The sequence below is a fragment of the Streptomyces sp. NPDC091412 genome (assembly GCF_044756885.1).
Lineage (GTDB): Bacteria > Actinomycetota > Actinomycetes > Streptomycetales > Streptomycetaceae > Streptomyces.
Genome location: NZ_JBIVTV010000033.1, coordinates 1 through 52,177, shown reverse-complemented (window position 1 = coordinate 52,177; position 52,177 = coordinate 1). Strand labels below are relative to the sequence as shown.

Here is a 52,177-nt window from a genome sequence, read left to right as displayed (position 1 = left end):
GTTCTTCTCCTTGGCAGCCGCCTCCAGCGGGTTGGCGGCGGCCTTGTCGTGGAGCTCCTCGAACTCGGGGTGACGGAACTCCGCGTTGTCGTCCAACGACACCTTCCCGTCGAGGGCTACGATCTCGCCCTCGACGGACCTGACCAGCGGATTGACCTCGATCAGCAGCGCGTCGGAGGCGACGAAGGCCTGCCACAGCAGCCGCAGGACCTCGGCCACCCGGCCGGCGACGTCGGCCGGGAAGGCGGCCTTCTCGACGATCTCGCGGGCCTTCTTCTCCGTCACGCCCTCGTTCGCGTCCACCGGGACCTTCGCCAGGGCCTCGGGCTTGGTCGCAGCGACCTCCTCGATGTCCATGCCGCCCTCGACGGAGGCCATGGCCAGGAAGGTGCGGTGGGTGCGGTCGAGGAGGAAGGAGACGTAGTACTCCTCCCGGATGTCGGCCACGGGGGCCAGCATCACCTTCTGGACCGTGTGGCCCTTGATGTCCATGCCGAGGATGTCCGCCGCGCGGGCGACGGCCTCGTCCGGGGTGGCGGCCGGCTTGACACCACCGGCCTTGCCGCGGCCACCGACCTTCACCTGAGCCTTGACGACCGACTTGCCGCCCAGCCGCTCGGCCGCGGCGCGTGCGGCCTCGGGCGTGTCGACGACCTCGCCGGCCGGTACCGGTACACCGTGCTCGGCGAAGAGATCTCGTGCTTGGTACTCGAACAGGTCCATTGAAGTGGCCTCCCAAAGCCGCTCACGGAAGCGTCGGCGGCACAGCGAGCATAAAGTCAACTGAATACTGTATGCAATAGCTGTACGTGAGACTTCCCGCCCTGCGCGCCCACCCCCCTCGGACTATGGACACCGCCCAGCGATATTGCATACAGTATCCAGCTCCACTGAGAGGAGTCCATCGTGAAGATCGCAGTCCTCGGAGCCGGTGCGATCGGCGCGTACGTCGGGGCGGCTCTGCACCGGGGCGGCGCCGAGGTGCATCTGATCGCCCGCGGTGATCATCTGCGGGCCATGCGGGCCGACGGGGTACGGGTGCTGAGCGCCCGCGGTGACTTCGTCGCCCGGCCGCACGCCACGGACGACCCGGCCGAGATCGGTCCGGTCGACTACGTCTTCCTCGGGCTGAAGGCCCACTCCTACCCGTCGTGCGGGCCGCTCATCAAGCCGCTGCTCGCCGACCACACGGCCGTCGTGGCCGGTCAGAACGGCATTCCGTGGTGGTACTTCCACCAGCTCGCCGGGCCCTACGAGGGCCGGCGGGTGGAGGCGGTCGACCCGGACGGCGCCACCAGTGCCGTCCTGCCGCCGGAGAGGGCCATCGGCTGCGTCGTCTATCCGGCGACCGTCGTCGAATCCCCCGGAGTGATCCGGCATCTGGAGGGCACCCGGTTCTCTCTCGGCGAGCCCGGGGGCCAGGTCTCCGAGCGTTGCACGGCGTTGAGCCAGGCCCTGATCGCCGGCGGGCTGAAGGCCCCGGTCGAGCCGAGCCTGCGCGACGACATCTGGATCAAGCTGATGGGCAACGTCGTGTTCAACCCGCTCAGCGCGCTCACCAGGGCGACGATGGCCGAGATCTGCCGGCACACCCAAACCCGGCGCCTGGTCGTCCAGTTGATGGAGGAGACCCTCGACATCGCGGCACGGGTGGGCAGTACACCGGACATATCGATCGAGAAGCGGCTGCGCGGCGCCGAGGGGGTCGGACACCACAAGACCTCGATGCTCCAGGACCTGGAGGCCGGCAAGCCACTCGAACTCGACGCCATCGTGACGGCGGTGGTGGAACTCGCCGACATCACCGGCGCGGAGGCGCCCACGCTGCGCGCCGTCCACGCGGCCACCGACCTGCTGGCCCAGTGCAGTACGCAGGGAGGCACCGCACGAAACAGCGCCACTCCGGGAGCCTTACCCGTCTGAGCCGGGCCGCCGCCACCGGCTCCGTCCCACGGCGCCGCGCACGGACCACCGCCTCATCTCCCCGTCGCCACGAGGGGAGATGAGGCGGTGGTGCGGGGAACGGACCGGTCAGTCGCCGGCGGTCCCGTCCGTCCGTCCGGCCGGCCTCAGCGCGGCGACGATCACGGGGGACAGTCCCTCCGCTCCCCCGTCGACGAACTCGGCCAGCCTCGCGCGCATCCTCGGGTCCCAGAACCGCTGGATGTGTCCCGCGACCGCCTCGGCGGCCTGCTCGTCCGGCAGGTGCCCGAAGGCCGCGGCGATGTCGTTCGCCATCCGCTGTTCCGGTGGCACGGCGCCCGCCATCTCAGTCCACCACCGCGTGCCGGTCGTCCTGGACCCGATCGGCGGCGCGCCCGGCGAGCGGGTGGGCGAGCCCGACCTGCACGGCGGTCACCTTGTACTCCGGGCAGTTGGTCGCCCAGTCCGAGTTCTCCGTGGTCACCACGTTGGCGCCGGTCACCGGATGGTGGAAGGTCGTGTAGACGACCCCCGGCGGCATCCGGTCGGACACCCGGGCCCGCAGGGTCGTCTCTCCGACGCGGCTGGTCAGCGTCACCATGTCGCCGTCGCCGATGCCGCGCACCTCGGCGTCGTGCGGGTGCAGTTCCAGCAGGTCCTCGGGGTGCCAGGCCACGTTGCCGGTACGGCGGGTCTGCGCCCCGACGTTGTACTGGCTCAGGATGCGCCCCGTGGTCAGGACGAGCGGGAAGCGGGAGGTGGTCCGTTCGTTGGTCGGCAGATAGGTGGTGACCACGAACCTCCCCTTGCCGCGGACGAATTCGTCCACGTGCATGGTCGGCGTGCCCTCCGGCGCCTCCTCGTTGCACGGCCACTGGATGCTGCCGAGCTTGTCCAGGGAGGCGTAGGAGATACCGCGGAAGGTCGGGGTGACCTGGGCGATCTCGTCCATGATCCGGCCCGGGTGCTCGTACTCCATGGGGTAGCCCATGGCGGCCGCGATCTCGCAGACGATCTGCCACTCGTGCTTGCCGGTCTTCGGCTTCATCACCGCGCGCACCCGGTTGACCCGGCGTTCGGCGTTGGTGAACGTGCCGTCCTTCTCCAGGAAGGAGGCGCCCGGCAGGAAGACATGGGCGAACTTGGCCGTCTCGTTGAGGAAGAGGTCCTGCACCACGACCAGTTCCATGGCTTCGAGCGCGGCGGTGACGTGCTTGAGGTTCGGGTCGGACTGGGCGATGTCCTCGCCGTGCACGAACAGACCGCGGAAGGAGCCGTCGATCGCCGCGTCGAACATGTTGGGGATCCGCAGTCCGGGCTCGGCGAGGATCGTGCGGCCCCACAGGTCCTCGAAGACGGTGCGGACCGCGTCGTCGGAGACATGGCGGTAGCCGGTGAACTCGTGCGGGAAGGAACCCATGTCGCACGAGCCCTGCACGTTGTTCTGCCCGCGCAGCGGGTTGACGCCGACGCCGTCGCGGCCGATGTTGCCGCACGCCATCGCCAGGTTCGCCATCCCCATGACCATGGTGGAGCCCTGGCTGTGCTCGGTGACGCCGAGCCCGTAGTAGATGGCCCCGTTGGGCGCCCGCGCGTACAGCCGGGCGGCGGCCCTCAGCTCCTCGGAGGGCACACCGGTGATGGACTCGGTGGCCTCCGGGCTGTTCTCCGGACGGGAGACGAACTCCGCCCACTCGTCGAACCCTTCGCAGCGGTCCGCCACGAAGGACTTGTCGACCAGGTCCTCGGTGACGACCACGTGCGCCATGGCGTTGATGACAGCGACGTTGGTGCTCGGGGTGAGCTGGAGGTGGTGTGCCGCCTCGATGTGCGGCGAGCGCACCAGGTCGATGCGGCGCGGGTCGATCACGACGAGTCGGGCGCCCTCGCGCAGCCGGCGCTTCATCCGCGAGGCGAAGACCGGATGGCCGTCGGTGGGGTTGGCGCCGATCACCACGATCACGTCGGCCTGGGCCACCGAGCGGAAGTCCTGTGTGCCGGCCGACTCGCCGAAGGTCTGCTTCAGTCCGTATCCCGTCGGGGAGTGGCAGACCCGGGCGCAGGTGTCGACGTTGTTGTTGCCGAAGGCCGCGCGCACCATCTTCTGGACGACGTAGACCTCCTCGTTGGTGCAGCGCGAGGAGGTGATGGCGCCGATCGCGCCGGAGCCGTGCCGCTCCTGGATGGAGCGCATCCCCCGGGCGACCGTGCGGATGGCCTCGTCCCACTCGACCTCGCGCCACGGGTCGGTGATCCTCTCCCGGACCATGGGCTTGAGGACGCGGTCGGGGTGGGTCGCGTAGCCGAAGGCGAAGCGGCCCTTCACACAGGAGTGCCCCTCGTTCGCCCCGCCGTCCTTGTAGGGCACCATCCGGACCAGTTCGTCACCGCGCAGCTCTGCCTTGAACGAGCAGCCGACGCCGCAGTACGCGCAGGTCGTGACGACCGAGCGGGTCGGCATGCCGAGTTCGACGACCGACCGCTCCTGGAGCGTCGACGTCGGGCAGGCCTGGACGCACGCGCCGCACGAGACGCACTCGGAGTCCATGAACAGCTCGCCCGCGCCGGGCGAGACCTTGGAGTCGAATCCGCGGCCCTCGATGGTCAGCGCGAAGGTGCCCTGCACCTCGCCGCAGGCCCGCACGCAGCGGGAGCAGACGATGCACTTGGACGGGTCGAAGTCGAAGTACGGGTTGCTCCGGTCGGCCTCGGCGTCCAGGTGGTTCTCGCCCTCGTACCCGTACCGGACCTGGCGCAGTCCGACGACGCCGGCCATGTCCTGCAACTCGCAGTCGCCGTTGGCCGGGCAGGTCAGGCAGTCCAGCGGGTGGTCGGAGAGGTACAGCTCCATGACGCCCTGGCGCAGCTTCTCCACCTTGGGCGTCTGGGTGCGCACCCGCATGCCGTCGGCGACCGGCGTGGTGCAGGACGCCGGGGTGCCCCTGCGTCCGTCGATCTCCACGACGCACAGCCGGCAGGATCCGAACGCGTCGAGGCTGTCGGTGGCGCACAGCTTGGGTATGTCGATGCCGGCGAGCGCCGCCGCGCGCATCACCGACGTGCCCTCGGGGACCGTGACGGGCAGTCCGTCCACTTCGACCGACACGGCCGGCTCCCCGGGCCTTTCGGGGGTTCCGAAGTCGGGTTCCTTGAGAAGGGTCATGCCGTGTCCTCCGTCCTCGCGCCGCTCGTCCGCGCGGTGCGCGCCGCCGCGTGTGCGTCGCGGGCGAGGAAGTCGTCAGAGAAGTGTGTGATGGCGCTGCGCACCGGCATCGGCGTCAACCCGCCCATGGCGCACAGCGAACCGTCGGTCATCAGCTCGCAGAGGTCTTCGAGCAGGGCGAGGTTGCCGTCGCGGTCCTCGCCCGCCACGATCCGGTCGATCACCTCGACCCCCCGTACCGAACCGACGCGGCAGGGCGTGCACTTGCCGCACGACTCGGCGGCGCAGAACTCCATCGCGAAGCGGGCCTGCGCGGCCATGTCCACGGTGTCGTCGAAGACCACGACGCCGCCGTGGCCGAGCATCGCGCCGGCCTCGGCGAACGCCTCGTAGTCCATCGGCAGGTCGAACATGGAGGCCGGCAGGTAGGCGCCCAGCGGTCCGCCGACCTGCACCGTGCGCACCGGGCGTCCGGAGAGCGTGCCGCCGCCGTAGTCCTCGACCAGCTCGCGCAGGGTGACGCCGAACGCCGTCTCCACGATGCCCCCGCGCGCGATGTTGCCGCCGAGCTGGAAGACCTGGGTGCCGCGCGAGCGCTGCACGCCGAGTTCCTGGTAGGCCTTCGCGCCGCGGGCCATGATCACCGGCACGGTGGCGAGGGTGAGGACGTTGTTGACGACGGTCGGCTTGCCGAAGAGTCCTTCCAGCGCGGGGATGGGCGGCTTGGAGCGGACCATGCCGCGCTTGCCCTCCAGGCTCTCCAGCATGGAGGTCTCCTCGCCGCAGATGTACGCGCCGGCGCCGACCCGGACGTGCAGGTCGAAGGTGAGGTCGGAGCCGAGGATCCGCTCTCCGAGCCAGTTGTTCCCGCGCGCGATGTCGATCGCGGCGCGCATCGTGGCCACCGCGTCGGGGTATTCCGAGCGGATGTAGACGTAGCCCTCACGTGCCCCGACCGCGTGCGCGGCGATCGTCATGCCCTCGATCAGCATGAACGGGTCGCCCTCCATGACCATGCGGTCCGCGAAGGTCCCGCTGTCGCCCTCGTCGGCGTTGCAGCAGACGAACTTCAGCTCGTCGGAGCACTCGGAGACGGTCTTCCACTTGACGCCGGCCGGGAATCCCGCGCCGCCCCGGCCGCGCAGGCCGGACTCGGTGACCTCGGCGATCACCTCGGCGCGCGGCTGCCCCAGCGCGCGACGCAGCCCGGCGAGGCCGCCGTGGCGCAGGTAGTCCTCGGTGGAGAGGGGGTCGGTGATCCCGATCCTGGCGAACGTGACCCGCTTCTGCCGGGCCAGCCAGGGCAGTTCGTCCACGACGCCGCGCCGCAGCGGATGGTCCCCGCCGTCGAGGAGGCCCGCGGCGAGGAGGCCCTCCACGTCCGAGGGGGTCACCGGACCGTAGCCGACCCGGCCGGCAGGTGTCGCCACCTCGACGAGCGGCTCCAGCCAGAGCATGCCGCGGGAGCCGTTGCGCACCACTTCGACCGGCCGGTCCCGGCCGGCGGCGGCCTGTCGGAGGGCGTCCGCGACCGCGTCGGCTCCCACGGAGCGTGCCGCCGAGTCGCGGGGGACGTACACCGTCACCGGAGAGTTGGAAGCCATGGTCACGGTGACACCGCCTCGTCGAGGATCGAGCGCAGGCGGTTCACGCTCACTCGCCCGTGCAGGGCGTCGTTCACCTGGATGGACGGCCCCAGCGCGCAGTTGCCGAGGCAGAAGACCTGTTCCACGGTGACCGAGCCGTCCGCCGCCGTCTCCCCCGGTGCGAGGCCGACCCGGTCGCGGGCACAGGCCACCAGGGCGTCCGCCCCGAGGGCCTGGCAGGCCTCGGCCCGGCAGATGCGCACGGTGGTGCGGCCCGCCGGTTCGCGGCGGAAGTCGTGGTAGAAGGAGACCACCCCGTGCACGTCCGCCCGGGACAGGTTGAGTTCGTCGGCGAGCTGCGCGACGCACTCCTGCGGCACATGGCCGAGTTCCGCCTGGATGGCGTGCAGTATCGGCAGCAGCGCGCCGCGTTGGCCGCGATGGGCGGCCACGATCGCGCTGATCGCGGCTCGCACCGGTACATCACTCACGCTTGTGGTCATGATCGCCCCCAGTCACCGGCATGCGCGGAAGTCGAGCGCGAGGCCCTCGCCGCTGTCGTACGAGTTTGGTTTCGCGAACACATGAACCCTTGCCCCTCGTCTGCGGATGCGCAGAGGCGGTGACCAGCGGCACAGCCGCTTCCGCCGACCCGGTCGGTGCACGGACAACGCTCCGCAGCATAATCGCCTGCTTACAGTTTGTATACAGTGTTCAGACTCATGGAGCGTGCCGTTCCAGGCCCCACGGGACACCGTGCGCCGGCGACTGCGCGCGTACCTCGGCCGCGACCGGCCGGGCGCCCGCCGCACCCGGGGCCGGCAGGGCTGCCAGCCACGGCAGCACCGCGCCCAGCACGGTGCCGATCCCGCCGCCGCTCGGCCCGAGCATCGCGCCCGCCGGCACCAGGACGGGGTCGGCGCGGACGGTGGACGACGCGCTGCCGCGCGGGCCCTCCCCGTCCGGCCGTGCGGGCACGAACAGCCCGGGGGCGTCGGCCGGCACCAGCCAGAGGGTCAGTCCGTCGCGCCCGTCGGCCGGCCGGGAGGACCACACGTAGCTGTCGGCCTCCCCCGCCCCGACCACGTTGTGCTTCCAGGCGCGCAGTGCCACCACGTCCCCCGTGCGTGTCGCCGTCGAGGGCGGACCGGGAGGCGCGCCGCGCTCACCGCACTCGACGGCCTCCGCCAGGGCGAGGGTGCTCAGGTGGTGCCCGGTGGCGATCTTCCGGCGCACCCAGTGGATGCCGTGGGCCTCGATGACCGCGACGGCGGCGTAGTGGGACCTGAGCACGGCACCGGTGGCCGGGCAGGCCCGCGACACCTCGGCCACCACCTCGGAGGCCTCCGCCAGGCCGAGCCCCTGGCCGCCGAGTTCGGCGGAGACGGTGAGCGCCAGCAGTCCGGAGTGCCCCAGTGCGGCGACCGAGGCCCGGGGGAACACGCCGTGCGTGCGGACCCGTTCGGCCCCGGGCTCGATGACGCTGCTCATGGCGTGGGAGAGAGCGGTGCGGTACGACATGGGGCGGCCCCTTGAAGTCACTTCCGGCACAGATTGCATACAGTATGCTCTCCACTGGGGGCGCCGACCAGCCCTGAGCGCACGAATCCGCCGACTGGGCAAAATCACGCGCAGGCGACTGGACAGCCGCCGTCCGGTCGGCCGATGATTGCATACAGTATTCGTTGCCTGTATGCAGGGTGCTCCCGTACGGCCAGACGCACCAAACCATGTACAAGTGAGGTGATCCCCATGACCAGGGCTCTTGAGGGCGTGCGCGTCCTCGACATGACACACGTCCAGTCAGGCCCTTCCGCCACCCAGTTGCTCGCCTGGCTCGGTGCGGACGTCGTCAAGCTGGAAGCGCCGACCGGCGACATCACCCGCAGGCAGCTGCGGGACCTCCCCGACGCCGACTCCCTCTACTTCACGATGCTCAACTGCAACAAGCGGAGCATCACCCTCAACACCAAGACCGAACGCGGCAAGGAACTGCTCACCGAGCTGATCCGGCGCTCCGACGTCATGGTCGAGAACTTCGGACCGGGCGCCGTCGACCGCATGGGCTTCACCTGGGACCGCATCCAGGAGATCAACCCGCGGATCGTGTACGCCTCCATCAAGGGGTTCGGCGAAGGCCCGTACACCACCTTCAAGGCGTACGAGGTCGTCGCGCAGGCCATGGGCGGCTCGATGGCGACCACGGGCTTCGAGGACGGCCCGCCGACGGCCACCGGCGCGCAGATAGGCGACTCGGGGACCGGGGTCCACCTCGTCGCCGGCATCCTCGCGGCGCTCTTCCAGCGCGAGCGCACCGGACGCGGCCAGCGGGTCAACGTGGCCATGCAGCACGCGGTGCTCAACCTCTGCCGGGTGAAGCTGCGCGACCAGCAGCGCCTGACGCACGGCCCGCTCGCCGAGTACCCGAACGAGGACTTCGGCGAGGAGGTGCCGCGCTCGGGGAACGCCTCCGGCGGCGGCCAGCCCGGCTGGGCGGTCAAGTGCGCGCCGGGAGGCCCCAACGACTACGTGTACATCGTGGTGCAGCCGCCCGGCTGGAAGCCCATCACCGAGCTGATCAACCGCCCGGAACTGGCCGAGGACCCCGACTGGGCCACCCCCGAGGCCCGGCTGCCCAAGCTGGACAAGATGTTCCAGCTGATCGAGGAGTGGAGCAGCACCCTGCCCAAGTGGGAGGTGCTGGAGGCCCTCAACTCCCACGGCATCCCCTGCGGGCCGATCCTGTCCACCAAGGAGATCATCGAGGACCGGTCGCTGGCCGCCAACGAGATGATCGTCCCGGTCGAGCACCCCGAGCGCGGCACCTTCAAGACCGTCGGCTCGCCCCTCAAGCTGTCCGACTCCCCCGTGACCATCACCAGCTCCCCGCTGCTCGGCGAGCACAACGAAGAGGTCTACGCCGGCGAACTGGGCCTCGACGACGAGGAACTGAAGCTCCTCAAGACGAACGGAGTGATCTGAGCGATGCCCCTGAACCATGCCTCAGCCGACCGCGACACCGTGGCGAAGGTGCTCGCCACCGTGCGCGCCGAGGGCCGCAGCGCCCTGACCGCGCCCGAGGGCAAGCGGATCGCCGACGCGTACGGCATCGCCACCCCCGGCGAGGCCCTGGCGCGCGACGCGGACGAGGCGGTGGCCCACGCCGGCGCCTTCGACGGGCCGGTCGTCCTGAAGATCGTCTCCCCCGACATCCTGCACAAGACCGACGCCGGCGGGGTGGTCGTCGGTCTGCACACGGCGGAAGAGGTGCGCACGGCGTACGACCGGATCATCGGCAACGCCACGGAGTACGACCCCAAGGCCCGGATCACCGGCGTGCAGGTGCAGCAGATGCTGCCGCCGGGCCAGGAGGTCATCATCGGGGCGGTCACCGACCCCACCTTCGGCAAGGTCGTCGCCTTCGGTCTGGGCGGGGTGCTGGTCGAGGTCCTCAAGGACGTGACCTTCCGGCTGGCGCCGGTCGCCGAGGACGAGGCGGCCTCCATGCTGGACTCGATCGGGGCGGCCGAGATCCTGCGCGGCGTGCGCGGCGCGGCCGCGGTGGACCGCGAGGCGCTGGCCGAGCAGATCCGCGGGGTCTCCCAACTGGTCACGGACTTCCCGGAGATCGCCGAGGTGGACCTCAACCCGGTGATCGCCACGCCCGAGGGCGCGCTCGCGGCCGACATCCGCGTGATCCTCGCCGAGAACGCGCCGGCCCCGCGGCCGAAGTACAGCCGTGAGGAGATCCTGACGGCGATGACACGGCTGATGCAGCCCCGGTCGGTGGCGGTGATCGGCGCCTCCTCCGAGGCCGGCAAGATCGGCAACTCGGTGATGCGCAACCTCATCGACGGCGGGTTCGCGGGCGACATCCACCCGGTCAACCCGAAGGCCGACGAGATCGAGGGCCGCAAGGCGCACGCGTCCGTCCTGGACATCCCGGGCGAGGTGGACGTGGCCGTCTTCGCGATCCCGGCGAAGTTCGTGCCCACCGCGCTGGAGGAGGTCGGCGCCAAGGGCATACCCAACGCCGTCCTGATCCCGTCCGGATTCGCCGAGACCGGCGAGCACGAACTCCAGGACCGGATCGTCGCCATCGCCCGGGAGCACGGCGTACGGCTGCTGGGACCGAACATCTACGGCTACTACTCGCCGTGGCAGGACCTGTGCGCCACGTTCTGCACCCCGTACGACGTCAAGGGCCCGGTGGCGCTGACCTCCCAGTCCGGTGGCATCGGCATGGCGATCCTCGGCTTCGCCCGCACCACCAAGACCGGTGTCTCCGCGATCGTGGGCCTCGGCAACAAGTCGGACATCGACGAGGACGACCTGCTCACCTACTTCGGCGAGGACCCGAACACCAAGTGCATCGCGATGCACCTGGAGGACCTCAAGGACGGCCGGGCGTTCGTCGAGGCCGCCCGCGAGACCGTGCCGAAGAAGCCGATCGTGGTGCTCAAGGCCGGGCGCACCTCGGCCGGAGCGAAGGCCGCCGGCTCCCACACCGGAGCCCTGGCCGGCGACGACGCCGTCTACGACGACATCCTGCGGCAGGCCGGTGTGATCCGCGCCCCGGGCCTGAACGAGATGCTCGAGTACGCGCGGGCGCTGCCCGTCCTGCCCACCCCGCAGGGCGAGAACGTCGTCATCATCACCGGCGCCGGCGGCTCCGGCGTGCTGCTCTCCGACGCCTGCGTGGACAACGGGCTGAGGCTGATGGAGATCCCGGACGACCTCGACGAGGCGTTCATGCGGTACATCCCGCCGTTCGGCGCGGCCGGCAACCCGATCGACATCACGGGTGGCGAGCCTCCCTCCACCTACGAGGCGACGATCCGCCTCGGCCTGGAGGACCCGCGGGTGCACGCCCTGATCCTCGGCTACTGGCACACCATCGTCACCCCGCCGATGGTCTTCGCCGAACTGACCGCGCGCGTGGTCGCCGAGGCGCGGGCCAACGGGATCCACAAGCCGGTGGTGGCCTCGCTCGCCGGGGACACCGAGGTGGAGGCGGCCAGCGCCTACCTGTTCGAGCGCGGGGTCGTCGCCCATCCCTACACCACCGAACAGCCGGTGGCCGCTCTCGGCGCGAAGTACCGCTGGGCCAGGGCCGCCGGACTGCTTCCGGCCGACGGGTAACCGCCCGACGATCCACGGGTCGATCCGACGGTCAGGGGGCGCCCCCTTCGCGGTGGCGCCCCCTGACCGTTGCCGCCGGGCGGTGCGGGCACCTGGCCCGCGTCGCCCGGTTCCGCCGTCACTCCTCGGAACCGGCGCGCTCGTGGTAGGTGACACGGGTCTGCTCCGTGTGCGCCCGCATCAGCCGCTGGGCGCGCTGCTCGTCCCCCGCCTCGATCGCGTCGATCAACTCGCGGTGCTCGCGCCAGGAGTGCTCGCCGCGGGCCCGCGCGATGGGCGTGTAGAACCAGCGCATGCGGCGGTCCACCTGAGCGGACAGCTCGGCGAGCACGGAGTTCGCCGCGAGTTCCATGACGTACGCGTGGAAGGCGGCGTTGGCGGCGACCACCGCGTCGACGTCGTCGGACCGCAGGGCCCGCTCGCCCTCCTCGCACAGCTCGCGCAGCCGCGCCGGTGCCTCGCCTCCGGCCCCGGCCGCCGCCAACCGCGCCGCCTCGGCCTCCAACAAGCCGCGTACGACGAGCAGTTGGTCGGCCTCGTCCTCGGTGGGCTCGTGCACGAACGCGCCCTGGGCCGGGCGCAGATCGACCCATCCCTCGGTGTTGAGCCGCTGGAGCGCCTCGCGCACGGGCTGGCGGGAGACGCCGAGCTGGCCGGCGAGTTCGGTCTCGATCAGGTGCTGACCGGGCTTGAGCACCCTGGTGATGATGAGTTCGAGGAGGGCCTCGTAGACCCGCTCGCGCAGCGGACCCGGCCGCTCCAGCTTCGGCACGGTTCCGCTCGGCAAACCCGCGGAGAGCATGGCTTCCATCCCCTGATCAGCGGCCCGACCGAGCCTGGGAGTGAGATTGACTTTCGTCTACAGTCTACCGACGCACCGCCCCGCACAGGACACACACCCACTGTGACCCAGTTCACATCACCCAGGGGTCGCGTGGACCGCCGACGGCGCCGGCGTCACCGCCCCCACCCTCACGACGGACGGTTTCCGCCCCGGGGTCGCGGGCAGGCGGATGGGTGAGCGCCAGGGAAAGGACCCGACATGAGCGCCGGAGAGAAGGCCAGGGCCACGGCCGAGCAGGTGGTCGGGAAGGCCGTGAGGAAGGTGGCGCACGCGCTCGGCAACGAGACCACGGCGGCCAAGGGTGCCGCACTGGAGGCGCGGGGCAAGGCCCGCGCCGCCACGGAACGGCCGAAGAGCGGCCTCGGACACTGAGCACGCGCGCACGGGGGCGCGGCGCGCCACCGCGGATCCGGCCCGCCGGACGGAGCGCGACGCGATGAACCGGACAGGATCCACGAGACGACGCCGTCCGACACGACGGCAGGACCGAGGGGGCCGGCAGCCCGTACCGCCGGCCCCCTCGGTCATGCCGCGAGGACGCTCGTCCGCAGGGGGCGGCGCGGCGCGGCCGGGGTGTCCGCCGGTCCGACGCGGTAGGTGGTCCTGGTGGAGTCGACGAGGGGCTCGCCGAGCGTGATCCGTCCGCTGGAGTGCAGCATGTCGCACACGTCCGTGGGCAGCGCGACGTAGCAGCTTCCCCGGCCGGTGCGGGGGTCGAACGGCTGCCAGTAGCTGTACCTGCGGCGCCCGCCCGCGTGCACGGTGAGGAACACGAGCGTGGCCGGGTCGGAGATGATGCGCAGCAGGTCAGCACCCGTGGGGCTGAGGGCGGCACCGGCACGGCTGTGGTGGTGCAGGACGACGGCGCGGGCCGGGCCGGGTATGGACTGCATCAGCGGGGCCTTCCTCGATGCTGGGACTGAAGATCACTTACCCAGCTCGGGCGATGTTGATCTCTCTTTCCCGCGGCATTTTCCTGCATGTCACTGACAATGCGGCGGCGACACGCCGCACTGACGTCCGATCCGCAGCGGCTCGCGACCTCGCGACGGCCCCCGCAGGACGCGAACCGGGAACACCGCCCCACGCGAATCCTTGCTAGTGCATCCAACCTCAGGGATACTGAATACAGTATTCCCGAAGCCATTCGTGACGTTCAGGGAGGATCCCGACCATGACCAACGCTTCCTTGCCGGAATCAGGGCTGGGGGACACTGACGGTCCGGCCGCTCTCACCGACGGGATCCACCTGGTCGTCGAAGCGCTCAGGCGCAACGGCGTCAAGAACGTCTACGGCGTCGTCGGCATCCCGATCACCGACCTGGCGCGCGTCGCGCAGGCGTCGGGCATGCGTTACATCGGCTTCCGCCACGAGAGCGACGCCGGGCACGCGGCGGCGGCAGCCGGATTCCTCACGAAGCGGCCGGGCATCTGCCTGACGGTCTCCGCCCCGGGCTTCCTCAACGGGCTCGTGGCCCTCGCCAACGCCACCACGAACTGCTTCCCCATGGTCCAGATCTCCGGATCCAGCGAGCGGCACCTGGTCGACCTCCAGCGCGGCGACTACGAGGAGATGGACCAGCTGGCGGCGGCGAAGCCCTTCGTCAAGGCCGCCTACCGCGTCCACCGGGCCGAGGACATCGGCCGCGGGGTGGCCCGCGCGATCCGCACCGCGGTCTCCGGGCGTCCCGGAGGTGTCTATCTCGACATCCCGGCCGCGGTGCTCGGAGAGGTCGTCGACAAGGAGCAGGGGGCCGCGTCGCTGTGGGAGGTCGTGGACCCGGCGCCGCGCCAGCTGCCCGAACCCGCGGCCGTGGACCGCGCGATCGATCTGCTCGCCGGCGCGGAGCGGCCCCTGGTCGTCCTCGGCAAGGGCGCGGCGTACGCGCAGGCGGACGAGCAGATCCGGGAGTTCGTCGAGACGACCGGCGTGCCCTACCTGCCCATGTCGATGGCCAAGGGCCTGCTGCCCGACGACCACCCGCAGTCGGCGGCCACCGCCCGGTCACTGGCCCTGCGCAGGGCGGACGTCGTGATGCTCGTCGGCGCGCGCCTGAACTGGCTGCTCGGGCACGGCGAGGCACCCCAGTGGGACCCGTCGGCCACGTTCATCCAGGTGGACATCGCGGCCACCGAGATGGACAGCAACCAGCCCATCGCGGCCCCGCTCGTCGGCGACGTCGCGTCGGTGATGGAGGCCCTGGTCGAGCGGAGCAAGCCCGGCCGGATCCCGGCCGCGCAAAAGTGGCGGGAGGAACTCGCGGCGCGCTCCGCGCAGAACGCGGCCAAGATGGCCAAGCGCCTCGACGCCGCGAAGACCGCGCACCCGATGAAGTTCCTCGGCGCGCTCCAGGTGATCCGCGACGTCCTGGCGGAGAACCCCCGCGCCTACGTCGTCAACGAGGGCGCCAACGCGCTCGACCTGGCCCGCAACACGATCGGCATGCGGATACCGCGCCACCGGCTGGACAGCGGTACCTGGGGCGTCATGGGCATCGGCATGGGCTACGCCATCGCCGCCGCCGTCGAGACCGGAGACCCCGTGGTCGCCATCGAGGGCGACAGCGCCTTCGGGTTCAGCGGCATGGAGATCGAGGCCGTCTGCCGCTACAACCTGCCCATCGTCACCGTCGTCCTCAACAACAGCGGCGTCTACCGCGGTGACGAGGCCTCCACCTCCACGGACCCCGCGCCGACCGCCCTCAAGGCCCGCCACGACCTCATGATCGAGGCGTTCGGCGGCAAGGGCTACCAGGCGACGACACCCGACGAGGTCGCCACCGCCCTGCGGGAAGCCCTGGCCTCGGGGGCCCCGGCGCTCATCGACTGCGTGATCGACCCCTCGGACGGGACCGAGAGCGGCAACATCTCCCACCTCAACCCGAAGGGCATCACGGTCCAGCGCTGACCGAACCCGGCGACTCCCCGCACCCACGGTCCCGTCGCGGTCACCCGGGACGCCGAACAAGAAATGCCGGCACACCCCCTGCTGACCCGCACCCTCGCGGGTCGGCAGGGGATCCTCCATGATCGGACGCCCGCTCGGCGCCCGGCCCGCGCCAAGGTTCCCCCGGATGCGCGCCGCCGGCGTCCGCCGCGGCCCACCCATCCGCGCGGCGACGCGGTGCAGCCGCGCCACGAAGGGCCCGGAACCTGCCGAGTGTGAGGGGGCCGGCGCACCGCCTCCGCGTGCTCGCGCCCCTCTGTGCTCTTCCGCCACCGCCACGCCTTCGCGGCTTATACGCGCGTGATCTTGCCGACGGCGTCGGCTCGGTTCGCGCCCGACCGCACGAGCGGGCCGCGCGGATGACGACCCCTGACCGTCTGGCGACGGAGTCCCCACTGCTCCGTTCGGTGGCGCGTGGGCGGTCATGACGGTCTGCCGGAGCACACCGGGAGCAAGATGATCGCCACCTGGTGTGACCGAGGGTCCGCACGGAGCGACCAGGCAGGAGAGGAGCGACGGGGATGGATGGGATCGGGTTCGTCGGGCTCGGCACGATGGGCCGTCCGATGGCGCGCAGGCTGCTGGCCGCCGGGCACCGCGTGGTGGTGTGGAACAGGTCGCGGCCCGCCGTCGAGGAACTGCGCGGGGACGGAGCGGAGGCCGCGGCGGACCTCGTGGAGGTGTTCGGGCTCCCCGTGGTGATGAGCATGCTGTCCGACGACGCCGGCATCCGGTCGCTCATCCTGGACAGCGGGGTGCTGGACGGCGCCGAGTGCCGTGTGCACGTGAACCTGGCGACGGTGTCGGCCGGCTTCGCCGCCGAGGCGGAACAGCGGCACACGCAGCGGGGCATCGGATACGTGGCGGCGCCGGTGCTGGGCCGGGCCGACGTGGCGGCGGCCGGGAAGCTGAACGTCCTGGCCGCCGGCGCCCCCGAGGCGCTGGACCTGGCAAGGCCCGTGCTCGAACCGCTGGCCGGGCGGATCTGGGAACTGGGGGACGACCCGGCACGGGCCAACGTGGTCAAGATCGCGGTCAACTTCCTGCTGGCCGCCGCGATCGAGGCCACGGCGGAGGCGACGTCGCTGGTGGAGTCGTACGGCGTCGACGCCGCCGCGTTCGTCGAGCTGATCAGCGGAACGCTGTTCCCCGGACCGGTGTACGGCACCTACGGCGGGCTCATGGCCGAACAGCGCTACGAGCCACCGGGGTTCACCACCCGGCTCGGGCTCAAGGACGTGGGCCTCGCCCTGTCGGCGGCACACCGGCGCGACATGGCCCTGCCCACCGGCAGCCTCGTACGGGACGCGCTGCTCGAAGCCGTCGCGGCGGGCTGGTCCGAGCGCGACTGGGCCACGCTCGCCGAGGTCGCCCGGCGAAGAGCGGGACGCTGATACGCACCGGCCGGGCTTGTGGGGCGTGGGGTCCGTCGGAGTGGTTGTGCCGCGGCGGCCGGTCCGGCCGGTGCCGTTGGTGGAATACGGCTCGGGATACGCGACCCGACTCCAGGGATCCGCGGCCCGATCCGACGCCGGGGCACCGGTCCGGCACAGCGAGGAGTGAAGGCTCATGGCAGTGTGCGAGGTCTGCGACAACGACTACGAGATGGCGTTCGAGGTCCGCGCGGGCGACGCCGTCCACATCTTCGACAGCCTCGAATGCGCGGCCCAGCGGATCGCTCCGACCTGCGACAACTGCGAGTGCCGCATCCTCGGCCACGGTCTGCAGGCCGACGGACGCTTCTTCTGCTGCGCCAACTGCGCACGCCGACGCGGATTCGCGCAACTCGTCGACCACGCCTGACCTCTCGGCGGGAGGAACCCATGGAACTGCCTCTGAAGGCCCACCACATCGCTCCACGGCTGGCGACCGGGGCGTTCATTCTCCATGCGGGACTGGGCAAGCTCTCGGCGGACGAGCAGACGGAGGAGGGCCTGCACGCGATGGCCACCCACGCCTACCCGTTCCTGCGCAGGCTCTCTCCCCACCGCTTCACCCGGCTCCTCGGCACCGCGGAGGTGACACTGGGCGCGGCGCTGCTGACACCGCTGGTGCCCAGCGGCATCGCCGGGGCGGGGCTGACGGCGTTCTCCTCGGGTCTGGTCGGGCTCTACCTGCGCACGCCCGGCACCCACGCCAAGGGCAGCCCACTGCCCACCCAGCAGGGCATCCCGCTCGCGAAGGACTCCTGGCTGCTCGCCATCGGGCTGGGTCTGGTCACCGACCGCGCGTCCTGGTCGTGTCCGCGCCCCGCCGGCCGACGGCGGTGTGGCCGCCGCAGGTAGCCGCACCGGGCGGTGACGGGCCGTCCGGCCACTACTGTGGGGGTATGCGCGGCGGCGTGGTGACGCTGTTCCTGTGCGGCGACGTGATGCTCGGCCGCGGCGTCGACCAGATCCTCCCGTGCCCCGGCGATCCGGCCCTGCGGGAGGCCTGGGTCCACGACGCCCGGTCCTACGTGGAGCTGGCGGAGGCGGCGAGCGGCCCGATTCCGGCCCCGGTCCCATCGGCCTGGCCGTGGGGTGAGGCCCTGCCGGTGCTGGCGGCCGCCGCCCCGGACGTACGCATCGTGAATCTGGAGACGGCCGTGACCCGCGGCGACGCGTTCGCGCCGGAGAAAGAGGTCCACTACCGGATGCACCCGGCCAACCTGCCCGCCCTGGAGGCGGCCCGGCCCGACGTCTGCGTCCTGGCCAACAACCACACGCTGGACTTCGGCCGTGCGGGGCTGCTGGAGACGCTGGACTCCCTGACGGGTGCGGGACTGCCGGTGGCGGGCGCCGGCCGGGACGCGGAGTCGGCGTACGCGCCCGCGGAATGCCCGGTCGCGGACGGGGTCCGCGTGCTGGTGTTCGCCCTGGGGATGACGTCCAGTGGCATACCGGGGAGCTGGGCGGCGACGGCGGACCTCGCCGGTGTCGCGTACGTCCCCGCGGCGACGGCGGAGGCGGCCGCGGCGGTCGTCGAGCGCGTCCGGCGGGTGCGGTCTCCGGGTGACCTCGTGGTCGTCTCGGTGCACTGGGGGTCCAACTGGGGCTATCACGTCCCCCGGGAGCAGATCCGCTTCGCCCGCGCGCTGGTCGACGGCGGGGTCGACGTCGTCCACGGGCACTCCTCGCACCACCCCCGTCCCGTCGAGGTGTACCGCGACCGGCTGATCCTTTACGGCTGCGGCGACTTCATCGACGACTACGAGGGCATCTCCGGCTACGAGCAGTACCGCGACGACCTGCGGATCGCCTACTTCCCCTCGCTCACGGCGGCCACGGGACGGCTCGCGGACCTGCGCATGGTGCCGCTGCGGGCCCGGCGGATGCGGCTGGAACCCGCCACCGGGGAGGACAGCGCATGGCTGCGGGCGACCCTCGCCCGGATCAGCACGGGCGTGGCCATCACCCCGGGGCCGGACGGCACCCTCGGAGCGGCACGCACGACGACCGGCGCACAGGAGCCGTAAGGCCCGTGCGGCGCTGGACCGCTACCGGGCACACGACCCGCCCCCCTGAATGCCGGCCGGCGTCCGCGCCGACCGGCGTGTTCCGGTCGTCGGTTCCTCGCTCTGTGGCGGCTCGTCGTGAGGCGCAGTCCCAGCATTGGCCGCACGGGCCACCGGCGCCCGGCCTCATGTCGGGCGGCGGAAGTGCCGATGAGGCGGAACGGAATCTCGTGCCGGACTTGTCTCACCGCGGAGAACGACACTCATGGGTCCTTTTGAACTGACCGGACGCGTAGCCCTGGTGACCGGAGCGACCAGCGGCATCGGAGCCGCCACCGCGGCGCTGCTCGCCGAGCGGGGCGCGCACGTCCTGGTCGCGGGCCGGGACCGCACCCGCGGCGAGGCCGTGGTCGCCGGCATCCGCGACCGCGGCGGCAGGGCCGACTTCGTCGCCGCCGACCTGCGCACCGCGGAGTCGGTGCGGCAACTGGCCGGGGAAGCCGTCGGCGCGGGCGGTGGCCGGGTGGACATCCTCGTCAACAACGCCGGCGTGTACCCGTTCGGCCCCACGGAGCAGACGCCGCAGGACGAGGTCGACGCCGTCTACGACCTGAACGTGAAGGCGCCGTTCCACCTGGTGGCGGCCCTCGCCCCGGCGATGGCGGCACGCGGACACGGCGCGATCGTGAACGTCAGCACCATGGTCGCGGAGTACGGCGTCTCCGGGATGGCGCTGTACGGGTCGAGCAAGGCGGCGCTGAACCTGCTGACCAAGGCGTGGGCCGCCGAGTTCGGCCCCCGCGGCGTGCGGGTCAACGCCGTGGAGCCCGGTCCGACCCGCACGGAGAGCACCGTAGGGATGGGCGAGGCCCTCGACGCCCTGGCCGCGGAAGCCCCGGCCGGGCGCCCGGCCGCACCGGAGGAGATCGCCGAGGCGATCGCCTACCTGGCCAGCGATGCCGCGAGCTTCGTCCAGGGTGCGGTGCTGCCCGCGGACGGCGGCCGCACAGCCGTCTGACCCCCGGCCCCCCGAGCCCGCACCACCCGTCCGACCCCGGGCTCGGGGCCGGCAGCACCGTCTGGCCCCCTCAGCCCGCCGGAGCCGCACAGCCCGTCTGCCCCGGCCCATAGGGGCCCGTAGCACCGTCTGGCTCCCCCAGCCCGCCGGAGCCGCACCACCCGTCCGACCCCAACCCGCTGGGGCCCACAGCACCGCCTGGCCCCGGCCCATAGGGGCCCGTAGCACCCTCTGGCCCATCGCCCGCCGGAGCCGCACCACCCGTCTGACCCCAACCCGCCCAACCCGCTGGGGCCCGCAACGCCGCCTGTCCGATCCCGGGCCCGGAGGAGCCCGCAGCACCGTCCGCCCCTTCAACCCGCCGGAGCCGCACCGCCCATCCGACCCCGACCCACTGGGGCCCGCAACGCCGCCTGACCCCGGCCTACAGGGGCCCGCAGCACCATGTGGCCCATGACCCGCCGGAACCACACCGCCGTCCGATCCCCGCCAAGGCCGCATCGCCCGTCTGATCTCGGGCAGGGAGGGGCCCCCGGCACCGCCTGACCCATGACCCGCCGAAGTCACACCACCGCCTGACCCCTCAGCCCGCCGAAGCCGCACCCCCGACCGACTCCCGGGGCCGCCAAGGCCACATCGCCCGTCTGGTCTCGGGCCCGGAGCGGCCCGCAGCACCGCCTGCCCCCCGGCCCACCGCGGCCGCACCGCCCGTCCGATCCCCGGCCCGCAGGGGCCCGCAGCCCCATCCGACCCCTCAGCCTGCCGAAGTCGCACCGCCGCCTGACCCACAGCCCCCAGAGCCTCACCTCCGCCTGCCCCATGGCCCCGGGCCAGGCCGTCGTCGGCGCCGGGGCCGTGGGGCGGTGGCGGGGTGTCACTCGATCAGGTTCAGTGGCGGGGCCGGGGGTCTGCCCGGGTCAGTGGAAGACGCCGCTGTAGGCGTTGAGCGCGGGCTGGCCGCCCAGGTGGGCGTACAGGACGTTGGAGTCCTTGGGGATGTCTCCGCGTCGGACGAGGTCGATGAGGCCGGCCATGGACTTTCCCTCGTAGACGGGGTCGATGATCATGCCTTCGAGGCGGCCGGAGAGGCGGATGGCGTCCAGGGTGGACTGGACGGGGATGCCGTACAAGTCGCCGGCCCAGCCCTCCAGGACGGTGATCTCGTCGTCACGCAACTCCCGGCCGAGGCCGATGAGTTCGGCGGTGTTGCGGGCGATCTTCTCCACCTGGGCGCGGGTCTCGTCGATCTTGGCCGAGGCGTCGATGCCCAGCACGCGGCGGGGCCGGTCCTGGCCCGCGAAGCCGGCGATCATGCCCGCGTGCGTGCTGCCGGTGACGCTGCACACCACGATCGTGTCGAAGAAGACGCCGAGTTCCCGCTCCTGCCGCTGAACCTCGTAGGCCCAGTTGGCGAAGCCGAGGCCGCCCAGGGGGTGGTCGGAGCCTCCGGCGGGGATGGCGTACGGAGTGCCGCCGGCGGCGTGGACGTCCTCCAGTGCCTGGTGCCAGCTGTCCTTGAACCCGATGCCGAAGTCCGCCTGGACCAGGCGTACGTCGGCGCCCATGACGCGGGACAGCAGGATGTTGCCGACCTTGTCGTTGACCGCGTCCGGCCAGTCGACCCAGCTCTCCTGGACCAGGACGGCCTTCAGGCCCGTCTTCGCGGCGACCGCGGCCACCTGCCGGGTGTGGTTGGACTGGACGCCGCCGATGCTGACCAGGGTGTCCGCGCCCTTGCGGAGCGCGTCGGGGACCAGGTACTCGAGTTTGCGGGTCTTGTTGCCGCCGAAGGCCAGCCCGCTGTTGCAGTCCTCGCGCTTGGCCCAGATACGGGCACCGCCAAGATGGTCACTGAGCCGGTCCAGCGGGTGGACGGGGCTGGGGCCGAACAGCAGGGGGGTGCGCTCGAAGGACTCGAGGGACATCTGTGGCTCCTAGTCGGTGTCGGGGAGCAGGGTGTCGAGCAGCGGCAGCAGCGTCTGCCAGTTGGTGCGGGTGGCGGCCACGGCCCCCTCGACGTCTCCGGCCTCGCACAACGCGACGATCCGGTCGTGCTGGGCGACCGAGCCGCGGCCGCTCAGTGAGGAGAAGCGCAGTCTCTCCACGCGCCGCAGTACCGGCGTGAACTGCTCCAGGACCGAGCGGACGGCCGGGTTGGCGCAGGCGGTGACGGCGACGCCGTGGAAGGCGTCGTCGGCGTCGATCGCCGCGTCGACGTCGTTGCGGCGCAGGGCGTCGGCGAAGCGCGCGTTGGCCTCGCGCATGGCGTCCAGCTCGGCGGCGGACAGGTTGGGCATCGCCTCGCGGACGGCGAGTTCGTGCATGGCCGCCGTCACCGACTGGGCCGCACGCGCCGCCCGGACGTCCAGGGGGCTGACCATGGTGTAGCGGCCGGGCTTCGTCCGCACCAGACCGGCCTGCTCCAGACGCGCCAGGGCCTCCCGCACCGGTGTGCGGCTGACGCCCAGCCACTCCACCAGGTCGCTGTCGTTGAGGCGCTCCCCCGGTGCGAGGGTGCCGTCGACGATGGCGTCCCGGATGGCCCGGTAGGCGTTGTCGCGAAGGAGTGACCTGGAGACGAGTCCCCGGCTCTGCGGCACTGGCATGCAATATATTGCACGCTGCATGACAGAGAGTTGTCAAGGGTGCGCCGGAGGTGGGCTTCCGATACCGGCGCCGCCGTCGCGCAGAGGCTTGTTAGCCCACCTGGCTGGACCGACGGAGCGGGTCACCGGTCCGCACCGGCTCGCGTGTTTACATCAGCAAGGAGGCAACGACATGGGGGCCGCGGCGGTCCTGGCGCCCGCACTCACCGGGGTGCCGGCCCGGCGCGCGCTCCGTCCGCCGTCCCGGAGGATCGTGCGCACCTCGGGGGCCGGGTGCCACCGCCTCCGTCACCTTCCCACCGCTCGGCGGCGGATGGGCCGCCGCGCTCAGCGGTGGCCCGGTGTCGATCGCCAACGAGGGACGGCCCGCCTCGGCTTGCTCGGCGGTCGGCGGCGCCGTCGAGGCTCGCCGGAAACCTTCGCCGGGCCGTGGACACCACCGACGTCGTACCCATGCCCGAAGGAACCGACTGATGACCACGGACAACGAGACGGCCGTCTGCCCGTTCGACTTCAGCGAAGCCCTGGAGTTCGACCCCTCCCTCGCGGACCTGATGCGTCATGACACCCCCACCCGGATCCGGCTGAGCTACGGCGACGCGGACGCCTGGCTGGTCACCGGCTTCGACGCCGTGAAGCAGGTGACCACCGACCAGCGGTTCAGCCGGGCGGGCATCATCGGCCGCGACTACCCCCGGATGACGCCGGAGCCCATCGTGTCGCCCGAGTCGATCAACGTGATGGACCCGCCGTACAGCAGCCGCGTCCGTCACCTGGCCTCACAGGCCTTCACCCAGCCGCAGGTGGAGGCCATGCGCCACCGGATCGTCCGGCTCGCGGACGATCTGCTGGACCGCATGGAGGAACAGGGCCCGCCGGCGGACCTGATCCGGCACCTGTCCGACCCGCTCCCCCAGCACACCGTCCTGGACCTCCTCGGCATCGAGCGGGCGGAATGGCCCCGGATCCAGAAGGCCGTGCACCAGCTGCTCGTCGTCGGCGCGGACACCAAGGAGGCCGCGGCGCGCGCCAAGAAGGATCTGACGGACTACTTCGGCGAGCTCGTCGCACAGCGGCGTAAGTCGCCCGGCGACGACATCATCAGCGCGATGGCCGCGGCGCGGGACGGCAAGGAGCAGCTGGACGACCGGGAACTGGCGGTCATGACGCTCATGCTGGCGCTCAGCGGCCAGGACACGGCGACCTGCGAGATCAGCGACATCGTGTACCTGCTCCTGACCCGGCCCGAGCTGGCGGAACGCATCAGGAGCCGGCCCGAGACCCTGACCGACGTGCTGCACGAGTTGCTCCGCCACATCCCGTTCCGCAAGGGGGTCGGCATCCCCCGGGTGGCTCTCGAGGACGTGGAACTGGGTGGTGTGCTGATCCGGGCGGGCGACTACGTCCACGTGTCGTACCTGACGGCGAACCGCGACCCGGAGCGCTACACGGACCCGCACGACATCGACGTCGACCGGCCGAACTCCCCCCATATGACGTTCGGCTGGGGCGGGCACCGGTGCATCGCGATGCCTCTGGCCATGGCAGAGCTCGAAGTGGCCGTCGGACGGCTCATGGAGCGCTTCCCGGGGCTGCGGCTCGCGGTGCCGCCGGAGGAGGTGCGCTGGGACCAGCGGACGATCAGGCGGTTCCCCCTGGAGCTGCCGGTGGCCTGGTAGGGACGCCCGCCGGGCAGGGCATCGCGGACGCCGCACGGCCTCGGCTGACCGGAACACGGACACTCGGTGCCGCCCCCGCGACGGTATAAAGAATTCCTATGACTGGAAGGGTGCGTTTCACGGTTAGGCTCTGGCCCAATCCTCGGGCCATGCTCTCCGGCCTTCCGTATTCGAAACGCAAGAGGAGTTCATCCGTTGAACGCGATGTGGCGCGTGAATCCGCAGAAGACGGCTCTGCTCGTGATCGACATGCAGAACGACTTTGTTCTCGAGGGATATCCGATGGAAGTGCCGATGGCACGCCGGCGGATACCCAGGATGCAGGAGGTCATCGCCGAGTGCCGGGCGGCCGGTATTCCGGTCGTCTACACCCGGCACATTCTGCTGGACACATTCAATGTGTCTCCGCTGGAATCCACCTACAACCCGGCGCTGCTGAGCCATGGAATGCGCGAGGGGACTTTCGGTTCGCAGGTCGTCGACGACCTGAAGCCGGAGGAGCAGGACGTCGTCGTCGTCAAGCACCGCTACGACGCATTCCACAACACGCGACTGGAGAACGTGCTGACCAGCATCTCCGGTCTGCGCGAGGTGGACACCGTGATCATCGTCGGCACCCTCACCGAGGTCTGCTGCGACTCCACCGCGCGGGGGGCCTACATGCGGGACTTCAAGGTGGCTTTCGTCGGCGACGCCACGGGGGCGCTCAGCGAGGAGGCCCAGGCGGCCACGGAGAGGACCATCGACACATTCTTCGGCCGGGTACTCACCACCGGGGAACTGGTCACGGAAATCCGCGCGAACCGCGAGGGGAGAGCGGCGTGAGGCCCAGAGAATACGACGTCCGCTACGAACGTTCGGCGGTCGTGCTGCTCTCCCTCGGATTCGGCCTCGTCGGTCTGGACCGCTGGATCATCAGCCCGCTGTTCCCCTCGATGATGAAGGAACTCGGGCTCGACTATCAGGACCTCGGGAACATCATCGGAGTTCTCGGTCTGGCCTGGGGATGTTCCTCGCTTCTCATAGGCGGCCTCTCCGACCGGCTGGGACGGCGCAGGATCCTGGTCGGCTCGATCGTGTTCTTCTCGGTCTGCTCACTGCTGACGGGGCTCGTCGGCGGACTCGTCAGCCTCCTGATGGTGCGGGTCATCATGGGCGTCACCGAGGGCGCCTTCACCCCGACCGCGGTGGCCGCCACGGCGGAGGCGTCCCGGCCGGAGCGCCGCGGACTGAACATGGGCATGCAGCAGAGCACCTTCGCCCTGTTCGGCATCGGCCTCGGCCCGATCATCGCCACCCAGCTGCTGCGGGTGCTGCCGAGCTGGCACTGGGTCTTCGGTCTCATGCTGGTCCCCGGCCTGGTCCTGGCCTGGTTCGTCTTCCGGACCATTCGGGAGACCCACCAGCTGCCGGCCTTCGAATCCGCTGTCGCCCCCGCCACCCAGGACAAGACCCGCTGGCTGGACGTCTTCCGCTACCGGAACATCCGGCTGGCCATCCTCGCCCTGTGCGGCGCGATGACGTGCATCTTCGTGCTGAGCGCGATGGTGCCGAGCTACCTGGTCGATCACCAGGGCATCGGGACCAGCCAGATGGGTGTCATCGCCTCCGGCATCGGGTTCGGCGCCTTCGCGGGCCAGCTGGTCATTCCGGGGCTGTCCGACCGGTTCGGCCGCAAGCCCGTGGTCGTCGTCGCGCTGCTGATGGCGATGTGCATGCTGGTCGGCTTCATCCTCCAGGGGCCGGTGGTGCCGCTGCTGTTCCTGCTGCTGTTCTTCGTCGCCTTCGGCGCCAACGGCTGTCTGGCCCTGCTCGCCGGAACCATCACCGTGGAATCCGTCCCCGCCGGTCTGATGGCCGCCGCGGCAGGCACCGTGATGGGCGTCGCGGAGATCTTCGGCGGTGGCGTGGCGCCGTCCGTCGCCGGATACCTGGCCCAGCACCACGGCATCCACACCGTCCTCTACCTGGCACTCGGCGGACTGCTGCTGTGCGTGGTGGCCGCGTCCTTCCTCCAGGAGACGGCACCGAAGAAGACCGGCCGTACCGGCGACGAGGACGCCGCCGTCACGACGGCCGCGGGCGTCCAGCCGGAACCCGGTCCCGCCACGCCCTGAGGACCTGCCCGGGAGGCGGACGACCCGCGCGTCGGCGCGGGTCACCCCGCCCCGGGCAGATCGCCGTCCGGGGCCCCGGGCGGGTCCTCGTCGAGGAACCGCCCGACGGACGCCGCGAACGCCTCGGTCACCCCGTGGTCCCGGCCCGCGTCACTGACCCCCACCGTGACACTGATCTGCGGAAGCAGTCCGGGCAGCCGGGCCGAGGGAAGGTCCGTCGCCCGCTGCCCCCGGTCGCCGAGGACGACACCGGCGGGAACCACGGTGATGCACTCCCCCAGCCGGATCAGCGCATGCATGGTCCGGTAGTCGTCCACCACGTGGAAGCGGGAGATCTCGTACGTCTCGATCAGCGTGGTCGTGATCCTCGCATGGTGCGTCAGCACCGGATTGTCGAACAGCACGAACCGGTAGCGGGACAGCAGCTCCTTCAGGGCCGGGGCGCTGACCTCCTCCAGAACCGCCCCCGGCGGATGGACGAGCGCCATGTCCTCGACGCCGACGACGTCGGTGTGGAACGGGTGGTCCGCTTCCGTCGAGTAGAACAGCCCGGCGTCCAGCTGGTTGAGTTCCAGCAGGTCGATCACCGTCGTGGCAGGCCGGCTGGTCACCCGGAACTCGTCCGCCCCGTACACGTCCAGCGCGCTGCTCACCACGGCCCGTACGGACCGCTCCGACAGCCAGTTGTCCACGCCGAAAACGACCTTGTGCGGATGACCGGCCACCTCGGCGAAGCTCCGCGGCCGGGACGGGTCCTTCTTGCCCAGGACCGCGGAGGCGTTGGACAGATCCCGGATGAGCTGGGCGGCGTACGGCAGGAAGTACGCGCCCTGCGGGGTCAGCACCGCGCCCTTCCAGCCCCGCTCGAACAACGCGAAACCGAGACTCTCCTCCAGCCGCCGCAGCCGCTGGCTCATCGTCGGTTGTGTGACGTACGAGCCGGCGGCGGCCTTGGAGATACTGCGGTACTTGGCCACCGCCAGGAAAGAACGAAGCGCCTCGAGATCCACGGTTGCCCCTCCTTCGGCCACGACACTGGGCTCGATGGATCGGACCCTACTGCCCCGCGGACCCGTTGTGACCTGCTGGGACCGCGAGGCGGAAGGACTTCGTCCGGCGCAGGCCGCCGGCCGGGGCGGGCGTCAGCCGTGATCGGCGCAGCAGGGCGTGGGGTCGGGCACCTCGAAGGGGGCGAGGACGCCCCCCGCGGCGGGCACGAGCGGCAGCACGAGCCGTCCGTCCTGCCACAGGGGGCGCACGTGATCGCGAGTCGTCACCGAGGTGTCCGGTTCCGGGCCGCCGCCGGGGCCGGACGGCGCCCCGATGACGGTGACCCGGTCGATCGCGGTGTTCCGGAGGAGGAAGCTCAGCGGGACCGTGCCGACGAGACGCTGGACACCGGGGTAGACGACGGCACGTCCCTGCTCGCGGGTCTGCTGCTCGGCCGCCGCCAGGGCGGCGCCGTCCGCGTACGGCGCCGGGCCGTGCCGCAGCACGCCGAGGGCCGCGCCGGACGGCGGCCGCTCCTCGTCCGCGAGGAGCGCGAGGAGGGCGACGAGCCGGTGCCATGCCGAGGCCGCGGTGTGCGCGTCCGGCAGCGCCAGGGAGACGGCGATGTGCGGCCGCTCGCCGCTGCGGACCGGGTGCGTGCAGGCGACGGTGGCGTCCGGCAGGCCGAGCCGCGCCACCAGGTCCTGGGCGAGGTGATCGGCGCCGCGCAGGTCCGCCGACCCGGCGTCCACACCGATCACGGTGGGGACGCCGGGTCCGCCGGGCGTACCGGTCATGCGGGCAGGACCCACATCGGGTTGGAGTAGAACCACAGGTCCTTCCACGGGTCGGCGTCGCCGACCACGTCCATCGCCGGTCCGGCCGGGTCCACGGAGGCACCGCGCAGACCGACCGCGGTGCGGTTGCCGTCGGTGCCGCGCAGCCGCACGTACACCGGCTTGTCCACGCGGCCGAGGGAGTACGTCAGACGCACCGAGCCGGTGGACTTGTCCACCTCGAAGGACTTCACGACCTTGGTGTCCGGGGTGGTGAAGACGTCCTTGTCGGAGACCCGGCCGGTGACGTCGCCCTGGATCACGTCGACCCGGGCCAGCTTCGGCACGAACTGCGCCCAGTTCGGGCCGTTGGCGAGGCTGATCTCGACGACCAGGTCGACCTGGCTGCCGCGGCGCACGTGCAGCACGTCGCCGAGGGTGACGGCCTTGCCGCCGGAGCGCAGTTGGGCGTTGAGACCGCTGATCAGCCCGCCGTGGTCGACCCAGACGCGGCCGGCGCGGATGCCGTCCATGACCGACTGGTAGGAGAAGGAGGCGGTGCCGACGTGGGTGCGGGAGTACTGGCCGGGCCAGAAGTCGCCGTCGCCCAGGTTCAGCGCGCCGCCGTGGACGGGGTCCTCGTAACGGCCGTTGGCGTTGAAGTCGCTGCCCGGCCCGCGGACGGAGGAGTCGGCGTAGACGCTGTGGGAGTCGGAGTTGGCGGTGATCCACCAGGGCTTGCCCTCGGCCAGCAGGCTGTCCCACAGACCGCCCACGGTCGCGGTCATCCAGTCGAAGCCGCCCCAGGTGCGGTAGCTCTCCAGCGGGTAGCCGGAGAAGGAGTCGGCGCCGGGGCTGCCGTCGTAGTAACCCCGGCCCGAGCCGGGGCCGCCCGGGGCGGGCAGGCCGGCGGCCTGGTGGCCGGGAGCGCCCTCCATGCCGACGGCGATCGTCGGCTGCGCGTCGCGCCAGGCACGGATCTCGTGCGGGGAGTCGATGCCCTTGCGGGCGGGGTGGTTGGCCAGGAACAGGGCGTCCTTGACCTTGCGGCGCTGGACCTGCTCGGCGAGGAAGTTGACGCCCGCGATGGCGAGCGCCTCGTTGGCGGGGGTGTTGGCGGTGGCCTTCTTCACGGCCCCGTCGAAGGAGTTCTCGAACTCCTTCAGCACGGCGACCTCGTTGGTGCCGGGGTGGACGAAGACGGTGCCGTGCTCGGCGGCCGGGATGTTCCACTCCAGGCCCTGGAAGACCAGCGTGTCGGAGATCTGCCCGCGGGCGGCGACGATGTCCGGGTTGACCTTCTCCACACCGATCTTGGCGTGCTGCTCGCTGCCGTGGTCGGTGATGACCATCCAGTCCAGGCCGTGCGCGTTGGCCTGGCGCACGTGGTCGACGACCCGGTACTTGCCGTCGGAGCTGTACTGGGTGTGGATGTGGTGGTCGCCGGCCAGCCACAGGTATCCCCCGGAGCGGGAGGGCTGCGAGGACTGCTGGTTCTGGTTCTGCCCCTGGTTCTGGCCCTGGGAGGCGGCCGCCTGTCCGGCGCCGGCGAGCACGCTGCCCGCCGCAAGTCCGGCACCGAGCAGGCCGGTACGGCGCAGCATGGACCGGCGGGACAGCTGATCGGGCGTCAACTCGGTGTCGGGGACCTCCAGGTCGAGCGCCGGCGGCAGGGACCCGCCACCCGTGCCGTGGTCGTGGTGGTGGTGGTGCCCGTGGGCGTGACTGTGGCCGTGGCCCATGTCCGAACTCCTGCCGTCTGTACGTTAAAAGCGTGTTCGAGCGGCGCCCATGCTGGGCCCCTGCCGCCAACACGGCGGGAACGGCGGGTGACAACGGCAGGTACGGAAGGCGGCACCCGAACGCGGCACGGGGTCGGCCGCGGTTTCGGCACGCGGGCTGGCGCTGCCGGACCGGGCGGAACAAGCCACTTCGGGAGTCGAGGGCGCACGGCGCTCGCGTGACGGCCGGCGCCCGGGCCCATCGACTGCCCGCCGACCGGGAACTCGCCGGGGTGCGGTGGTGGAGCACCGCGCGACCGGAGCGGGCACGGGTGACGAGACCCGGTGTGCGCAGTACGCCCAGGTGGTACGAGACCGTGGCGGGACTGGGGAAGTGACGGCGTACCCGGCTGCCGCGGGGTCCGATCGCGGGTGTGCGGGAGGGAAGCGCGGCGAGCGCCGAGGAGCTCGGCCAGGGGCTGCACGCCCCCACGCTGTGCCTGGACGGACGTTACCCCCGGGACAGGGCGGACGCTTCGGCGGCCGGACGCCGGGAGGCGCTGGAGAAGGCCGGTGCGGAGCTCACACCGGTCGGCTCCGGCCCCTTCGACGCCGCCACGGCGAACGGCCTCGGCTCGATGCCGAGCTGTCCGCACGGGCCGCGCACGCCGGTACCGCCGCTGCCTCCGGAGCACCGCGGGCTGCCGGGCGTGCAGGTCCTGCTGCTCGGCCGGGACCGGGACGTGCCGACCCCGCTGGAATGGCTTCACGACCGGAAGAGGCTGACGCCGCGGGCCCAGGTCGTGTTGGTGCCGGGCGCGGCGCACTCGGTCCGGAGCAGGACGGCCAGGACAGGGGCCGCCAGGCGGTGTTCGACTTCCTGCTGGACCGGCGCCGACGGCACCGTACGGACGGCGAAGGCCCCGACCGGGGAACCCGGTCGGGGCCTTCACGTGGTCAGATGGCGCCGGTGAAGGTGTCGCACCGGGCCGGGGAGCCCGTGGTGTAGCCGGCGGTGAACCAGTGGACCCGCTGCTGCGAACTGCCGTGGGTCCAGCCTTCCGGGTCGACGCGGCCCTGGGTGCGTTCCTGGATGCGGTCGTCGCCGACGGCTTCCGCGGCCCCGAGGGCCTCGCGGATGTCGGAGTCGGTGAACGGCTTGTCGAAGAAGCCGGTGGTGACGGCGTTCTTGGCCCAGACCCCGGCGTAGCAGTCGGCCTGGAGCTCCAGCCGGACCGAGCCGCTGTCGGCTCCCTTGCGGTCCCGGCCGGCGCGGTTCATGGTGCCCAGCAGGTTCTGCACGTGATGCCCGTACTCGTGGCCGATGACGTACGCCTGCGCGAAGGGGCCGCCCTTGGCGCCGAACCTTTCCTCCAGTTCGCGGAAGAAACCGAGGTCGAGGTAGACACTGTGGTCGGCCGGGCAGTAGAACGGGCCCATGGCGGAGGTGGCCCGGCCGCACCCCGTGCTCCAGGTGCCGGAGACCAGTTGGGTTCCAGCCTTGGTGTAGGACTGCTGGTAGTGCTCGGGGAGAGCGCCCTGCCAGTAGCGCTGGATGCTGTTGACGACGCCCACCACGCGGCACTTCTCCGATTGGTTGGCGTCGGCGCCCTTCCGGCACTTCGCGGTCAGGTCCTCCCCCTGTTGCTGGGTGGCGGAGTTCGAGCCGCCGCCGTTCAGGAGGCCCGCCGGGTTGACGCCCAGGAGCAGTGCGACGACCAGGACGACGACGCCGATGACGCCGCCGCCGATGGTGAGCCCGCCTCCGGGGATGCCACCGCCGCCGCTGCCGCGGTCTTCGACCTGAGAAGCATCAAGATCCACGTCATCGCGGAATTCCATGGGTCGTTCGTCTCCCGGGGGTTGGTGATCACCCCCATTCTGCCCGGTGTCGTGGACTGGTCGTGTGAGGGTGGGCGGCGACGCTCCACGGACACCTCACAGACCGTCACTTCCGCGGCGCGCAGGCGGCCCACGAACCCGGGGCGGCGCGTGCCCCGGGGTCTTCGGCGTGTCCTCCGGCGCCGCGGGGCGGGCTAGAGACTGAGCGTGACCGCGGCGCCCGCGCCGCCCAGGGCCAGGGCGAGGGCCGCCTCCCTCCAGCCGCCGGCGCCCCAACGGAAGAAGCGGTCCACGGCCAGCCGGCCCGGGCCGATGGCGGCGATCCCCAGGGCGACGACGGCGATGCACACGTTGTATTCCACTCCGCCGTCCGTCTCCCACAGGCCGTGGACGCCGGTGACGGTCGCCATTGCGTTGATCATGACTCCGATCAGGGCGGCGGCCGCGAGCGGGGTCAGCAGCCCGAGGGCCAGACCGAGGCCGCCCAGGAACTCCGACAGACCGCCGATCGCGGCGAACAGTTTTCCCGGGCGGTAGCCGAGGGCCGCGAACCCCTGACCGGTCGCGGTCAGGCCGCGCCCTCCGAAGAGCCCGAACAGCTTCTGCGCGCCGTGCCCGGCCATCAGCAGGCCGAAGGTGAGCCTGATGAGCAGCAGACCGCAGTCGGCGACGGTCGCCGTGACCGCGGCGGCGTGCCGTGCCACCGGCTCCGTGGAACGAGGGGCTCGGTACAGAATTCGCTTCGACACCATGGGAGTGCTCCGGTAGGAACTCCGGAACGGGTGTGGCCCCCAGCTCGGACACGCCGAGGCACCGGTCGGGGGTGAGCCGCGCGGCAGCTCGCGCCCGCTCTCACCCCTCGATATCGATCCTTCCGCAGCCTGCGCGGTCGTGCATCTGGGCCTGGCCGGATCCAGCCGGGCCTGTCCGGACCTGGATGGGCCGGGAGGGGCTTCCCCAACTCCCGCCGTGCGGGGATTCGTCGTCGTACGCCCCAGCTGTCCCGGGTGACACGACGGTCGTTCCGGTGGCTTCCGGCCAACGACCGGGGAAACGCTTGCCCCTTGGTCGGTCCTCCATCTTGTTGCGCGGGAATCTACGCGCGTATCTTTCCTGCCGACCCACGAGTCTCCTGTCACCTCCCACGGTTCAGTCGCGTCTGTTTCCTCAACTCCACGAAAGAGCCCCACGTGTCTTCACACATACCGCTGTCCCTGCGTGGCAGAGCTGCCAAGGTCGGCCTCGTCGCGCTTCCCCTCGGTATCGCGGGCTCACTGATCGCACTGCCTCTCACCGCCCAGGCGGCGTCCCCGGACGCCGTCATCTCCGAGGTCTACGGCGGCGGTGGCAACTCCGGCGCGCCCTTCACCCACGACTTCGTCGAGCTGGGCAACGCCGGCTCCGGATCGTTCGACCTGAGCGGCTGGTCCGTCCAGTACCTCAGCGGCTCGCCCTCGGCCACCACCAAGTGGCAGGTCACCCCGCTCACCGGGGCGATTCCCGCGGGCGGCACCTACCTGATCCAGGAGGCCAAGGGCACCGCGGGCGACGCCGCCCTGCCGACGCCCGACGCGACCGGCACCATCAGCATGTCGGCGACCAGCGGCACCATCGCGCTGGTCCACTCCACCACCGCGCTCACCTGCCTGACCGCCGAGGACTGCGCGGCCGACGGCAGCATCAAGGACCTGGCGGGCTTCGGCACCGCCGTGGTGCGCGAGGGCAACCCCGCCACCGGTGCGGGCAACACCACCTCCGTCTCGCGCGACGCCGCCTTCACCGACACGGACGACAACTCGGTCGACTTCACCGGCGGCGCTCCGACCCCGCGCAACAGCACGGGAGAGGGCTCCGGCGACCCGTCGCCCTCCCCCACCCCGTCGCCCACCGACACCGCGCCGGGCAGCCTGCGCGTCCACGACATCCAGGGCACCACCCGGATCTCCCCGCACAACGGCGAGTCCGTCACCAACGTGCCCGGCGTGGTGACCGGCGTGCGCAGCACCGGCACGAAGGGCTACTGGATCCAGGACCCCGACCCGGACGCGAACCCGGCCACCAGCGAGGCCATCTTCGTGTACACGGGCTCCGCCACCCCCGTCGTCAAGGTCGGCGACTCGGTGCTGGTGTCGGGCAAGGTCAGCGAGTACTACCCCGGCGGCCAGAACAGCGGTGCGCAGTCCGTCACCGAACTGACCGGCCCCAAGGCCGTCGTCCTGTCCTCCGGCAACCCGCTGCCGGCGGCGGAGGTCATCAACGCGACGACGCTGGCCGAGGCCTACGCCCCGCAGGTTCCGGGCGGAAGCATCGAGTCCCTGGAGCTGAAGCCCGACAAGTACGCCCTGGACTGGCTGGAGTCCCGTGAGGGCATGCTGGTGCAGGTCGGCGACTCCCGCGTGGTGGGCGCCAGCAACGACTACAACGAGACGTGGATCACCACCAAGCCCCAGCAGAACCCGTCCTACCGCGGCGGCACCGTCCTCACCGGCTACGCCAGCCCCAACTCCGGGCGACTGCTCCTCACCTCGCTGACCGGTGACAAGCTCCAGGCGAATGTGGGTGACACCCTCACCGGCCCGACCTCCGGCCCGCTGGACTACGGCACCTACGGCGGCTACAGCATCCAGGCCACCAAGCTCGGCAAGACCGTCTCCGGCGGGCTGACCCCGGACGTGGCGAAGCCGGGCAAGGCGGACGAGCTGTCCGTCGCCACCTACAACGTCGAGAACCTCGCCCCGTCGGACCCGCAGCGCAAGTTCGACCGGCTGGCCCAGGCCGTCGTCAAGAACCTGGCCGCCCCGGACATCCTGAGCCTGGAGGAGATCCAGGACAACAGCGGCGCCACGGACGACGGAACGGTCGCGGCGGACAAGACCATCGCCAAGTTCGTAACGCCTTCGTCTCCGACCTGCTGTCCAAGGACAAGAAGGCCAAGGTCGTCGTCCTGGGCGACCTGAACGACTACCAGTTCTCCAAGCCGCTGGCCACGCTGACCTCCGGCAAGATCCTCACGGATCTGATCAACACCCTGCCGGCGAACGAGCGCTACAGCTACGTGTACGACGGCAACTCGCAGACGCTGGACCACATCCTGGTCTCGTCCAACATCAAGAAGCCCTCCTACGAGGTCGTCCACATCAACGCCGAGTTCTACGACCAGATGAGCGACCACGACCCGCAGGTGGTCCGGTTCAAGTAACCGCTCCCCCCGGCACGTTCGGGTCACGGGCCCGGCACCTCGACGCGAGGTGCCGGGCCCGCGTCGTGAGATCATGGCGTCCCGAGCTACTACAGCCCCGTAGAGGAGCGGCACACGCATGTTCGACCAGCTGAAGAACCTGAAGGGCAAGGTCGAGGACATCGCCGAAGCCCACGGCGACAAGATCTCCGACGGACTGGAGAAGGCCGGCGAGTTCATCGACGGCAAGACCGGCGGCAAGCACAGCAGCACGATCGACACCGTCGTCGACAAGGCACAGGACGCCGTGGACAAGTTGGGCAAGCACAAGGGCTGAGCGCACGGCGGCACCCGCGGGTGTGACATCTGGTGAGGTCCGTGCGCTTGGCTAGTGACAGCTGTGACACGCGTGCCGAACGCCGGACTTTCTTGGGGTGGGATGGTGGGTCGCCGAACTGGGCGGGCGAACGCGTTACGGAGCCTGAACCGGCGAGTGTGGCTGACGGGCGGGGCCGCCGTGCTGACAGGGGCCGGAGTCGTCACCTTCGCGGTGGCGTCTCCGCCCGCACAGCCGCGGGGTCACGGGCGGATACCGTCCGTGCAGACGCTGCGGCCGGCAGACCTGGGCGAGGGGCACGAGGGGCTGCCGCAGTGGGACACGGAGCGGTTCAGCGCCGCGCTGCTGACCTGGGACGACCCGCGCGCCGAACTGGGCGGCACCGCCGAACTGCGCTCCCGCTCGGTGGCGACCGGCGAGTGGTCGGACTGGCGGAGGCTGCCGGACGACCCGTTGACCGCCGACGGGGCGGAGGCCCGGCGGGCCGGGGTCCGGGGCGGCACCGCCTCCGTGTGGACCGGTGACGCGGACGGTGTGGAGGTGCGCGTCCTCAGGGGCGACGGCACGCCCGCCACGGGGCTGCCCGCAGGGCTGGACGTCAAGCTGCTGGACCCCGGCACGGGGTCCGGGGGCACGACCGGGTCCGAGGACGCCGCGTCCACCGAGTCCGCCCCGGCCGACAGGTCCGCCCCGATCACCGAGTCCGCCCCGATCACCGAGTCCGCGCCGGTCACCGAGTCCGCGCCGGTCACCGGGTCCGCGCCGGTCGGCGCACCACGCACCGTCCCGGCCGCGCGCCCGTCGACGGTGGTGCGGCCGCCGGTCATCACCCAGGCGGAGTGGGGAGCCTGGACCGGACACGGCAGCACGCCGAGGTACGGAACGCGGATCCGGGCCGCGATCGTCCACGACACCGGGGCCGGCAGCGACAACGAGCTCTCCTGTGCCCAGTCCCGCGCCCGGCTGCGCACCCTCCAGCAGGGGCACCTCGCACGCGGCTACGACGACATCGGCTACAACTTCGTCGTCGACCGCTGCGGTCAGGTCTTCGAGGGCCGCGGCGGCGGCGCGGACCTGCCGGTGGTGGGCGCGCACGAGCGCGGTTCCAACACCGGCACGGTCGGCATCTCCTTCATCGGCGACTTCACGACCGCAAAGCCGAGCCCGGCCGCGCGGAACGCCATCGCGCGGATCGTGGCGTGGAAGTTCGGAATGTACGGCATCGACCCGGCCGGCAAGGTCGCGCTGGGTTCCGGCAGCGGTGCCCGTGCCGGCGGCGGGACCGTCGGGGAGGCCGCCCGTATCGCCGAGCTGGCCGGGAGACCGGGGATCTCGCACGCGCCGCCCACCTCCGACTTCGACCGCGACGGCACCGGCGACCTGGCGGCCGGTACGCCCAGGGTGTCGGGCGGCGCCGGCGGCGTGACGGTGATCCCGGGCGGCCTCGACGGCCCGGCCGCGGCCTCGAAGGTGACGATCACTCAGGACAGCCCCGGGGTCCCCGGCTCCTCCGTGCCCGGCGACAACTTCGGCGCCGCGACCGCGTGGGGCGACGTCAACGGCGACGGCTACGCCGACCTCGCGATCGGTGTGCCCGGAAAGGACGACGACCACGGGCACGCCGACCGGGGCTCGGTCACCGTCCTGTACGGGCCCGGTCTGGACTCGGGGTTCTCCTACACCGCCTCCGGCGGCACACCGGCCGGGGCACGGTTCGGCTCGGCGGTCGCCGTCGGCGACTTCGACGGCGACGGCCGCGCGGACGTCTTCGCGGCCGGCACCGGCAACGGCGGCATGTGGAGCGTACGGCTGACCGCGAGCGCCACCACCTCCGGACCGCTGACCACCGCCAAGGGCCCGGTCTCCCATCCGGACGCCACGACCGGCGACTTCAACGGGGACGGCTACGCGGACGTCGCCCTCGTGTACACCGACGCCGACGGCACCGGGCGCGTGGCGTGGTTCGCGGGCTCCGCGCACGGGCTGACGAAGCGGGGCGCCCTCCCGGTGCGGGGCGGCCGCTGCGTCGCCGCGGGCGACATCGACGGCGACGGGTACGACGACCTCGTCATCGGCCAGCCCCACGCCCCGGAATCGGGCGGTGCGGCAGGGGGTCAGGTCACCGTGGTCCGCGGTGCGGCGACCGGGCTCACCACCAGCGGTATGAAGGTCGTCCACCAGGACGGTGTGGGCGTGGCGGGCACCGACCGGGCCGGTGACGGCTTCGGCGAGGCGGTCTCCGTCGGGGACCACGACGCCGACGGCTACGCGGACGTCCTGGTAGGCGCCCCCGGAGAAGGCCTCACCCGTGACGGCGTCCACCACCGCGACGCCGGGCAGGCCACCCTGCTGCGGGGTTCCGCGTCCGGTCTGACGGCCACCGGCTCCTTCGCCCTCAACCAGGACACCCCCGGGATCCTGGACGCGGCGGAGACGGGCGACCGGTTCGGTTCCTCCGTCGCCCTGACGGACATGACCGGCCACGGATACGCGGGGCTCGTCTTCGGCGCGGAAGGCGAGGACGGGGGCAACGGCCTCCTGCTGTACGCGCCCGTCAACAGCAGCGGCTTCGGCCTCGCCCGGACCGTCGCCCTGCGCGACACCGCCCTGGGCACACCCGCCGGCGCCCATCTCGGGCAGAACCTGGCGCCCTGACCCTCACGCCGCGACCGGTGGTCGTGTCCACCGGCCGCGGCGGCCGGGGCCGGGCCTCATCCCCGGCGCAGATCCCGGACCCGGCGGATCTTGCCCACCGAGCGCTCCAGGGTCTCCGGATCGACCACGCACACCTCGACGCTGATGCCGACCGAGTCCTTCACGCCCTTGCCGATCGCCCGGGCGGCCGCCTCGCGCTGCTCCGGCCCCGCGCCGGGGCGGGCCTCGATGTGGACCGTCATGTGGTCCATGCGGCCGCGCTGGGTCAACTGGATCTGGAAGTGCGGGGCGACGTCGGGCACGCGCAGCACGACCTCCTCGATCTGGCTCGGGAAGACGTTCACACCCCGCAGGATGATCATGTCGTCGCTGCGGCCGGTGATCTTCTCGATACGGCGGAAGGCGGGCCGTGCGGTGCCGGGCAGCAGGCGGGTGAGGTCACGCGTGCGGTAGCGGATGATCGGCAGGGCTTCCTTCGTCAGCGAGGTGAACACCAGCTCGCCGCTCTCGCCGTCGGGCAGCACCTCACCGGTGATCGGGTCGACGACCTCGGGACAGAAGTGGTCCTCCCAGACGTGCAGTCCGTCCTTGGTCTCCACGCACTCCTGCGCCACACCCGGGCCCATGACCTCCGACAGTCCGTAGATGTCGACGGCGTGGATGTCCATGCGCTCCTCTATTTCGCGGCGCATCGCCTCCGTCCAGGGCTCGGCGCCGAAGATGCCGACCTTGAGGGAGCTGGTGCGCGGGTCCACGCCCTGCCGCTCGAACTCGTCGAGCAGGGTCAGCATGTAGGAGGGCGTGACCATGATGATCTCGGGCTCGAAGTCCCGGATGATCTGCACCTGGCGCGCGGTCATGCCGCCGGAGGCGGGGATCACGGTGCACCCGGCGCGCTCGGCACCGTAGTGCGCGCCGAGGCCGCCGGTGAACAGGCCGTAGCCGTAGGAGATGTGGACCTTGTGGCCCCGCCGGCCGCCCGCGGCGCGGATGGAGCGGGCGATGAGGTCGGCCCAGGTCGACAGGTCGTTCTCGGTGTAGCCGACCACGGTGGGGCGGCCGGTGGTGCCGCTGGAGGCGTGGATGCGCCGGACCTCGGACATGGGGACGGCGAACATGCCGAAGGGGTAGGTGTCGCGCAGGTCGGCCTTGGTGGTGAAGGGGAAGCGGGCCAGGTCCTCGAGGGAGCGGCAGTCCTCGGGGGTGACGCCGGCCTCGTCGAACTTCTTCCGGTAGAGCTCGACGTTGTCGTAGGCGTGGTGGAGGGTCGCGCGGAGCCGGCTGAGCTGTACATCGCGGAGCTGCTCGCGGGTCATGCGCTCGCCGCTGTCCAGCAGCTCGTCCGGGAGCGGCTGTCCCAGCCGGGGCCCCTGATCCACCGGGGCCGTCACTTCGCTGCTCATCGCGACTCCTTCGTCTTCTCGCTTCGTAGGCTGCGGCTGCGCCCGCGGAACTCCGCGATCACCTCGTCACCCCGCCGGACACTCACGTCGTAGATCCCGCTGCGGCCGTACCGGGTGCGCTCGCAGGCCGTCGCCACGAGGACGTCGCCCTCGTGGGCCGGGGCGATGAAGACGATGTCGGCCGCCGCCGCGACCGTCACGGGTCCGTGACTGTTGCAGGCGCAGGCGAACGCGGTGTCGGCGAGCAGGAAGAGATAGCCGCCGTGGGCGATCCGATGCCCGTTGACCATTGCCGGCGTCACGGTCATCCGCACCTCGGCGGTCCCTTCGCCGTGGTGCGTCAGCTCGATGCCGAGATTCCGGGAAGCCAGGTCCGCGGCGAACATCGTCTCGACCGGACCGGGTTCGACGTCAGTGGCCTGCGTCACGTTTTCCACCACCTTGTGTACCGACCGAACATTCGGTTAGCGTCGGCAAAGCCAAGTAATCAAGCATCACCGCTGCCTGTCAAGAGGTGGACCGCATGCCCCACACCACTCCCGAGCCCGTCGACTTCTTCGCCCGCCACCGTGAGCTGCTGGAGGCGGCGGTCGCGGCCACCGAGAGCCGGGACCACTGGACTCCGTACCCGGAGTCGCCCAGCAAGTCGGTGTACGGCGAGGAGGCCCCGAAGCTCGGTGAGGCCGCTTTCCGGGACCAGTTGGGCAAGCCGTTCGCGCTGCCCGGGCACCCCGGGGAGGGGACCGTGCAGGCCGCCGAGACCTCCCCCTACGGCTTCGGCCTCGGCATCGGCTACCCCCGGGTCTCGCCCGAGGAGGCGGTGGCGGCCGCCAAGGCCGCCACGGGTCCCTGGCGCGACGCGGGCCCCGATGCACGCGCCGGTGTCGCCGCCGAGATCCTGGCCCGGCTGAACGCGGCCAGTTTCGAGAACGCGCACGCCGTGCAGCACACCACCGGACAGGCCTTCGTCATGGCGTTCCAGGCGGGCGGCCCGCACGCTCAGGACCGCGGCCTGGAAGCCGTCGCCTACGCCTGGGCGGAGCAGAAGCGGCACCCGCGCTCGGCGCGCTGGACCAAGCCCCAGCGCAAGGGCGGGGCGCTGATGATGGACAAGAAGTTCACGCCGATCGGACGCGGTGTCTCCCTGCTGATCGCCTGCAACACCTTCCCCACCTGGAACGGCTATCCGGGTCTGTTCGCCAGCCTGGTCACCGGCAACCCCGTGGTGATCAAGCCGCACCCGGGCGCCGTGCTGCCGCTGGCGCTCACCGTGCGCACCGCCCGCGAGGTCCTCGCCGAGGCCGGCTTCGACCCCAATCTCGTGATCCTCGCCGCCGAGGAGCCCGGCGAGCGCACCGCGGGCTTCCTCGCGCTCCACCCGGACGTCCGCATCATCGACTTCACCGGCTCCACGGAGTTCGGCGACTGGCTGGAGACCCACGCCCGCCAGGCCGCCGTGTACACCGAGAAGGCGGGCCTGAACACGGTCGTCCTGGACTCCACCGACGACTACCGCGGGCTGCTGCGCAATCTCGCCTTCTCGCTGTCCCTCTACAGCGGCCAGATGTGCACCACCCCGCAGAACCTGTTGATCCCCCGCGCCGGCATCGCCACCGACCAGGGCGTCAGGACCGCCGACGAGTTCGCCGCGGACCTGGGCGCCGCGCTGGACAAGCTGCTCGGCGACCCGGACCGGGCGGCCGGCACGCTCGGCGCCATCGTCAACGACGGCGTGCTCGACCGGCTGGAGAAGGCGGCGGCGGTGGGCACCACGGTGCACGCCTCGCGACCGGTGGAGCACCCCGAGCACCCGGAGGCCACCGTCCGCACGCCGCTGGTGGCGCGCCTGGACGCGGGGCCGGACGAGGAGACGTACACCCGCGAGTGGTTCGGGCCCGTCTCCTTCGTGATCGCCACCGACTCCACCGAGCACAGCCTGCGGATCTTCCGTGAGACGGTGCGCGCCCACGGCGCGCTGACCGCCGCCGTGCACTCCACGAGCGAAGAGGTCCTCGCCGCCGCCGAGTCGGCGGCCCTGGAGGCGGGAGTGCACCTGTCGGAGAACCTCACGGGCCAGGTCTTCGTCAACCAGTCCGCCGCGTTCAGCGACTTCCACGGCAGCGCCGCCAACCCCGCGGCCAGCGCCACCCTGTCCGACCCCGCGTTCGTCACCGGCCGCTTCGCGACGCTCCAGTCGCGCCGCCCCGTCGTCATCGAGGAGAGCACCCATGCCTGACGAGGTCTATCTGATCGACGGGGCCCGCACCCCGCAGGGGCGCTACGGCGGCGCCCTGGCCTCCGTACGCCCCGACGACCTGGCGGCGCTGGTGGTCGGTGAGGCCGTGCGCCGCGCCGCGATCCCGGCCGAGGCCGTGGACGAGGTGATCCTGGGCGCGGCCAACCAGGCCGGCGAGGACAACCGCGACGTGGCGCGCATGGCCGTCCTGCTCGCCGGGCTCCCGCACACCGTGCCCGGCTACACCGTCAACCGGCTGTGCGCCTCGGGCCTGACCGCGGTCGCCTCGGCGGCCCAGGCGATCCGGTCCGGCGAGGCCGACCTCGTCGTCGCGGGCGGCGTGGAGTCGATGACCCGCGCCCCGTGGGTGATGGAGAAGCCGGGCACCCCGTGGGCCAAGCCGGGCGAGGTGCACGACACGTCCCTGGGCTGGCGCTTCACCAACCCGCGCTTCGCCGCCGCCGACCGCGCGGTGCCCGCCGGGGCCGGTCCGGAGACGGTGAGGACGACCCTGTCGATGGGTGAGACGGCCGAGGAGGTCGCCGCCCTCGACGGCATCACCCGCGCCGACTCCGACGCCTTCGCGCTGCGCAGCCACCGGCGGGCCGTCGCCGCGCGGGAGGCAGGGCACTTCGACCGCGAGATCGTCCCGGTCCCGGTGAAGGACGGCCTGGTGGAGCGCGACGAGGGGCCGCGCCCGTCGACGACGCTGGAGAAGCTGGGCTCCCTGCGCACCATCTTCCGCAAGGACGGCATCGTCACCGCGGGCTCGGCCTCCCCCCTGTCCGACGGGGCCGCGGCCCTGGTCGTGGCGAGCGCGGCGGCCGTCGACCGGTACGGGCTCACCCCGCGCGCCCGTGTCGTCACCTCCGCCTCGGCCGGCGTGCAGCCCAACCTCATGGGCCTGGGCCCGGTTCCCGCCACGCAGAAGGCGCTGGGCCGGGCCGGCTGGCAGACCGCCGACCTGGACGCCGTCGAGCTCAACGAGGCCTTCGCCGCGCAGGCGCTGGCCGTCGTACGCCGGCTCAAGCTCGACGAGGACAAGGTCAACGCCGACGGCGGCGCCATCGCGCTCGGCCACCCGCTGGGCTGCTCGGGCGCCCGCATCCTGCTCACACTGCTCGGTCGCCTGGAGCGCGAGGACGCCCGCCGGGGCCTGGCGACGCTGTGCGTGGGCGTGGGACAGGGCGTGGCGATGCTGGTGGAGCGGGTATGAGCCGGGACGCGTACGAGACGCTGCTCGTCGAGGAGCGCGAGGACCGGGTCGTGGTGACCCTGCACCGCCCCGAGGCGCGCAACGCGATCAGCGGGCTCATGATCCGTGAACTGCACGCGGTGTGCGACCTGTTGGAGGACGATCCGAAGCTGCTGCTGCTCACCGGCCACGGCAACGTGTTCGCGGGCGGCGCGGACATCGCGGAGCTGCTGCGGCGGGGCCGGGACGAGGCGCTTCAGGGAATCAACAGCCGCCTGTTCGAGCGGGTGCGCAGGCTGCCCATGCCGACCGTGGCCGCCGTCGACGGCTGGGCGCTGGGCGGCGGGGCGGAGCTGTCCTACGCCTGCGACATCCGTATCGCGGGACCCGACGCCGTCTTCGGCAATCCGGAGCCGGGGCTCGGCATCCTGGCGGCGGCCGGGGCGTGCTGGCGGCTTCCGGAGCTGGTCGGCGAGTCGGTCGCCAAGCAGGTGCTGCTCGCCGGGCGGAACCTGGACGCCCGGGCGGCCCTGGCCGCGGGTCTGGTCATCGACGTCGTACCGGCGGAGAAGCTGCTGGACGAGGCGCACGCGCTGCTGGACCGCATGGCGCGGTCCTCGGCCACCGCACTGCGCCTGACCAAGCTCGTCGTGGACGCGCCCGGCGCGCACCCGGTCGCCGACGACCTGGCGCAGGCCGTGCTCTTCGAGGGCCAGGACAAGCAGGACCGCATGACGCGTTTTCTGGCGAGGAAGAACGGGAGCAAGGCATGAGCAGTCCGACCGTGCCCGCCGTCGTCGGTGTGATCGGCGGCGGCCGGATGGGGGCCGGCATCGCGCAGTCGTTCGCGGCCGCCGGCTCGTCGGTGACCGTCGTGGAGAGCGGCGCGCAGGCCGCGGCCGCCGCCGTGGACCGGATCGCCACCGGGCTGCGGCGGGCCGCCGAGCGCGGCCGCCTGGCCGAGCCCGCCGAGCAGGTGCTCGCCCGGGTCACGACCGCCGAGTCCGTGGACGGACTGGCTCCGGGCACCGGGCTGGTCGTCGAGGCCGTGCCCGAGAACGCGGCGCTGAAGGCCGGGCTGCTCGCCGCGGCCGAGGCGGCGGTGGACGACACGACCGTGCTGGCCACCAACACCAGCTCCCTGTCGGTCACCGAACTGGCCGCGGCCCTGAAGGTGCCGGGCCGCTTCCTGGGCATGCACTTCTTCAACCCCGTGCCCGCCTCCGAACTGATCGAGATCGTCGTGGCGCCGGAGACCTCGCCCGAGGTCGTACGGGCCGCCCTGGACTGGACCCGGGCACTGGGCAAGAAGGACGTCGTCGTCAAGGACTCCCCCGGCTTCGCCAGCAGCCGTCTCGGCCTGGCGCTCGGCCTGGAGGCGATCCGCATGGTCGAGGAGGGGGTGGCGGAGCCGGAGGCGATCGACGACGCGATGAGCCTCGGCTACAAGCACCCCATGGGCCCGCTGCGCCTGACCGACCTGGTAGGGCTCGACGTCCGCCTGGCCATCGCCGAGTACCTGCACGCCACGCTCGGGGAGCGGTTCGCCCCGCCGCAGCTGCTGCGCGACAAGGTCGCCCGGGGCGAACTGGGCCGCAAGTCGGGACAGGGGTTCTACACATGGCAGTGACCCCGCCCGAGGCGGCCTCGCCCGACGCGGCGGGGCAGGGGGTCGGCTACCGCGTCGAGGACGGCGTCGCGGTCGTCGAACTGCGCAGGCCCGCCGCGGGCAACGCGCTCGACGCGGCCCTGCGGTCCGGGCTGCTGGCCGCCGTCCGCCGGGTGGCAGGCGACGGGGGCGGCGAGCCGGTCCGCGCGGTGCTGCTGACCGCCCAGGGCCGGAACTTCTGCGTCGGACAGGACCTCAAGGAGCACGCCGAGGCCCTGGAGCGCGACGCGGCATCGGCGTTCGCCGTGGTGCGCGCCGAGTACAACCCGCTGGTGGAAGCGCTGCACGCGCTGCCTCAGCCGGTGGTCGTGGCGGTGGAGGGCGCGTGCGTCGGGGCCGGACTGGGTCTCGCGCTGTGCGCCGACGTGCGGGTGGCGTCGGACGGCGCGCGTTTCTCGACCGCGTTCACCGGGATCGGACTGGCCGCGGACAGCGGTCTGAGCCTGTCGCTGGCCCAGGCGGTCGGCCCGTCGCGCGCCGCCGCCCTCATGCTGCTCGGCGACCGCTTCGACGCCGGGGACGCACAGCTGTGGGGACTGGTGCACCAGGTCGTGCCCGACGGGCAGGCGGCGGCCGAGGGGCTGGCGCTGGCCCGGCGGCTGGCGGCGGGGCCCACCGCCGCGTACGGCGAGGTCAAGGCGCTGCTGCGGTACGCGGCGGCCGGGGCGGGGCTGAGCGCGGTACTGGAGCGTGAGGCCGCGGCCCAGGAGCGCCTCGGCGCCACCGACGACCACCGCGGCGCCGTGCGGTCCTTCCTCGCCAAGGAGAGGCCCTCCTTCGAGGGCCGCTGAGCGGAAGGCCGCTGAGCAGAAGGCCGCCGGAGCGAGGGCCGCCGCACGCGGTGGCGGCCCTCGCACCGTCCGGCGGCCGTGTGCGGTCGGGGCGATCCCGGATTCAGGGGTTGCCGGGGCCGGGAAAATTCGACAGACTATTACCCGAACGAATGGTCGGTAGGGAAGCTGGTATCGATGACCACGTCACACGGCGCAGTGTCGAGCGGCGACAGCGCGGAGCAGCGGCTCCAGGAGCAGTTCGACGCGACGATCGCGAAGGACCAGCGGATCGAGCCCCGGGACTGGATGCCCGAGGGCTACCGCAAGACGCTGATCCGGCAGATCGCGCAGCACGCCCACTCGGAGATCATCGGGATGCAGCCCGAGGGCGAATGGATCACCAGGGCCCCCTCGCTGCGCCGCAAGGCCATCCTCCTCGCGAAGGTCCAGGACGAGGCCGGGCACGGCCTGTACCTGTACTCGGCGGCCGAGACCCTGGGCGCCGACCGCGCCGACCTCACCGACCGCCTCATCGAGGGCCGGCAGAAGTACTCGTCGATCTTCAACTACCCGACGCCGACCTTCGCGGACGTCGGCGTGATCGGCTGGTTCGTCGACGGCGCGGCGATCTGCAACCAGGTGCCGCTGTGCCGCAGTTCGTACGGCCCCTACGCCCGCTCCATGGTGCGGATCTGCAAGGAGGAGTCGTTCCACCAGCGGCAGGGCTACGAGCTGCTGATGACGATGATGCGCGGCACCGACGCCCAGCGCGAGATGGTGCAGGACGCGGTGGACCGCTGGTGGTGGCCGTCCCTGATGATGTTCGGCCCGCCCGACGGCGACTCCCCCAACTCCGCCGCCTCGATGGCCTGGAAGATCAAGCGGCACAGCAACGACGAACTGCGCCGGCGCTTCGTCGACATGACCGTCCCGCAGGCCGCCAAGCTGGGCGTCACCCTGCCCGACCCCGAACTGCGCTGGAACGAGGAGCGCGGTCGCCACGACTTCGGCACCCCCGACTGGTCCGAGCTCAAGCGCGTGATCAGCGGCGACGGGCCGTGCAACGAGGAACGTGTGGCACGGCGGAAGGCCGCGCACGAGGACGGTGCCTGGGTGCGTGAGGCGGCGTCCGCCCACGCGGCCAAGCGGGCCGCCCGGAACAACGAGGAAGGAACGGCGGCATGAGCAACACCGAGGGGACGAAGGACAGCTGGCCGCTGTACGAGGTGTTCGTCCGCGGCAAGCGCGGCCTGAACCACGTGCACGTCGGCTCGCTGCACGCGGCCGACGACACCATGGCGCTCAGCCACGCCCGCGACCTGTACACCCGGCGCAACGAGGGCGTGAGCATCTGGGTGGTGCGCTCGGAGCACATAGCCGCCTCCACCCGCGACGAGAAGGACCCCTTCTTCGCGCCCAGCGCCGACAAGGTCTACCGGCACCCCACCTTCTACGACATCCCCGACGATGTCCCGCACATCTAGGAGCAGGACGGACATGAGCGACGACCACGTCTACCTGTCCCTGGCCGAGGACCACGGGGAGTCGGACGCCCGCTGGGCCTTCGGCACCGGTTTCGAGGACCCGCTGCACGGCGTCGACACCACCGTGCCGGACACGGTCGAGCCCGCCGAGCTGGCCGCGTACTGCCTCGCCCTCGGCGACGACGCCCTGGTCGGCGCGCAGCGCCTGGCCGAGTGGTGCACCCGGGCCCCGGAGCTGGAGGAGGAGGTCGCCCTGGCCAACATCGGCCTCGACCTGCTCGGCCAGGCACGGCTGCTGTACGCACGCGCCGGCCAGGTCGACGGCACCGGCCGGGACGAGGACGCCTACGCCTACTTCCGGGACGCGGCGGACTTCCGCAACGTCCGGCTCGCCGAACTCCCCAACGGGGACTTCGCGTTCTCCGTCACCCGGTTGCTGGTCCTGTCCTGCTGGCGCCTGGCCGTCTTCCAGCGGCTCGCCGCCACCACGCAGGACCCGGTCCTGAGGGCGATCGCCGCCAAGGGCGTCAACGAACTCGCCTACCACCGGCAGTTCGCGGCGGACTGGGTGGTGCGCCTGGGCGACGGCACGGAGGAGTCCCACCGGCGGATGCGGGCGGCGCTGGCCGCCGTGGCCCCGTACACGGCCGAACTCTTCGTGCCGCGACCGGGCTTCGGCGTCGACCCGGCGGACGTGCGGGAGGAGACGACGGCCGTGCTCGGGCAGGTCCTCGACGCCGCCGGTCTGGAGTCGCCCGAGGCCGAGGCGCTGCCCGGTCAGGGCCGGGAAGGCGACCACAGCGAGCATCTGGCCCCGCTGCTGGAGGAGTTGCAGAGCGTGGCCCGCGCGCACCCGGAGGCGACATGGTGACCGCACTGGACGAGCGGCGTGCGCGGCACGTGGCCGAGCAGGTCCCGGACCCGGAGCTGCCCATGCTCACCCTGGCCGACCTCGGCGTGCTGCGCGCCGTCGAGCTGCGGCCGGACGGCACGGTGGTCGCCGGGCTGACCCCCACCTACTCCGGCTGTCCCGCGATGGCGGAGATGCGCGCCGACGTGGCGGCGCGGCTGCGTGCGGCCGGTTTCGCGCGGGTGGAGATCCGCACCGTCCTCGACCCGCCGTGGACGACGGACTGGATCACCGCCGAGGGCCGGCGCAAGCTCACCGAGGCGGGCATCGCGCCTCCCGGCAGCGCGCCCCGGCGCTCCGGCGGCCCCGTGCCGCTGGAGCTGTCCGCCATCCGGCGGGCGGTGGCGTGCCCCCGCTGCGGGTCGTCGGACACCGAGGAGACGTCCCGCTTCGCCGCCACCTCCTGCAAGGCACTGTGGCGCTGCCGCAGCTGTCTTGAGCCGTTCGAGTACGTCAAGGAGATCTGATGGCCCCGACCACCACGACGGCGGAGACCGACGCGTCCGCCGCCCCCGCGCGGCGGCGCCGCCGTCCGGCCTTCCACCCGCTGCGGGTCGCCGCGGTGCAGCCGCTGTGCGCGGACGCGGTCGCCGTCAGCTTCGACGTGCCCGAGGAGCTGGCGCAGGAGTTCGCCTACCGGCCCGGCCAGTCGCTCACGCTGCGCCGCGAGGTCGACGGGCGCGACGAGCGCCGGTCGTACTCCATCTGCTCCCCCGTCGGCGCCCGACCCCGCATCGGCGTGCGCGTGGTGCCCGGCGGCCTGTTCTCCTCCTGGCTGGTGGAGGAGGTCCGCCCCGGCGACACCATCGAGGTGATGGCCCCCACCGGCGCCTTCACTCCCGACCTCGCCGAACCGGGCCACCACGTCCTGATCGCCGCCGGCTCCGGCATCACCCCGATGATGTCCATCGCCGAGTCCGTGCTGGCCGCCGACTCCCGCTCCCGGGTCACCCTCTTCTACGGCAACCGCCGTACCGACACGGTGATGTTCGCCGACGAGCTCGCCGACCTGAAGGACCTCTACCCCACCCGCTTCCAGCTCGGGCACGTCCTGTCCCGCGAACCGCGCGAGGCCGAACTCCTCTCGGGGCGCCTGGACGCCGAGCGCCTGGCCGCGCTCATCGACGGGCTCGTCGACGTGAAGAGCGCGGACCACTGGTGGCTGTGCGGTCCGCACGGCATGGTCCGCGACGCGCAGAAGCTGCTCGGGGACCTCGGCGTCCCGGCGGACCGCGTCCACCAGGAACTGTTCTTCGCCGACGACGAGCCGATCCGCGCGGTCCGCCATGAGGACGCCACGGGCGACGGCCCGGTCAGCCAGGTCACCATCACGCTCGACGGCCGCTCCACCACGTCCCCGCTCTCCCGCGAGACGACGATCCTGGACGGGGCGACGCGCGTACGCCCGGACATGCCCTTCGCCTGCAAGGGCGGCGTGTGCGGCACCTGCCGCGCGCTGGTCACCGACGGCGAGGCCGACATGCGCCGCAACTACGCGCTGGAGCCCTCCGAGGTCGACGCCGGCTACGTCCTGACCTGCCAGACGTTCCCCGTGTCCGACTCCCTGACCGTCGACTTCGACAGCTGAGGCACACCTGCCCGGGCCGGTCCGACCCGGGCGTTGGCGGTCGCCGCCTTCGTGGGCAGGACACTGCTCGGCGTCGTCCTCAAGGACGACCCGGGCCGGCAGCTCACTGACCGGCGCCGGCCGACCCCCGCACCCCCGAGGGTCGGCCCCACGTGGTTTCATTCGGGCTGAAGTTGGAGCGCACGGTTCGTGTGCAGGCTGATGGCGCGGTACTCGCTGGGGGTCATGCCGAAGGCCGCGCGGAAGGCACGGGTGAAGTCGGACGGCCGCGGATATCCCCAGCGCAGGGCGATGGCGGCGATGGGAACGCCGCTCATGCCGGGATCGGCGAGTTCGCATCGGCAGCGGGCAAGGCGCTGCTGCCTGAGGAAGTCGAGCACGGTGGTGCCCTGTTGCTGGAAGATCCGGTGCAGGTAGCGCGTCGATATGAAGTGTGCCGACGCTACGACGCGGGGGTTCAGGTCGGGGTCGTGCAGACGGGCCGTGATGAACGCGCCGGCCTGTTCGAACAGGGTCCGCCGCCGTGACTCGGGGGGAAGCAGTGCCTCCCGCCCGGCTTGGTGGGCGAGCTGAGCCGCCGCCAGTTCTACGGCCGTGTTCCCCAACCGGACGCCGACGGCGGGGGCGAGGTCCGCGTGCGTGTCGACCAGACCGGTCAGGAACTGGCTCAGGAGCCGTCCGGCGCCCACCCGCCCGGACAGCAGCGTGCCGCACAGGGGAGCCACGGTCGTCTCGGGCAGCGGCAGCAGACTCCTGGGGAACTGCAGCAGGATGGACTGTGCTCCGCACAGACCCGATTCCGCGAAGGCGCGGAACGGCCGTGAGCTGTCGTAGACGACGAGGTCGCCGGGGCCGGCGGTGGCGTGCCGCCCGGCCTGTTCGATCCGCTGCCGTCCGCGGGTGACCAGGGCGATCTGGTACTGCTCGGGGTCCGACTGCCGGATGAGCCGGGGCGTGCGCTGCGACGACAGCGCCGCGTACGACACCACCGCCAGCTGTACCGGTCCGAGCGTCATGGTCTGGATGCTGCCTCTGCCGTCGGTACCGGCGAAGCGTGTGTGGGTCCTCACCAGGGCCAGCCCTGTCGTCTCCACCCAGGCCGCCAATCGTTCGGCGGGCGGGAGATGGGCAGTGTCCAGCACTGTGGTCAGCATGAATGTCCCCCCGTGTGTGCCGCTTGCAGGTTGCGAATGAGGCAGAGGTGGCTGAGCGACTCGAGCCTGGCCGCGGTGCATACGAGTGTCACCCGGACACAGGGGCACGGAAAAGTGCGCTCTGCGCCAAGCGGAGTGCGCTGTCGGCTCATGAACGGCCCGGACGCCGATGGCACGCTGAAGCGGCACGAACGGCATCGATGACGCACCGTTCCCGGAGCTGCGAGTCACCCGGTCGACGGCCCAGGCGTCAGCGGTGGCGGTTTCCGTCTCATCACCTCAAGGGGGAGAAACGAATGCGCAGGAAAGTCCTGGCAAGGTCGCTCGTCGGTGTCACCGCACTCGTCGGCTTGGCCGCCGGCAGCCTGGCGGGGGCGAGCGCCGGCTTCGCGGCATCCGACTCGGCCCCGAAGCACGCGGCGACCGCCCAGGCCGTCAGGCCGCTCGCGGTGGTCAACCTCGGCCTGAGCACCAGTCAGGCCAAGGGCGTCCAGCGCTGGCTCAAGGCGGAATGGGGGTACACCGGCTCGATCGACGGGGAGCTGGGTACCGAGAGCTGGAAGGCCTTCCAGCGCCACCTCAAGGCGTACCACGGCTACACCGGCCCGATCGACGGGGTCGTCGGAAGCGGCACGGTCTCGGCGTTGCAGCGCTTCCTGAAGAACAACGGCTGGGGCTACGGCGGCGCGATCGACGGACAGGCCGGTCCGGCGACCCAGGCGGCGTTCAAGAACTTCGCCAACTGGTGCGTGGCCACGTACAAGTAGGGGCCTTCCCCGGAACACCGGATTGTCGGCTCGGCGTGCCGCTGAGTGACGTCACCGTGCTTGCCCGGGGACGGCGGCACGCCGGGCTCCTCACTCCCCAGGAACAGGCGTGGCCGCGCGCACCGCCTGGTGAACGGCGCGCGCCAGGCGGGCGCCCCACAGCGAGCGCGGTCCGGCGAAGGCGTGGAGCTCGTCGCCGGCGCCCGGAGTGCGGGCGGCTATGCACACGGCGTCGGTGGGAGTGCCGGAGCAGTCGTAGCCCGCCTCCAGCAGCGCCTGGACCTTGGCCTCGGTCGCGGTGATCACGGCATTGACCAGTGCGGCGTCCGACAGCGCGACCGGGAGCGCGGCGACGACGTTGATCGTGCCCGGCGCCTGCGGGCCGGACGTGACCGGTTCCGGGGCAGCGGCCCATCCGTGCACCCGGACGCCCGCGGTGGCCACAGCGGTGGCGCCGTCGTCGACCCCGCGGCCGTAGGCCGCGACGTCGGCGGCGGTCATCAGGCCCACCCCCGTCCCGTGCAGTCCGGCCGCGTCGGCCAGGTCGGCGAGGTGGCGTTCGGGATCGGTACGCCGATAGCCGTGGGCCACCTGCGCGTTGAGCACCCAGCCGCGCTCTCCGACGCCGCCGCCGAGCACGGCGTTGCTGATCATCCGCCATCCCGGGCCCGCCGACCACAGCAGCGCGGGCAGCCGTGTCCCGTCCTCGGTACGGGTCAGCCATCGCGGATCCAGCAGAGCGGCAGCCGTGGACGGCGCGACGACGGATGTCACGGGTGTGGGGCTCCTTGCTGACAGAACGGGCCCGCTGATGGTACGTGGAGCCGTCCGAAGCAGGCGGGCCGGCCTCCGGCCGCTTCCACGCCCTCGTCTCCGCGGCGGCGGCAAGGTCCGAGCCGGACACGGTGGAGGGCGGTGGGGAGCGAGCGCGGGTTCGGCAGGCCGGCTAGTGCTGTGACCGGAAAGGTTCACCGGCTCGCGACGCCCGGCACGGCACTCCCCCAGCCTTCGGCCGGGGGTACCCCCACGCCGCGTTGT

Annotated in this window: 46 protein-coding genes and 2 pseudogenes; 29 read left to right on the top strand and 19 right to left on the bottom strand. The window is 71.9% G+C overall.

The features are described from left to right. On the bottom strand, window positions 1–723 hold a 723-nt coding region (locus tag ACIQMV_RS37450; RefSeq protein WP_402597549.1), incomplete at its 3' end, for an ATP-grasp domain-containing protein. A 183-nt stretch (window positions 724–906) separates the two neighbouring features. Here ACIQMV_RS37450 and ACIQMV_RS37445 point away from each other — a divergent pair. Then, window positions 907–1,923 carry a 2-dehydropantoate 2-reductase gene (locus ACIQMV_RS37445; RefSeq protein WP_402597548.1) on the top strand — a complete coding sequence of 339 codons (1,017 nt, stop codon included), beginning with the start codon at window positions 907–909 and terminating at the stop codon, window positions 1,921–1,923. Window positions 1,924–2,031: 108 nt separating this feature from the next. Here ACIQMV_RS37445 and ACIQMV_RS37440 read toward each other — a convergent pair whose 3' ends face one another. The 5 genes from ACIQMV_RS37440 to ACIQMV_RS37420 all read right to left on the bottom strand — a co-directional run bounded on the left by ACIQMV_RS37440 (window position 2,032) and on the right by ACIQMV_RS37420 (window position 8,193). Then, complete coding sequence (locus tag ACIQMV_RS37440) at window positions 2,032–2,238, bottom strand: formate dehydrogenase subunit delta (protein WP_141364857.1); 207 nt, start codon at window positions 2,236–2,238, stop codon at window positions 2,032–2,034. Window positions 2,239–2,269: 31 nt separating this feature from the next. Next, window positions 2,270–5,086, bottom strand: coding sequence for a formate dehydrogenase subunit alpha (fdhF, locus tag ACIQMV_RS37435; RefSeq protein ID WP_402597547.1), 2,817 nt, complete (start codon window positions 5,084–5,086; stop codon window positions 2,270–2,272). Continuing rightward, window positions 5,083–6,690: a formate dehydrogenase beta subunit gene (locus ACIQMV_RS37430; protein ID WP_402597546.1), complete on the bottom strand. Its 1,608-nt coding sequence runs from the start codon at window positions 6,688–6,690 to the stop codon at window positions 5,083–5,085. The genes fdhF and ACIQMV_RS37430 overlap by 4 nt, the downstream gene beginning before the upstream one ends. A 2-nt stretch (window positions 6,691–6,692) precedes the next feature. Then, window positions 6,693–7,163 (bottom strand): formate dehydrogenase subunit gamma, encoded by a 471-nt coding sequence (locus ACIQMV_RS37425; RefSeq protein ID WP_402597545.1) that lies wholly within the window; start codon window positions 7,161–7,163, stop codon window positions 6,693–6,695. Window positions 7,164–7,392: 229 nt separating this feature from the next. Then, window positions 7,393–8,193, bottom strand: coding sequence for an acyl-CoA dehydrogenase family protein (locus ACIQMV_RS37420; RefSeq protein ID WP_402597544.1), 801 nt, complete (start codon window positions 8,191–8,193; stop codon window positions 7,393–7,395). 231 nt (window positions 8,194–8,424) lie between these two features. On the opposite strand from ACIQMV_RS37420, the gene frc reads away from it, so the two are divergent. Both frc and ACIQMV_RS37410 read left to right on the top strand, forming a co-directional pair. Then, complete coding sequence (frc, locus tag ACIQMV_RS37415; protein ID WP_141364847.1) at window positions 8,425–9,654, top strand: formyl-CoA transferase; 1,230 nt, start codon at window positions 8,425–8,427, stop codon at window positions 9,652–9,654. A 3-nt stretch (window positions 9,655–9,657) separates the two neighbouring features. Further along, window positions 9,658–11,814 (top strand): acetate--CoA ligase family protein, encoded by a 2,157-nt coding sequence (locus ACIQMV_RS37410; protein ID WP_402597543.1) that lies wholly within the window; start codon window positions 9,658–9,660, stop codon window positions 11,812–11,814. Between the two features lie 118 nt (window positions 11,815–11,932). On the opposite strand, the gene ACIQMV_RS37405 is transcribed toward ACIQMV_RS37410, so the two are convergent. Further along, window positions 11,933–12,616 carry a GntR family transcriptional regulator gene (locus ACIQMV_RS37405; RefSeq protein ID WP_141364843.1) on the bottom strand — a complete coding sequence of 228 codons (684 nt, stop codon included), beginning with the start codon at window positions 12,614–12,616 and terminating at the stop codon, window positions 11,933–11,935. 240 nt (window positions 12,617–12,856) lie between these two features. Between ACIQMV_RS37405 and ACIQMV_RS37400 the strand changes: the two genes are divergently transcribed. Beyond that, complete coding sequence (locus tag ACIQMV_RS37400) at window positions 12,857–13,030, top strand: hypothetical protein (RefSeq protein WP_402597542.1); 174 nt, start codon at window positions 12,857–12,859, stop codon at window positions 13,028–13,030. Window positions 13,031–13,182: 152 nt separating this feature from the next. Here the strand turns inward: ACIQMV_RS37400 and ACIQMV_RS37395 are convergent, their stop codons facing one another. Next, window positions 13,183–13,551, bottom strand: coding sequence for a hypothetical protein (locus tag ACIQMV_RS37395; RefSeq protein ID WP_253266303.1), 369 nt, complete (start codon window positions 13,549–13,551; stop codon window positions 13,183–13,185). A 281-nt stretch (window positions 13,552–13,832) separates the two neighbouring features. On the opposite strand from ACIQMV_RS37395, the gene oxc reads away from it, so the two are divergent. From oxc to ACIQMV_RS37365, 6 genes are all read left to right on the top strand, one after another. Continuing rightward, window positions 13,833–15,566, top strand: a complete 1,734-nt coding sequence (oxc, locus tag ACIQMV_RS37390; protein WP_402597540.1) for an oxalyl-CoA decarboxylase — start codon at window positions 13,833–13,835, stop codon at window positions 15,564–15,566. A 560-nt stretch (window positions 15,567–16,126) separates the two neighbouring features. Continuing rightward, entirely contained in the window at window positions 16,127–16,999 is an 873-nt protein-coding gene (locus tag ACIQMV_RS37385; protein ID WP_402597539.1) for an NAD(P)-dependent oxidoreductase, read from the top strand. 175 nt (window positions 17,000–17,174) lie between these two features. Then, complete coding sequence (locus tag ACIQMV_RS37380) at window positions 17,175–17,408, top strand: hypothetical protein (protein WP_141364837.1); 234 nt, start codon at window positions 17,175–17,177, stop codon at window positions 17,406–17,408. 20 nt (window positions 17,409–17,428) lie between these two features. Further along, the gene (locus tag ACIQMV_RS37375) at window positions 17,429–17,890 is read left to right on the top strand and encodes a hypothetical protein (RefSeq protein ID WP_141364836.1); all 462 of its coding nucleotides are present in this window, start codon (window positions 17,429–17,431) and stop codon (window positions 17,888–17,890) included. 44 nt (window positions 17,891–17,934) lie between these two features. After that, window positions 17,935–19,062, top strand: coding sequence for a CapA family protein (locus ACIQMV_RS37370; RefSeq protein WP_402597538.1), 1,128 nt, complete (start codon window positions 17,935–17,937; stop codon window positions 19,060–19,062). Window positions 19,063–19,306: 244 nt separating this feature from the next. Continuing rightward, the gene (locus ACIQMV_RS37365; protein ID WP_402597537.1) at window positions 19,307–20,059 is read left to right on the top strand and encodes an SDR family NAD(P)-dependent oxidoreductase; all 753 of its coding nucleotides are present in this window, start codon (window positions 19,307–19,309) and stop codon (window positions 20,057–20,059) included. A 917-nt stretch (window positions 20,060–20,976) separates the two neighbouring features. On the opposite strand, the gene ACIQMV_RS37360 is transcribed toward ACIQMV_RS37365, so the two are convergent. Further along, on the bottom strand, window positions 20,977–21,984 hold the full coding sequence (locus ACIQMV_RS37360) for a 1-aminocyclopropane-1-carboxylate deaminase (RefSeq protein WP_402597536.1): 1,008 nt from the start codon (window positions 21,982–21,984) through the stop codon (window positions 20,977–20,979). Between the two features lie 9 nt (window positions 21,985–21,993). Then, complete coding sequence (locus tag ACIQMV_RS37355) at window positions 21,994–22,665, bottom strand: GntR family transcriptional regulator (RefSeq protein WP_401778109.1); 672 nt, start codon at window positions 22,663–22,665, stop codon at window positions 21,994–21,996. Window positions 22,666–23,138: 473 nt separating this feature from the next. Between ACIQMV_RS37355 and ACIQMV_RS37350 the strand changes: the two genes are divergently transcribed. The 3 genes from ACIQMV_RS37350 (at window position 23,139) to ACIQMV_RS37340 (ending at window position 26,461) form a co-directional block, all read left to right on the top strand. Then, window positions 23,139–24,344 carry a cytochrome P450 gene (locus ACIQMV_RS37350; protein ID WP_402597535.1) on the top strand — a complete coding sequence of 402 codons (1,206 nt, stop codon included), beginning with the start codon at window positions 23,139–23,141 and terminating at the stop codon, window positions 24,342–24,344. Between the two features lie 204 nt (window positions 24,345–24,548). Continuing rightward, window positions 24,549–25,169: an isochorismatase family protein gene (locus tag ACIQMV_RS37345; RefSeq protein ID WP_402597550.1), complete on the top strand. Its 621-nt coding sequence runs from the start codon at window positions 24,549–24,551 to the stop codon at window positions 25,167–25,169. Then, window positions 25,166–26,461 carry an MFS transporter gene (locus tag ACIQMV_RS37340; protein WP_402597534.1) on the top strand — a complete coding sequence of 432 codons (1,296 nt, stop codon included), beginning with the start codon at window positions 25,166–25,168 and terminating at the stop codon, window positions 26,459–26,461. The genes ACIQMV_RS37345 and ACIQMV_RS37340 overlap by 4 nt, the downstream gene beginning before the upstream one ends. A 41-nt stretch (window positions 26,462–26,502) precedes the next feature. Here ACIQMV_RS37340 and ACIQMV_RS37335 read toward each other — a convergent pair whose 3' ends face one another. The 3 genes from ACIQMV_RS37335 to ACIQMV_RS37325 form a co-directional block, all read right to left on the bottom strand. Beyond that, complete coding sequence (locus tag ACIQMV_RS37335; RefSeq protein ID WP_402597533.1) at window positions 26,503–27,471, bottom strand: LysR family transcriptional regulator; 969 nt, start codon at window positions 27,469–27,471, stop codon at window positions 26,503–26,505. Window positions 27,472–27,603: 132 nt separating this feature from the next. Further along, window positions 27,604–28,248, bottom strand: a complete 645-nt coding sequence (locus ACIQMV_RS37330; RefSeq protein ID WP_402597532.1) for a hypothetical protein — start codon at window positions 28,246–28,248, stop codon at window positions 27,604–27,606. Next, window positions 28,245–29,969 carry a PHP domain-containing protein gene (locus ACIQMV_RS37325; RefSeq protein WP_402597531.1) on the bottom strand — a complete coding sequence of 575 codons (1,725 nt, stop codon included), beginning with the start codon at window positions 29,967–29,969 and terminating at the stop codon, window positions 28,245–28,247. The genes ACIQMV_RS37330 and ACIQMV_RS37325 overlap by 4 nt, the downstream gene beginning before the upstream one ends. 413 nt (window positions 29,970–30,382) lie before the next feature. Here ACIQMV_RS37325 and ACIQMV_RS37320 point away from each other — a divergent pair, with 413 nt between their 5' ends. Then, window positions 30,383–30,922: an alpha/beta hydrolase gene (locus ACIQMV_RS37320; RefSeq protein ID WP_402597529.1), complete on the top strand. Its 540-nt coding sequence runs from the start codon at window positions 30,383–30,385 to the stop codon at window positions 30,920–30,922. Here ACIQMV_RS37320 and ACIQMV_RS37315 read toward each other — a convergent pair. After that, window positions 30,906–31,790 carry a neutral zinc metallopeptidase gene (locus ACIQMV_RS37315; RefSeq protein WP_402597528.1) on the bottom strand — a complete coding sequence of 295 codons (885 nt, stop codon included), beginning with the start codon at window positions 31,788–31,790 and terminating at the stop codon, window positions 30,906–30,908. The genes ACIQMV_RS37320 and ACIQMV_RS37315 overlap by 17 nt on opposite strands. Before the next feature lie 194 nt (window positions 31,791–31,984). After that, window positions 31,985–32,542, bottom strand: coding sequence for a DoxX family protein (locus ACIQMV_RS37310; RefSeq protein ID WP_402597527.1), 558 nt, complete (start codon window positions 32,540–32,542; stop codon window positions 31,985–31,987). A gap of 255 nt (window positions 32,543–32,797) precedes the next feature. Here ACIQMV_RS37310 and ACIQMV_RS37305 point away from each other — a divergent pair. The 4 genes and pseudogenes from ACIQMV_RS37305 to ACIQMV_RS37290 all read left to right on the top strand — a co-directional run. Then, window positions 32,798–33,349: pseudogene (locus ACIQMV_RS37305) on the top strand (lamin tail domain-containing protein); the annotation flags it as partial. Between the two features lie 1,271 nt (window positions 33,350–34,620). Next, window positions 34,621–34,989 (top strand): annotated as a pseudogene (locus tag ACIQMV_RS37300) (endonuclease/exonuclease/phosphatase family protein); the annotation flags it as partial. A gap of 118 nt (window positions 34,990–35,107) precedes the next feature. Beyond that, window positions 35,108–35,305: an antitoxin gene (locus ACIQMV_RS37295; RefSeq protein ID WP_141364806.1), complete on the top strand. Its 198-nt coding sequence runs from the start codon at window positions 35,108–35,110 to the stop codon at window positions 35,303–35,305. 261 nt (window positions 35,306–35,566) lie between these two features. After that, a complete protein-coding gene (locus ACIQMV_RS37290) occupies window positions 35,567–37,960 on the top strand; it encodes an FG-GAP-like repeat-containing protein (RefSeq protein WP_402597525.1) in 2,394 nt (797 codons plus the stop codon). A 56-nt stretch (window positions 37,961–38,016) separates the two neighbouring features. Here the strand turns inward: ACIQMV_RS37290 and paaK are convergent, their stop codons facing one another. Beyond that, window positions 38,017–39,363 (bottom strand): phenylacetate--CoA ligase PaaK, encoded by a 1,347-nt coding sequence (paaK, locus tag ACIQMV_RS37285; protein ID WP_402597524.1) that lies wholly within the window; start codon window positions 39,361–39,363, stop codon window positions 38,017–38,019. Beyond that, a complete protein-coding gene (gene paaI / locus ACIQMV_RS37280; protein WP_253266302.1) occupies window positions 39,360–39,791 on the bottom strand; it encodes a hydroxyphenylacetyl-CoA thioesterase PaaI in 432 nt (143 codons plus the stop codon). Before paaI ends, paaK begins: the two co-directional genes overlap by 4 nt. Window positions 39,792–39,886: 95 nt before the next feature. Here paaI and paaN point away from each other — a divergent pair, with 95 nt between their 5' ends. From paaN to paaE, 10 genes are all read left to right on the top strand, one after another. Then, window positions 39,887–41,599 (top strand): phenylacetic acid degradation protein PaaN, encoded by a 1,713-nt coding sequence (gene paaN / locus ACIQMV_RS37275; protein ID WP_402597523.1) that lies wholly within the window; start codon window positions 39,887–39,889, stop codon window positions 41,597–41,599. After that, window positions 41,592–42,815, top strand: coding sequence for a thiolase family protein (locus ACIQMV_RS37270; protein ID WP_402597521.1), 1,224 nt, complete (start codon window positions 41,592–41,594; stop codon window positions 42,813–42,815). Before paaN ends, ACIQMV_RS37270 begins: the two co-directional genes overlap by 8 nt. After that, window positions 42,812–43,567, top strand: coding sequence for an enoyl-CoA hydratase/isomerase family protein (locus ACIQMV_RS37265; RefSeq protein ID WP_141364794.1), 756 nt, complete (start codon window positions 42,812–42,814; stop codon window positions 43,565–43,567). Before ACIQMV_RS37270 ends, ACIQMV_RS37265 begins: the two co-directional genes overlap by 4 nt. Beyond that, window positions 43,564–44,424: a 3-hydroxyacyl-CoA dehydrogenase family protein gene (locus ACIQMV_RS37260; protein WP_401778082.1), complete on the top strand. Its 861-nt coding sequence runs from the start codon at window positions 43,564–43,566 to the stop codon at window positions 44,422–44,424. Before ACIQMV_RS37265 ends, ACIQMV_RS37260 begins: the two co-directional genes overlap by 4 nt. Further along, complete coding sequence (locus ACIQMV_RS37255) at window positions 44,415–45,254, top strand: enoyl-CoA hydratase/isomerase family protein (protein WP_402597519.1); 840 nt, start codon at window positions 44,415–44,417, stop codon at window positions 45,252–45,254. Before ACIQMV_RS37260 ends, ACIQMV_RS37255 begins: the two co-directional genes overlap by 10 nt. Before the next feature lie 177 nt (window positions 45,255–45,431). After that, window positions 45,432–46,421 carry a 1,2-phenylacetyl-CoA epoxidase subunit PaaA gene (gene paaA, locus ACIQMV_RS37250; RefSeq protein ID WP_402597518.1) on the top strand — a complete coding sequence of 330 codons (990 nt, stop codon included), beginning with the start codon at window positions 45,432–45,434 and terminating at the stop codon, window positions 46,419–46,421. After that, window positions 46,418–46,720, top strand: a complete 303-nt coding sequence (gene paaB / locus ACIQMV_RS37245) for a 1,2-phenylacetyl-CoA epoxidase subunit PaaB (RefSeq protein ID WP_141364786.1) — start codon at window positions 46,418–46,420, stop codon at window positions 46,718–46,720. Before paaA ends, paaB begins: the two co-directional genes overlap by 4 nt. A gap of 13 nt (window positions 46,721–46,733) precedes the next feature. Continuing rightward, window positions 46,734–47,591: a 1,2-phenylacetyl-CoA epoxidase subunit PaaC gene (gene paaC, locus ACIQMV_RS37240; protein WP_402597517.1), complete on the top strand. Its 858-nt coding sequence runs from the start codon at window positions 46,734–46,736 to the stop codon at window positions 47,589–47,591. Continuing rightward, window positions 47,585–48,097: a 1,2-phenylacetyl-CoA epoxidase subunit PaaD gene (gene paaD / locus ACIQMV_RS37235; protein WP_141364782.1), complete on the top strand. Its 513-nt coding sequence runs from the start codon at window positions 47,585–47,587 to the stop codon at window positions 48,095–48,097. Before paaC ends, paaD begins: the two co-directional genes overlap by 7 nt. After that, complete coding sequence (paaE, locus tag ACIQMV_RS37230; protein WP_402597516.1) at window positions 48,097–49,218, top strand: 1,2-phenylacetyl-CoA epoxidase subunit PaaE; 1,122 nt, start codon at window positions 48,097–48,099, stop codon at window positions 49,216–49,218. Before paaD ends, paaE begins: the two co-directional genes overlap by 1 nt. Before the next feature lie 158 nt (window positions 49,219–49,376). Here paaE and ACIQMV_RS37225 read toward each other — a convergent pair whose 3' ends face one another. After that, on the bottom strand, window positions 49,377–50,372 hold the full coding sequence (locus ACIQMV_RS37225) for a helix-turn-helix domain-containing protein (RefSeq protein WP_402597514.1): 996 nt from the start codon (window positions 50,370–50,372) through the stop codon (window positions 49,377–49,379). Between the two features lie 296 nt (window positions 50,373–50,668). Here ACIQMV_RS37225 and ACIQMV_RS37220 point away from each other — a divergent pair, with 296 nt between their 5' ends. Then, window positions 50,669–51,139, top strand: a complete 471-nt coding sequence (locus ACIQMV_RS37220; protein WP_402597512.1) for a peptidoglycan-binding domain-containing protein — start codon at window positions 50,669–50,671, stop codon at window positions 51,137–51,139. 90 nt (window positions 51,140–51,229) lie between these two features. Here the strand turns inward: ACIQMV_RS37220 and ACIQMV_RS37215 are convergent, their stop codons facing one another. Beyond that, window positions 51,230–51,913 (bottom strand): adenosylcobinamide amidohydrolase, encoded by a 684-nt coding sequence (locus tag ACIQMV_RS37215; RefSeq protein WP_402597511.1) that lies wholly within the window; start codon window positions 51,911–51,913, stop codon window positions 51,230–51,232. Window positions 51,914–52,177 lie beyond the last annotated feature (264 nt).

Coding starts and splice junctions, on each gene's coding strand:
- ACIQMV_RS37255 (WP_402597519.1), top strand. CDS start 44,415: ATGGCAGTGACCCCGCCCGAGGCGGCCTCGCCCGACGCGGCGGGGCAG.
- ACIQMV_RS37260 (WP_401778082.1), top strand. CDS start 43,564: ATGAGCAGTCCGACCGTGCCCGCCGTCGTCGGTGTGATCGGCGGCGGC.
- ACIQMV_RS37270 (WP_402597521.1), top strand. CDS start 41,592: ATGCCTGACGAGGTCTATCTGATCGACGGGGCCCGCACCCCGCAGGGG.
- ACIQMV_RS37345 (WP_402597550.1), top strand. CDS start 24,549: ATGTGGCGCGTGAATCCGCAGAAGACGGCTCTGCTCGTGATCGACATG.
- ACIQMV_RS37405 (WP_141364843.1), bottom strand. CDS start 12,616: ATGCTCTCCGCGGGTTTGCCGAGCGGAACCGTGCCGAAGCTGGAGCGG.
- paaK (WP_402597524.1), bottom strand. CDS start 39,363: ATGAGCAGCGAAGTGACGGCCCCGGTGGATCAGGGGCCCCGGCTGGGA.
- ACIQMV_RS37220 (WP_402597512.1), top strand. CDS start 50,669: ATGCGCAGGAAAGTCCTGGCAAGGTCGCTCGTCGGTGTCACCGCACTC.
- ACIQMV_RS37350 (WP_402597535.1), top strand. CDS start 23,139: ATGACCACGGACAACGAGACGGCCGTCTGCCCGTTCGACTTCAGCGAA.
- paaA (WP_402597518.1), top strand. CDS start 45,432: ATGACCACGTCACACGGCGCAGTGTCGAGCGGCGACAGCGCGGAGCAG.
- ACIQMV_RS37400 (WP_402597542.1), top strand. CDS start 12,857: ATGAGCGCCGGAGAGAAGGCCAGGGCCACGGCCGAGCAGGTGGTCGGG.
- paaD (WP_141364782.1), top strand. CDS start 47,585: ATGGTGACCGCACTGGACGAGCGGCGTGCGCGGCACGTGGCCGAGCAG.
- ACIQMV_RS37380 (WP_141364837.1), top strand. CDS start 17,175: ATGGCAGTGTGCGAGGTCTGCGACAACGACTACGAGATGGCGTTCGAG.
- ACIQMV_RS37355 (WP_401778109.1), bottom strand. CDS start 22,665: ATGCCAGTGCCGCAGAGCCGGGGACTCGTCTCCAGGTCACTCCTTCGC.
- ACIQMV_RS37225 (WP_402597514.1), bottom strand. CDS start 50,372: ATGCTGACCACAGTGCTGGACACTGCCCATCTCCCGCCCGCCGAACGA.
- ACIQMV_RS37265 (WP_141364794.1), top strand. CDS start 42,812: ATGAGCCGGGACGCGTACGAGACGCTGCTCGTCGAGGAGCGCGAGGAC.
- fdhF (WP_402597547.1), bottom strand. CDS start 5,086: ATGACCCTTCTCAAGGAACCCGACTTCGGAACCCCCGAAAGGCCCGGG.
- ACIQMV_RS37375 (WP_141364836.1), top strand. CDS start 17,429: ATGGAACTGCCTCTGAAGGCCCACCACATCGCTCCACGGCTGGCGACC.
- ACIQMV_RS37385 (WP_402597539.1), top strand. CDS start 16,127: ATGGATGGGATCGGGTTCGTCGGGCTCGGCACGATGGGCCGTCCGATG.
- ACIQMV_RS37295 (WP_141364806.1), top strand. CDS start 35,108: ATGTTCGACCAGCTGAAGAACCTGAAGGGCAAGGTCGAGGACATCGCC.
- oxc (WP_402597540.1), top strand. CDS start 13,833: ATGACCAACGCTTCCTTGCCGGAATCAGGGCTGGGGGACACTGACGGT.
- ACIQMV_RS37310 (WP_402597527.1), bottom strand. CDS start 32,542: ATGGTGTCGAAGCGAATTCTGTACCGAGCCCCTCGTTCCACGGAGCCG.
- ACIQMV_RS37395 (WP_253266303.1), bottom strand. CDS start 13,551: ATGCAGTCCATACCCGGCCCGGCCCGCGCCGTCGTCCTGCACCACCAC.
- ACIQMV_RS37430 (WP_402597546.1), bottom strand. CDS start 6,690: ATGGCTTCCAACTCTCCGGTGACGGTGTACGTCCCCCGCGACTCGGCG.
- ACIQMV_RS37315 (WP_402597528.1), bottom strand. CDS start 31,790: ATGGAATTCCGCGATGACGTGGATCTTGATGCTTCTCAGGTCGAAGAC.
- ACIQMV_RS37370 (WP_402597538.1), top strand. CDS start 17,935: ATGCGCGGCGGCGTGGTGACGCTGTTCCTGTGCGGCGACGTGATGCTC.
- paaE (WP_402597516.1), top strand. CDS start 48,097: ATGGCCCCGACCACCACGACGGCGGAGACCGACGCGTCCGCCGCCCCC.
- ACIQMV_RS37440 (WP_141364857.1), bottom strand. CDS start 2,238: ATGGCGAACGACATCGCCGCGGCCTTCGGGCACCTGCCGGACGAGCAG.
- ACIQMV_RS37330 (WP_402597532.1), bottom strand. CDS start 28,248: ATGACCGGTACGCCCGGCGGACCCGGCGTCCCCACCGTGATCGGTGTG.
- ACIQMV_RS37360 (WP_402597536.1), bottom strand. CDS start 21,984: ATGTCCCTCGAGTCCTTCGAGCGCACCCCCCTGCTGTTCGGCCCCAGC.
- paaC (WP_402597517.1), top strand. CDS start 46,734: ATGAGCGACGACCACGTCTACCTGTCCCTGGCCGAGGACCACGGGGAG.
- paaB (WP_141364786.1), top strand. CDS start 46,418: ATGAGCAACACCGAGGGGACGAAGGACAGCTGGCCGCTGTACGAGGTG.
- ACIQMV_RS37420 (WP_402597544.1), bottom strand. CDS start 8,193: ATGTCGTACCGCACCGCTCTCTCCCACGCCATGAGCAGCGTCATCGAG.
- frc (WP_141364847.1), top strand. CDS start 8,425: ATGACCAGGGCTCTTGAGGGCGTGCGCGTCCTCGACATGACACACGTC.
- ACIQMV_RS37410 (WP_402597543.1), top strand. CDS start 9,658: ATGCCCCTGAACCATGCCTCAGCCGACCGCGACACCGTGGCGAAGGTG.
- ACIQMV_RS37325 (WP_402597531.1), bottom strand. CDS start 29,969: ATGGGCCACGGCCACAGTCACGCCCACGGGCACCACCACCACCACGAC.
- ACIQMV_RS37365 (WP_402597537.1), top strand. CDS start 19,307: ATGGGTCCTTTTGAACTGACCGGACGCGTAGCCCTGGTGACCGGAGCG.
- paaN (WP_402597523.1), top strand. CDS start 39,887: ATGCCCCACACCACTCCCGAGCCCGTCGACTTCTTCGCCCGCCACCGT.